Genomic DNA, 55,399 nt, shown 5'->3' on the forward strand with positions numbered 1-55,399 from the left:
AATCTATTTTATCTCCCCTCCCTCGCAATTTCTGGGTGGCCCGGTGGGGGGGGTTTATTGTTTTTCTATTAATCTCGACCCCGCCGAGTGGGTGGGCCCCCCGCGCCCGCCCCCCCACTTCCTGTTGCCGGACTCCAGCTTAGCAAGGGGGTGAATTATAGTCATGGGCCCCACCATCAAAGTCGTGCGATGCGCTGAGCCGGGCAGGCTGGTGTTTGAGGAGCAGCAGGCACCAGGCGCTCCGCCCGAAGGCTGGGCACTGATCAATGTCGCCTATGTCGGGATATGTGGAACCGACTACCACATCTTCGAGGGCAGGCATCCTTATCTCGCCTATCCGCGCGTCATGGGCCATGAGGTTTCGGGAACAATCGCGGCAATCAACGCGCCGGTGGACCTGTCGGTTGGAGAGCAAATCCTCGTCAACCCCTATTTTGCCTGCGGAAATTGTGCCGCCTGCCGCCAGGGAAAGCCGAACTGCTGCATGTCGATCGAGGTGCTTGGCGTGCACCGTGACGGTGCCATGAGCGAGCAGATTCTCGTGCCGGCGCAGAACTTGATACCAGCGGCCGGCCTGTCACCGGTGGAGGCTGCCACGGTCGAGTTTCTGGCCATCGGTGCTCACGCGGTCCGCAGATCCATGGCGGGGCCGGGCATTCGCGCCTTGGTTATCGGCGCCGGGCCGATCGGCCTCGGCACCGCGCTTTTTGCGCGCATAGCGCAACTCAACGTGACCGTCATGGACGTCGATGCCGAGCGGCTGGCCTTTGCCGCAAGGCAATTGGGCTTCCTGGTGATCGACGCGTCGAAGGGATCGATCGCCGAAACGATAGCGGAGCGAACTGCGGGAGCAGGTTTCGACGTCGTCTTCGACGCAACGGGAAACAGCCGTTCGATGCAGGCTGCCTTTGCCTATGTTGCCCATGGTGGCGTCATGGTGATGGTCAGCGTCGTGCCGGATGACATAACCTTCTCAGATCCAGAGTTCCACAAGCGGGAAATGATGCTGATCGGCAGTCGCAACGCGACGCGTAGCGATTTCCAGCACGTCACTGCCTCGATCCGCGCTGGAAAAATACCAATCGACCGACTCGTCACCCATCGCACCACCCTGCGCGACAGCCCACGCGATATTGCGATCTGGGCGCAGCAGAAGTCCGGTCTGATCAAGGCCGTTGTCGACGTGGCTGGATCTGGCTGACGTCGGCAAGCACATTCAAGATATGTGACCCGCAACCCTGATGCTGCATTAGGGGAGGGGGAGTTGCTCGGTGACGCCAGCCTAAGGGGCGCGCTTGACACGTTATTCGGAGTGGGTTTCCTCACTGGACGATTGTCCCTGCCGAACTGGCTTGGCGTTTCACTGATTGCAGCGGCCGCAGTTCTCGTCGCATACAAGGGTTGAAACCGTGAAGCGACGATTCTTCCGCACAAACGTGTTCCACGCCAAGTCCACCGGCTATTCGCACCGGTTGAGTATCCCAGTCGCTATTCTATATGATGCGTGATGTTTGATGCGCACCAAGCAGGGCAACGTGAGAACCACACTGGCGATCGATGACGATGTCCTGGTCGCGGCCAAGGCCATCGCCCGGCAGCAGGATCGCAGCCTCGGCGAGGTCATCACCGATCTCGCCCGGCGCTCGCTGCGCCGGCCTCAAGCCGGCGGCGAGTGCAACGGGATCCCTCTTCTGCCACCTCGGCCGGATGCATCTCCCGTCACGCTTAAAACGGTCAACGCCTTGCGAGACGAACTGCAGTGACATTCCTGCTCGACGTCAACGTGCTGGTCGCGTTGATCGATCCTGGCCACGTCGCCCATGACGACGCGCATGGCTGGTTCGAAGAGACCGGTAACGCCGCATGGGCTACGTGTCCCGTCACCGAAAACGGCGTCCTGCGCATCGTCGGCAACCAAAGATATCCCAATTCTCCCGGCTCACCGCTGTTGTTGCGCAAATCGTTACCAAGTTGCGGACCCTGCACGGGCACAGCTTCTGGCCCGACGATGTGAGCCTGGTTGGCTCCGGCGACATTGATGCAGCCAAAATCCTGACCTCGGCGCAGGTGACGGCTACGCACCTTCTCGCGCTCGCCAAGGCGCGCGGCGGCCAACTTGCCAGCTTTGACCGCAAGCTGTCAGCGGCGGCCGTGAAGGGCGGGAAGTCTGCACTGCATCTGATTCCAACAAGGTAGAGACTCTTCGGTGCGGTCTACCTTCGATCTTCTCGGGTTTCTTCGGCGAGAAAGTCGCGGAGGTCCAGAGGCAGCACGGAATCGAGAGCGTCAAAGACTTCTGCACGTCGAATAACATAGGCAGGTGGCCGAGCGAAGAGGTCAATTGCCATTCGCGAGCGGCCCGAGAATTTGGACTCCCTGGCGGCGTGCGGCAAGTGCGAGCTTCCGATCGAGGGTGGCCAGCGGCAACTCGGTTTCGATTGCCAGCGCCAGATAGGCGGCGTCATAGGCGCTGAGCCCGTGCGAAGCCGCTAATGTCAGCACTGCGCCGTCCGACCCGCCGCCGGCGTCCTCCAGCGGCAATCGGCGCAGCCGTGCCATGGTGGTGGCAGCTTCGCCCGCCGCGATGCGGCCACGCCGCTCGGCCATCAATACGACGTTACGCGCCTCGTGCCAGAACAGGGAAGGGACAGGCGCCGTTGCTCCCGGCAATCGTCGCATCAGGGCGGCCGCCGCCTCGCTGTCTTCATCAGGAAGAATCCAGGCAGCCGCCATGGAAAGGTCGACAACGAAAGGCATCAGACGATGATCGCCATCAAGCGCGACGCCCTTCATCGCGCCAGGCCCGAATTTCGTCCTGCGTCACGGGCTTGGCGCGGGCGCGGGCAGCGCTGATCTCTTCGATCACGGCTTCGACATCGTTGCGGCGTTGAATCCGCGACAGTTTAGCGATGGGATCATTGCCGCGCGAAATAATCACCTCCTCGCCGGCTTCTACCCTTGAAAGCAGTTCCGAGAGATGCGTTTTGGCCTCGCCAACTTTCACCGTGATGGTCATTTCCTGTCCTTGCGCGCGTCGGGTCAACGTGGTGAGCCGTGTTCATTGCCGAGCTGAGTGTGGATTGCTCGACAATCGCTCTTGCACGCGACGATAGGCGCAATCCTGACCCTTGGTCAAGGCTTGGTCAAGTCATTGCCGACCCCTCGCACGCCGCAAGGCGGGCCGTCTCTTGACAAGGTGAAATCGTTCTGGAGCAACGGCTTCTGATTATGCGCAGTGTCTGATTTTGCGGGCGGAAGCTTGCGCAACTTGTCGCGGTTAGCGCACTCCAGTGGATCGCGAGTGGCTATCTGACCATAGTTTGCGGGGCATTCTTCTTCGAGCGTTCGCGCTTGGACGCGCAGCGCCGATCTCTCGCCGTCTCTGTTGCCGTAGCACGACAACCTGATCACGCGGCTCTTCCCCAGGCCCGCGACCCATCTGGACAGTTCGGCCTTGCCCCAAATTGCCCTTTCAGCTGAAACGATTAGGGCGGAACGTTGCAAGCATGGGATGCGGATTGCCAGAGGCGATTTCTTTGGCAAGCAATTCGCCGACGATCAATCCAAGCGTGGCGCCGCTGTGGCTGAAGGCGACGTGAAGTCCGGCAACGGTCTCGACGGAGCCAAGCACTGGCTCGCCGTCGCCGGGGATGGGCTTCGGGCCAACTGCATAGGCAGCGAGTTGGAGCCGCGGATTGCCCTCGAGCACCGCACTAGCCTCCTCGAGCAGTCCTTTGACGGTCTTGTCGTGCACGGTGTAGGTTCCGTCAGAGTTGACCACGACTTCTTCCTCCGACCACGCCGAATCCAAAACAAGTGCGCCATCCGGCGTCGGGCGAACCGCCACGCGGGGCGTATTCAGCACGGCACGGAGCTCGGTCTTGATCGGCTTGGTCTTCAAGAGAAGTGAAATTGGCGTGGCGTCGGGGACACGAACTCCGATCTCTGCGAGCATGATAGGCGTCGCTGGCCCGACCGCAAGGACCACTGCATCCGCCTTTACCGGCACACCGTCGGCAGTGACGACGCCACGCGCGCGACCACCTGTGGCATCTATCCGGACGCGTCCAGCGTCCCGAACAAACTTGCCGCCACGAGAGCGGAACTCATTGAGCAGCAGACTGATCAAAGACGGCAGGTCAACCCATCCTTCGCCAGGATTGAAGATGGCGCCCTGGGGGGTAATTGCGCTCGCGTTGACGCCGGGCACCACTGCACCGACTTCGGCAGGGCCGAGCAGAAGCGCGTCATAACCAATATCCTGCTCCAACTGGCAGACGGACGCGATCTGGTTCGTCTCGTCATCCGCATCCCAGGTGAGGCCGCCGTCAAAGCGAAGCCACGATTCCGTTTCCGGCCTTGTGGCGGCCAGGGTCCGATAACGGTCGATGCCTGCAAGCCTCAAGCGGTGGTAGGCAGTGTCCGCACGTCGCGCTGAGTTCAGCCAGGAAAGTGAACGGCCGGATGCACCGTTGGCTGGCGCGCCGTCGTTGACAACCGTTACATCAAGGCCAAGACGAGCAAGGTGCAATGCGGAAGAGATGCCGAAGATGCCCGCGCCGATAACAACGACATGGCGCGGCTTTGGTGATGCAGTCATGGAGAAATCCTTCTTCGCAGCAGCCGGGCTGGGAGTTGTTGGATGGCTGCAGAGCGCGGCGGAACTAATAGTCGGTGAGCTTCTTCATGTAGCGCCGGCCCTCAAGCATTGGCCGGCCGCGCAGGGCGGCCAGCTCGTAGGCAAAACGCCAAAGCGTGTCGAAGAAGACCAAGGGCACGAGATAGGGTTTGATGTGTTCGGACATACCACTGAGGTCGAGTTCAGCTCCATCGAGCACCAGGACGTTTTCCCGGCTGCCGTACTTGAAAAGGAAGTCTCGGGCACGTTCGGGAAGGCTCCGCGTTTCGTCCAAACCCACTAAGACCACGAAGCAAGCGTCCCGGTCGACCACCTCAAATGGGCCGTGAAAGAACTCGTTGGCGTGTATGGCCTGCGAATCGTACCACTGCATCTCCATCAACACGCAGGTGGCGTACGAATAGGCCGCACCATAGCTGGCACCGCTGGCCAGTGTGTAGATCGCATTGCGCGGCGCGAAACGGGGGGCGAAGGCCTGAAACCGGTCGGCATAGGTCCGGTGCGCACGCTCGATCGCCGGCTGAAGATGGCTTAGGCTCGTCAGCAGATCGGCAGTTAGCCCGGCATCCTCCCGAGCATCGATCAGGCCGGCGAGCAACATATAGAGCACGCCGTAGTTGCTGCAGGCTGAATCGATTGCTTTGCCCGTCGTGTAGGAGGCCTGGTAGGCGACTGCGTGGTCGACCGCCAGCGCGAGGGGCGATATCTGGTCGAGCGTCATGCCGATTGTCGTTGCGCCTCGATCCTTTGCATGATTGGCCGCTCGCACAGTTTCGCGGGTGGTGCCGGTCTGCGAGCAAAGGACAACGAGCGCGTCAGGTCCCAACCGTCGCGGGTCTCGGCAGACGAACTCATCCGCGTTGTAGATGTCGCAGGCGAATGCGCCGCTGTGACGGTCGACGAAGTATTTGCCTGCCATCATGATCGAGAGCGAACCGCCGCACGCCACGAGGAATAGGTGCGAAAACTGCCTGCCCGCCGTAGCGGTCAGGGCGCGTTCCACGTCGGAGGGCAGGGCGGAAATCATGAGCTTCCTCGTCTCGTTGGCAGAGCTAGGGGCGGGCCCACAATTGACAGGTGGGCGGCCATTGTGCGAACGTTATCACATCCTTTAAACTGAAAGTCCTGCAATGGTCAAGATTGCCGCGATAGGCGATAACGTGGTCGATTGTTATCTTGCTCGCGACGAGATGTATCCTGGTGGAAATTGCCTCAATGTCTCGGTTTATGTCAGCCGCTTCGGCGGGCGATCGGCCTATGTCGGAACGATCGGCAAAGACCGGGCAGGGGACCTTATCTGCACTGCACTGGCGTCGGAGCGCGTGGACATCACCCGATTGCGGCGTCTCGAGGGAGCGACCGCTTACTGCCTCATAGGTCACCGCAACGCCGATCGGATTTTCCTGGACTTCGATCTCGGAGTTTCGGTGTTTACGCCGACGCAAGAAGATCTGGATTTTCTCTCGGGCTTTCAGGCCGTCCACATCGGCCAGTCCAGCGGTTTGGACCCGTGGGTTGCCGCTGTATCAAGTAAGTCACTGTTGTCTTATGATTTTTCCACGCGACGGGAACCGGGACATCGACGCGAGATTGGACCCTATTGCTATCTGGCTTGTGTCTCGGGTGACGGTCTCGACGACAAGGAATTGGCCGCAATCGCGGCCGAATTGCTTGCATGTGGTTCAAAGTGGGTTCTTGTGACTCGTGGTCGAGCCGGCGCGGTGCTTCACGGCGACACCGTCTCTTACCGAACCCCGGCGCGGTTGGTCAAACCCGTCGACACCCTGGGCGCGGGCGACACCTTCATCGCAAGAACGCTGTTCGGCCTGCTTAAGAAGGAGGCGCCTCAAGACATCCTCGGCCATGCCGCGGACGCGGCGGCTGCTACCTGCCGGTACTACGGGGCAATCGGCCATGCGACAGCAATCGACTTAGGAAAGATGACGCCGAAGATCCCCCACGCTTAACACTGGAAACCATCTAGCTGCGAAATTCTCCGAAACAATTGACGCGAGAAATGGACAATGCTAGAGAAAATGATAACGTTCTCACCTTCCTGGCCGAACGCCGTCCAAGAGCGTTTTGATAGATGAGACGTCGAGTGGGATCGCAAGGCCGAGTTCGGCCAATGGTAAGAGGAGAAGACATGCACACGAATTCGAGCAGGCGCCTACTTTTGAAATCCGGTCTGGCGCTGACGATCGCGCTGTTGACAGGACTTGGCACGTTGGCCTCGTCAACTCAAGCAAACGCGGCGGACAACCCTTATAACCTCATCGACCCGACGGTGATCAGCGTCGGAACCATGGGCGATGCGAAACCCTATGTCTTCACCGATGCCAACGGCAACTTCACCGGCTTCGACGCCGAACTCTTCCGTGATGTGGCGCGCCGGCTCGGGTTCAAGGAGGAGCAGGTCGTTTTCACCGGCCAGGAATTCTCGGCGCTGCTGCCCTCCGTTGCCAACGGCCGCTTCGATGTCGCTGTCGCCGCCATCGGCACAACGGCGCAGCGCAAGAAGACGGTGGATTTTGGCGACGGCTATCTCGCCGGCTACCTGTCGATCATTTCGGCGGATCCGGCACTGACGAGCAATGAGAGCACCGCCGGAAAGCGCATCGGCGTGATCCAGGGAACGCTGCAGGAAATCTATGCCGAGAAGAACCTCAAGGGCGACATTGTCAAATTTCCCGACAACAACACTGCGGTGGCGGCGCTGAATAACGGGACGATTGATGGCCATTTCACTGACTATGAGTCGGCCAAGCAGTATGTGGAGCGCTATAAGAACCTGAAGATAACAATGAACGTGCCGTCCTTCGACGCGCCGGCCGGGTTCGTGGTCAAGAAAGGCAACGATGCCTTCCGCGAGGCGCTCAACAAGGCGCTGCGCGAGGCCATGGACGATGGCACCTGGAAACGGCTGCATGAGAAGTGGTTCCCGGGCACTCCGATGCCGGATCAATATCTGCCCAAGAAGTAAATTCGCGCGTATTCATTTTCGTTTCCGGCCGGGCCCGTCAGCAACGGTGCCCGGCCGAGTTATAGATGGACTTGATATGAGCTGGTTCGATACCTTCGCCCGCAGCTTCCTTGATTTCCAGGCGATGGCAGAAGTTCTGCCAAACATGGTGATGGTCGGCCTCAAGAACACTTTGATCCTGGCCCTTGCCTCGACGTTTTTCGGGACGCTGATCGGTATCGTCCTCGCAGTCATGGGGATTTCAGAGAACCGGCCGCTGAAACTCCTTGCCCGAGTCTACACCGATATCTTCCGTGGGCTTCCTGCCATTGTCACAATCCTGATCATTGGCCAAGGCTTCGCGCGGTTGGGCCGAGATCTGTTTGGTCCATCGCCTTATCCGCTGGGCATTCTGGCGCTCAGCTTGATCGCCGGAGCCTACATCGGGGAGATTTTCCGCGCCGGCATTCAGAGCGTCGAGCGGGGTCAGATCGACGCCACGCGCACTCTCGGTATGACGTATGGCCAAGGCATGCGCCTGGTGGTGATCCCGCAAGGCATCCGTCGCGTCCTGCCTGCACTGGTCAACCAGTTCATCGGCAATGTCAAAGACTCCAGCCTGGTCTATTTCCTTGGTCTGCTCGCCTCCGAACGCGAACTGTTCCGCGTCGGCCAGGACCAGGCTGTGCTGACCGGCAACTTGTCGCCCCTATTGCTGGCCGGAGTGTTCTATCTCGTGATCACGGTGCCGCTGACCCATCTCGTCAACTACATCGACGCGCGCATGCGCGTCGGCAAACGAATAACCGCCGTGCAGAGTGGCCTCCAAGAGGTCGCCGAGCTTGCCGAAGCCGTCGTGCCGGGAGCAGCGACGTTGCCTGCAACAGCGCCCACACGCTTCAAGGGTGGCGGCATCGAGGTCAAAAATATCGACATGGCCTACGGCGCCGTCCAGGTGCTGCATGACGTCGGTCTGAAAGTGGAGCCCGGGACCGTCACCTGCCTCATCGGTCCGTCCGGATCGGGCAAGTCGACCTTGCTGCGCTGCCTCAACCGTCTCGTAGAATGCCGAGCCGGTGACATTCTGCTCGACGGCGAAAGCATCTACAAGCAGACCCCTGACCAACTCCGGCGGCGCGTGGGCATGGTTTTCCAGCAGTTCAATCTGTTCCCCGACCGTAGCGCGCTCGCAAACATCACCTTGGCGCTGCGCAAAGTTAAACGCATGTCGCGCGAGGAGGCTAATGACGCGGCCTTGGCGAGGCTAGATGAAGTCGGACTGCTGGAGCGCAAGGACCATCGGCCGGCCAATCTCTCGGGCGGGCAACAGCAGCGGGTGGCCATCGCGCGTGCGCTCGCCCTCGAACCCGAAATTATGCTGTTCGACGAAGTCACCAGCGCCCTCGATCCAGAATTGGTCAAAGGTGTCCTGAACTTGATGGCCGACCTCGGGCGGGGCGGGATGACGATGGTGGTCGTTACACACGAGATGAATTTCGCTCGCAAGGTCGCGAACCAGGTCGTGTTCATGGACGAGGGGCGGATCGTCGAGGCAGGCCGGCCAGAAGACCTATTCGACAATCCGCAGAGCCCGCGTCTTCGACGCTTTCTGTCGGAGGTGCTGTAATTCAAATGGTGTGCGCAGCGGCGGGTTCTGCGGTGTTCGGCCTTGCGGGGCGTGCCTAACTGCCGCTAGTTCGTCGCCACGACGTTGCATGGTCGGCGGGACTTGCTGGGTGACTCAAAGATCCAAAAACGCAACTATCATCGAAGTCGCTCGCCGGGCTGGAGTGAGCTCTGCCACGGCTGGGCGCGTGCTTGGTGACTACGGGTACAGCAGCCCTGAGGTCCAGGAGAAGGTGCGCGCCGCGGCATCTGCGCTGGGTTATCGGCCCAATCGCCTGGCCAAAGGCCTGATCACCGGTAAGACCCAGACTATCGGCGTTGTCGTAGGCGACATCGAAAGCCCATTCTATGCAAGCGTGCTGCGCGGAATAGGGGACGTCGCGCGCCGTGGCGGCTTCGGGGTTATCGTTACGAATAGTGACGAAAATGCCGAACTCGAGCGAGAGGCGGTGCAGCTGCTGTTGGAAAAGCAGGTCGATGGTTTAGTCGTCTCATCGACCTTCTTGGACAAGCCGGATCATCTTCGTGACGCAGTCGCGGCCGGCTGTCCCGTCGTGCAGTTCGACCGCATCGTGGCGGGCATGGAAACCGATTCGGTCGTGGTCGATAACGTTTCTGTAACGCGTAGCAGCATAGCGGCGATCATCGCCGCCGGACACAGCCGCATCGGAATATTGGCGGAACTCGGGCCGGACCAACGCGATGATGTTGGTTCCTTTGTGACAAACGCTGATCTCTCCAGCTCCGACGTTCGCTACCATCATCCAAGCTGGCAACGGTTGTTGGGTTATCTCGAAGCCCATCGCGCTGCGGGCATTTCGCCGGATCCACAGTTGATCCGCCGCGTGGCGGTCTATTCCAGCGAGGCAGCCCGAAAGGAGGCACTCGATCTGCTGACAATGCGCAATGCGCCGTCCGCCCTGTTTACCGCCGACGGTGTGATGTCGACAGGCGTTCTGGAGGCGACATCCGCACTGAAGCTTGCGATTCCGGGAGAGGTTTCGCTGCTTTGCTTCGACGATCTCGACTGGATGCAGTTCGTGGCCCAAGGTATCACAGCCATCGCGCAGCCGGCGCATCTGATCGGGGCGACGGCAGCCGAGCTTCTCTTGAAGAGGCTGGCTGGCGACACCGCACCGTTTGAACACCGTGTCCTCGCGGCTCGCCTGGTGAACCGTAATTCGATTGCGGTTCATCTCAACCGCAACGCCCCTGATCCGGCCGCGACGGTGTAGCTGGAGCCGAATTGCCGCGCCTCTTTGTGTCGAGGTCGATCCCATGCAGCGGCTGAATAATAGCTCAAGCGTATTGCTGGGTAGGACTTTTGTCGCTTGCGATGCCCAGCGTGAGCTGCGCCAGAAATCGGGCGAGCCCATCCGGGTTCCGAAACCTAATCACTTGCTGTCGCAGTAGTATGGCTTGGTCGTTGAACGCAAAGGCTGCCCGATTTCGTTCCGCGATGGGTACAATTATAGATCAAGCAAAATGTCGCCTTGTGGGCGGCTGCAGCACGCCAGGATGTAGCCTGCCGATTTGTCCTCCAACGTCAGTCCGCCTAGGTCATCCATGACGACTTCGCCAGACAGCTTGGCGATCCGGCACGTACCGCAAACTCCCTGCTGGCAAGCGGTTGGGACATAGACGCCACATTGGCGCGCCGCTTCCAGCAGGGTCTCTCCGGGCGCGCAGTGATATGCAAGGCCGGAGCGGGCGAAGCGGACCGAAGACGAAACCTTTGAATCCGATAGCGAACGCGAAATGTTGCCGCCCCCGAAGCTCTCCTCATGATACTGTGAAAGGGCGAGCCCGATTGCATCGAGGCAGCTGCGTGCAGCCTTCATGTAGGACTCCGGCCCACAGGCAAAAATCGTGCGGCTATGGAGATCGGGAACCAAGGTCAGGAGCATCTCACTGTTAATTCGCCCGGTTGGACCCGTCCAGGCCGGGTCTCCATGACTGCAAATGCAAGTCACATGAACATTGGGAAAGCGAGCGGCAAGTGCGTCCAGTTCGAGCCGAAAAATGATGTCGTCCGGCGTTCTCGCACTATGAATGAAGTGGATATCCTGGTTTGCTGCGCGGTCGGTAAATGCCCGCAGCATCGACATGACGGGAGTGATCCCGCTGCCACCTGAAAGGAAGAGGGACTTTGCATGCGGCAGATCGTCGAGATTGAACGAGCCGAGCGGCCCTTCGATCTCGATCCCATCGCCCGGCTTCAAATTGTCATGGAGCCAATTCGAAACGAGCCCGCCCGGCGTCCGTTTCACGGTGATCTGCAGGTCGAGCGGTCGCGTCGGCGGTGATGAAACAGAGTAGGAGCGTGTCACCGCGGCCCCCTCGATCCTCAGGTGCACCACAACATATTGGCCAGCGCTGAAGCAGAACATCCGATCTGAAGCGGGTGTGAGAACGAATGTTTTCACATCGTGCGTCTCGTCGATCACGCGTCGGCAGAGCACAAGCTGCGGCGTGGTCTGTGCCCACTCCCGGTGAAGCTTTGTTGGGGCGAAGCCGGAGGCTGCAAAGGCCGCGTAAGCATTCATCATTCAACTCGGGTTTGAAGTGGAGCCAAGATGCCACTTCAAACCCCGCTGAACAGCCGCGCAATCCTGCCGTTATGATCGGCAATTTCGATTACACTTCCAGGGACATTACAGCCACCTGGAGAGCTCGGATGCCCTTGCGAATAATGGGTTCGTGTTTGCGGCGCGCAAGGATCGCGGTGTGGACTGGCTGGTGCAGCGTCGGCGCTCCCTCGACGAGGAACGATGGGAGCTCGGCCGTGAACCGGCGCGCATCGTCGCTGCGCATGTAGCAGGTGCCGCCCGTTCGTCGCAGCATGATCTCCGCCAGAGTTTCCGATCCCGTCGAAAGCCGACAGATCGCAAGCTCGGCCAGCAGCTCTGCGTGCGTCTTTTCCAGCACCGCGGTGTAGCCTGGGCGAATGTAGGTTTCAGGGTCGACATCAGACAGCGTTCTGGCAGCCGTCGAAACCATCACATATTCCTCGACCATCAGATGCTCGTAGGCGATCTCAGGCAGGTAGCGAGGCGCATAAAGCACGGCAATATCGAGATTTCCCATGCTTAGGTCGCTGACCATCTGGTTCGAATAGTCCGACTCGACATGGATCGAGGATTTTGGAAGCGCCTGGCACAGTGTCTCGACCCATCCCGGCAGGACCGAACGGGTCATCCCCACCTGTGCGGCGATGCGCAACGTGCCCTCGAAACGGTTGAACGCTCGCACATCGTGTCGAGCTTGCGACCACGTCGACAGCAAGGATCTGGCATAGGCTTCGAACCGCCGCCCGGCGGCTGTCGGCTCAGCGCCGGCGCGCCCGCGCAGAAAGAGCTCGGACCCGATCGCGCTCTCCAGATTCTTGATGCGGGTGCTGATCGTCGACTGGGTCAACCCCAGCCGGTCGGCGGTACGATTGAAATTTCGCGACTCGATGATGTCGAGAAAGGTTTCGATGTGATCTAGCTGCACATGACCTCCGATCGAAAAAGTCGATCATATTGCGCAGGATCATAAGCTTGATCAAACAATACTCAAGGCGGAAGCTGCACGCGGTGAAATCGGCCGGCAGATCGTCCAGGCTGAAGCTACGGAGCTGAGCAACGTGTTCATAGTCGACTGCGATTGTCACAATTACTGGTCGAGCGCGACTGTATTGGAGCCTTACCTTTCCGGCCTATGGAAGGACATGTTCGTTGAAGGCGAGAAGACAGGTCCCGTTGGCGCCTTCCCGCATGGCCATCGTCCCTGGTTTCATCCGCAGGACTTCTCACGCAAGGACGTCCGTCCGAAAACAGAAGCCGACAACTATCTCATCATGAAGGAAAAACACCTCGACAAGTACAAGGTCGATGTGGCGATCCTGACCGGCGATGAGCCGATCGAGGCTTCCACCCTCGCCAATCCCTATTATGCCAGCGCCCTCGTCAGCGCCTACAATGACTATCAGATCGACCAATGGCTGCCGAAGGACGATCGCTTCATGGGCTCGATCATCGTCGCGCCACAGGATCCGAAGCTCGCGGCCGCCGAGATACGCCGTCTGGGCAATCACCCGCGCATGGTTCAGGTTCTCGCTTCGCAAGGCTCCGTCAAGCCCTATGGCGATCCGTTTTACCATCCAGTTTATGAGGCTTGCGCCGAGGTGGGGCTGCCCTTTGCCATTCATCTGGGCGGCCATGGTGGCGTGAATTCGACCGCGATTGCTCCGGCCCCGACGACATTCTTCTGGGAGACCCATGCCATCCTGCACATGTCGGCCATTTCGCATGTCGCAAGCATGATTGCGCATGGCGTCTTCGAAAAATGGCCGGACCTCTACTTCGTGGTCATCGAATGCGGCGTCGCCTGGGTGCCATCGGTATTGTGGCGCCTGGACGCCGACTACAAAGCCCTACGCAAAGAGACGCCATGGCTGAAAATGCTGCCGTCCGAATATTGCCGGCGAAATATCCGCTTTTCCACGCAGCCGCTGGAGCAGCCCGCAAATATTCAGCATCTCTGGTCCACTCTCGAGGCGATGGACGGCGAAAATACGCTGATGTTTGCCTCCGACTATCCGCATTGGGACTATGACGATGCCAACACGCTGCAAATCCCTCCTGCCTGGAAGAGCAAGATCATGGGGCTGAATGCGCTGGAGGTTTACAAGCGCATCCCGCGCGCGCAAGCGGCGAATGCTGCCTGAGGAAGCAGACGATGCCCGAGAAGACATACATCTGTAGAGTCGACGAGATCGAAACCGGATCTCCCTTCATCGCCAAGATCCGCAGCCTTTCGGTCGGCGTTTTTCGCATCGGAGATTCATTCCACGCGCTGCTGAATGTTTGTCCGCACCGCGGCGCTCCCCTTTGCGAGGGGCCGCAATGTGGAACAACTGCACCGGTCGAAGAGGCGCAGTTCATCTATCACCGCCAAAACGAGATCGTGCGCTGCGCCTGGCATGGCTGGGAATTTGACATCAAATCAGGCGCGGCCCTGGTCGATCCGTCCGTTCGTGCGCGCACATTTCCAGTAACGGTCGAGGCGGGCAGCATCTATGTGACGGCCTGATTGAGGTACGGATTCGAAGAGTAGCAGAAATGATGATCGCGGCTAACGGGCAGATTTCTTCACAGGGTGCGTGACGAACAAGAACGCGGAAAATCCGCAATGGGAGAGTCAAATGTCAGAATCTGGATACAAGCTTGCTATCGCTCAAAGCCTGATCGGTCGCGGCAAGATTTCCCGTCGCGATTTCATTAATCTTGGGCTGGCCGCTGGGCTGACGGTCACCGCTGCGGATAAGCTCTTCGTCAGCACGGCCCGCGCCGAACCGCTGCAGGGCGGCTTCGCCAAGCTCGGAATGGCACATGGCGCGACGACGGATTCGATCGATCCGGCCGGCTACCCGGACACCTTCACACAGACAGCGTTCTCGGGCTCGATGTCCAACAGCCTCACCGAGGTCGACGCCAAAGGCAACGTCCAACCGGACCTTGCCGAGAGCTTTGAATCGTCCGATGGCGCCAAAACCTGGGTCTTCAAGCTTCGCAAGGGCGCAACCTTCCACAACGGCAAGAATGTGACGGCGGACGATGTCGTGACTTCGCTTCGCTATCATATGGGCGACGAAACTAAGTCGGCGGCGAAGCCGCTGCTTGAGCCCGTCGCCAGCATTAAGGCGGATGGCCCCGAAACGGTTGTCTTCACGCTGAAAAGCGGCAACGCCGACTTCCCCTACATCATGAGTGACTACCATCTGGTCATCATGCCGGCCAAGGACGGCAAGGCGGATTGGGGATCAGGCGTTCGCACCGGTGCTTTCGTGCTTGAGAATTTCCAGCCCGGCGTTTCGGCCAAACTCAAGCGCAATCCGAACTACTTCAAGAACGGCAAACCCTATCTCGACGAGGTGGAGTTCATCGCCATCACCGATCTCGCCGCTCGCATGGCCGCGCTATCGACAGGGGAGGTGGACTATATCGGCCGCGCCGACCTCAAGACCCTCGGCATGTTGAAACGCAACCCCAAGGTGGAGATCGTCGAGGTCACCGGCTATGGCCATTATACCTTGCCCGTGAACGTCACGATGACGCCGTTCGATAATCCGGATGTCCGGATGGCCTTAAAGTGGGCGATCAACCGTCAGGAGATCGTCGATAAGATCTTTCTCGGTCACGCCACTGTGGCCAATGACAACCCGATCGCGCCGGCGATTAAATTCGCCACCAATCCGCAGCCGCAGCACAGTTTCGATCCGGAGAAAGCCAAGCATTATCTGAAAAAGGCTGGAATGGAGAAACTGAAGGTGGACCTCTCGGTCGCCGATGCCGCTTTTGCAGGCGCGGTGGACGCGGCTGCGCTGATCCGCGAGACGGCAGCCCAGTGCGGTATCGACGTAAACGTCGTGCGCGAGGCCGAGGACGCCTATTGGGACAATGTCTGGCTCAAGAAACCTTGGTGCGCTTCCTATTGGAGTGGTCGGGCCACGGCCGACTGGATGTTCACGCAAGCCTTCGCCGCCGATTCCAGCTGGAATGAGTCGTTCTGGAAAAATCCCCGCTTCAACGAGTTGCTTGTCCAGGCGCGCGCCGAGACGGATGAGGCCAAGCGGGCGGCAATGTATGCCGAGATGCAGCAACTGACGCATGATGATGGCGGCAGCATCGTGCTGGTCTTCAACAACTTCGTCAGCGCCAAATCCAATAAGCTCGCACATGGCGAAGTGGCGCCGAACTGGGAGAACGACGGACTGAAGATGGCCGAACGCTGGTGGATCGCCACTGCGTGAGAGAGCGGGCCGGACCCGCGATGGCTACTGGGCTTCGGCTTGCAGCCGCGTGCCCTGCCGGCAGGGCAGCGAGGGCAACGGGAAACGCGAGCAAATGAACCCGGTCGCAAGAACGGTTCTGCAGCGCCTTGGCCTCGGCCTGGTCACGCTGTTCATCGTCTCCATCATTATCTTCTCTGCGATTGCAATGCTGCCGGGCGACTTCGCCAAGGCGATGCTCGGACAATCCGCGACACCCGAAACGGTCGCCGCCTTCCAGCGAGAAATTGGCATCGACCGTCCGCCTGTCGAGCGTTATTTCGTCTGGGTCGGGCAGATGCTCCATGGAGATTTCGGCTCTTCGTTCGCAAGCCGCACCGGATATCGGCGCACCGTCGCCGAGATCATCGCGCCGCGCCTTTACAATACGATGTTCCTCGCATCGATGACCGCGCTGATCGCAGTTCCGCTCGCCCTGGGACTGGGCATCCTCGCTGCGCTCTACCGCAATGGCTGGTTCGACCGGCTGGTGAACGCAGTGACGCTGACAACCATTTCGTTCCCGGAATTCTTCGTCGCCTATATGCTTGCCTATCTGGTCATCTCGCGCGACACATTCATCGGCTCCGAGTTCGCACAATCCCTGCCGCACTGGCTTGCAGTGTCACTGAACTGGATACTTAACGCAGTTCCCAAGTTCCCGACATTGTCGAACGTAAACGACCAGACGCCGTTCTGGGATCAGGTCTGGAGAGTAGCCTTGCCGGCGACCACGCTTACGCTCGTCATCGTCGCACACATGATGCGCATGACACGAGCGGCGATCATCAACATGCTTGCAAGCCCCTATATCGACATGGCGCGTCTCAAAGGAGTCTCGCCGATGGCCATCGTACTCAGGCATGCCTTGCCCAACGCATGGGCTCCGATCGTCACGGTGGTGGCCTTCAATCTTGCTTATCTCGTGGTCGGGGTGGTCGTCGTCGAAGTGGTGTTCGTCTATCCCGGCATCGGTCAGCTGATGGTCGACGCGGTCAAATCAAGGGATGTTCCGGTTGTCCAGGCTTGCGCCTTGATTTTCGCGGCGACCTATATCCTCCTTAATCTGACCGCCGACATCATTTCCATCGCCACCAATCCCAGGCTCTTGCATCCACGATGACCAGCTACGAACCCATCGCGCAGGTTCACAGGCTGAGGCGCTCGCGCGCCACCCGGGCCAAAACGGCGCTGAAGAAGGCACCCTTCAGTGCCTGGTTCGGCATCCTCGTGATCATTGGCTATGTCGTCGTTGCGGTCTTCGCGCACTGGATCGCCCCATACGGCGAAACACAGGTCTTCAGCGAGGCCTTCGCACCGTGGAGCCAGCAGTTCAAACTGGGAACCGACCAGCTCGGCCGCGACATGCTCACACGCTTGATTTACGGTGCGCGCAACACCATCGGTATAGCCGTCGCGACTACATTGCTGTCCTTCGCAGTCGGCGTCTCGCTAGGCCTTCTTGCCGCGTTGTATAGAGGATGGCTCGACCAGATACTGTCGCGTGCGGTGGACGTCTTGATGTCGATCCCAAGCCTTATCTTCGCCCTGGTGCTGCTTTCGATCTTCGGCTCGTCGATCACAAGCCTGATAATCATCATTGCGCTGCTCGATTCTACCCGTGTCTTTCGGCTCGCACGCGCCGTCGGGCTTAACGTGGCGGTAATGGACTATGTCGAAGTGGCGCGATTGCGCGGCGAAGGCCCGAAATGGATCATCGCCAAGGAAATCCTTCCCAACGTGATGCCGCCGCTGGTCGCGGAGTTCGGCTTGCGATTTTGCTTCGTATTCCTCACGATCGCGGCACTGTCCTTCCTGGGGGTCGGTATTCAGCCACCGACCGCCGATTGGGGATCGATGGTGCGCGAGAATGCGACCCTGATCACCTACGGCGATGTCACGCCGCTGCTGCCGGCCGGCGCGATTGCCCTCCTCACGGTCTCTGTGAATTTCGTCGTGGACTGGTTCCTGCATGCAACGAGCGGGTTGCGGGATGAAAAATAGCGCTCCCGGATTGCGCGAAAAAGGCAAGGATCTGCTTCAGATCCGCAATCTGCATGTGGAGGGTTTCTCGGACGAGCGGTGGTATCCCATTGTCCGCGGGGTCGATCTGGCGCTGAAGCGGGGGGACGTTCTTGGCCTGATCGGCGAGTCAGGCGCCGGCAAATCCACCATTGGCCTCGCGGCGATGGGTTACGCCAAGCCGGGCTGCCGTATTACACAGGGCTCGATCCTGTTCGACGGGATCAATCTTCTGGCACTAAGCGAAACAGGGCGGCGTCGCCTCAGAGGCTCCCGTATCGCCTATGTCGCGCAAAGCGCGGCGGCCTCTTTCAATCCGGCCCACCGACTCCTCGATCAGACTGTCGAAACCGTGGTGGCGCATGGGATTGCCAGCCGAGAGAAAGCGAACCGGAGTGCGGTCGATCTTTATCGGCGTCTTCAGCTTCCAGATCCGGAGACCATTGGCTTTCGCTATCCTCACCAGGTTTCCGGCGGACAATTGCAACGGGCGATGACCGCGATGGCGATGGCTTGCCGTCCGGACCTCATCGTCTTCGACGAGCCAACGACGGCGCTCGATGTGACAACGCAGGTCGAAGTTCTCGCCTCCATTCGCAACATCGTGGAGGAGTTCAACACCGCTGCAATCTATGTGACGCATGATCTGGCGGTGGTGGCGCAAATGGCGGACCGCATCATGGTTTTGCGCCATGGACTAACCGTGGAGGAGGCAGAAACGCGCCAGATGCTCGCCTCGCCCACCCAGGAATATACCAAGACGCTCTGGGCCGTGCGCAAGCTCGCCAAGCCCGAAGTTCCGGCCGATGAATATTTGCTTACGATAGACAACGTCACCGCGGCCTACGGCCGGGCGGTTAAGGTGCTCCAGGATGTCTCGATCAAAGTTCCACGCGGAAGAACAGTGGCTGTGGTCGGCGAGTCCGGTTCCGGGAAATCGACGCTCGCTCGCGTCGTTACCGGCCTGCTGCCCCCGCTTTCGGGGTCGATTTCCTTTGCCGGCCCGGCCCTTTCCAAGACCGTGAAGTTGCGCCCAAAAGAGATCCTGCGACGCATACAGATGATTTATCAAATGCCCGACAACGCCCTAAATCCGCGCCAGACAGTCGAAGAAGTTATAGCTCGTCCGCTTGAATTCTACCTTGGCCTCAAGGGTGCACAACGGGATCGGCGGATCGGCGAACTCATGCACATGGTCGAGATGAGCGAAACTTACCTGGATCGTCTGCCGGCCGAACTGTCGGGAGGCCAGAAGCAGCGCGTTTGCATCGCCCGGGCGTTGGCCGCCGATCCGGAGCTGATAATCTGCGACGAAATCACGTCCGCGCTCGACCAGATTGTGCAAGAGGAAATCCTGAAGCTCTTGATCCGGCTTCAGCGCGAGCTCGGCATGACCTACATTTTCATCACCCATGACATTGCCACCGTGCGGGCGATCGCCGACGAAATTGTGGTCATGCACCAGGGTAAAGTCGTTGAGCAGGGATTAAAGAGCGAAATTCTCACGCCGCCGCATGCCCCCTATACCGAACGGCTTCTGTCCTCCGTGCCGGAAATGGATCCGGATTGGCTCACAAGGCTGCTCGCCAGCCGGACGATGTGATCGTCGGGCAGAGTGTTCTTCCATATCGCCACGGTTTACAGTCTCGCGGAAGGCGCTCGGCGAGACCGCGCTCGGTCGCAAACGGACAGCGCGCGTCGCCCCGTCCATACGAGGATAGGCGCCCTTTGCCGCCACTCGGTTTTCTGAGAGCATGATGGAGTACGCGCAATCCGGGAGCCGATACTCTATGCCAACAGAAATCGATGCTAGTGTAGCGCGCCGGTGGTTTGCCGAAGACCTGCGTGTCGCATCACCTGTCTTGCACAATCCTGCGGTCATCGAGGCCTTTGCAAGGGTTCCGCGCGAACACTACCTTGGCGACGGGCCATGGCGTATCCATTCGAGACTGCAAATCGGGGCGGTCCATACCAGCCCTTCAGCCGCACTTCATGAGATCTACCACGACGTTCTGGTCTTGCTTGACGAAAAACGCGGACTGAACAGCGGCTTGCCGTCGCTTTGGGCATTGGTTTTCGACCATCTGAACATCACTCCCGGCCAGACCGTCCTTCAGGTGGGCGCCGGTGTCGGCTATTTCACCGCCATCCTCGCTGAACTGACGGGTTCTGAAGGACGCGTGATTGCATATGAGATCGACGAACAACTAGCTCGTCGCGCGCAAGGCAATCTTGCTCAATATGCGCATGTCGAAGCGACGTGCGGTGATGCAACGCAGGCAATTGATCTGCCAGACCTCGATGTCGTGATCGCCTTTGCCGGAGTGACGCACGTGCCGGAACGGTGGCTTTCAAATTTGTCCGACGCTGGCCGGATGGCATTGCCGTTCACGGGTGAAGACCGACGAGGTTTCATGATGCTTCTGGAAAGGGCTGGCGATACGTTTCCCGTACGATCACTTGTGCCATGCGGATTTTACCCCTGCAGCGGAGCCAGGCGCACTGACGAAGAAAAGGCCTTGATGGTCGCCCTCAAGGCTGCGCGAGGCAAGGTCACCCGTCTCGCGCAATATCACCGAGGGCGACCGAAAAATGGCATCGAGAACGCTTGGTTGGTGACCGACACATACTGGATTTCGAAAGCCTAGAGATCAATGTCGATCTTGCGTGTCACCGTCGTAGCGTGCGGCACGGCTTTCCACGAGCGATCTATGCCGGCGGGAGCAGTCCGAAACATCATTATTGCGTCCGAAATTTCCCCGATCCGCGCGTGGGGATTGCAGCCGCGGTCCTGGCCGGCTGCAGCACAGCCTTCTTCTTATGCGAAGACGGACTGGAACTATACTGCGCAGCATGATCCGCCGTCGAGACGTCTCCGACCAGCGCCGCAAGGTCAGTCTCATCGAGCGTCTCGGTCTCGAGCAGCCTGCGTGCCGCCCTTTCCAGCACGTCGCGCCGCTCGGTGAGCAGGCTGACGGTTCGTTCGAACGCGGCCTCCACAATGTCGCGCACTTCCGCGTCGATGGCATCGGCGGCGGCTTCGCCGTAATCGTGCTCGCGCGGTCCGCCCGCGAGCGGGTTGGGGCTCAGGAAGGAGCGTGGGTCCTTTTCCAGCGCCACGTGCCCGAGTTTTGCCGACATGCCGTAACGCGTCACCATGGCGCGCGCTATGTCGGTTACCTTGGCGAGATCATCGGCGGCTCCGGTGGACAGATGGCCGAATACGATCCATTCGGCCGCCCTGCCGCCGAGCAGCACTGCCATTTTGTTGTCCAGCTCCTCGCGTGTCATCAGGAAGCGATCCTCGGTCGGACGCTGGATAGTGTAGCCGAGCGCGCCGACGCCGCGTGGTATGATCGACACCTTGTGCACCGGGTCGACGCCAGGCAGCGCCATGGCTACCAGCGCATGACCCATTTCATGGTAGGCGACGATCTCGCGCTCCTTCGGGTTCAGGAGCCGGTTGCGTTTCTCCAGTCCCGCGACGATGCGCTCCACCGCATTGTTGAAATCTCCCATCATTACCGCATCCGCCTTGCGGCGCGTGGCGAGCAACGTCGCCTCGTTCACGAGATTGGCCAGGTCAGCACCGGTGAAACCGGGCGTCAGCGCCGCCACTTTTTCCGCGTCGACATCCGTCGCCAGCTTGGCCTTGCTCATGTGAACCTGCAGGATCTTGATGCGACCCTGCTTGTCGGGCCGGTCGACCAATACCTGGCGGTCGAAACGGCCGGCGCGCAGAAGTGCCGGATCAAGGATCTCAGGACGGTTCGTCGCGGCCAGCAGCACGACGCCGATCTGTGGATCGAAACCGTCGAGTTCGACCAGAAGCTGGTTGAGCGTCTGCTCCTTTTCGTCGTGGCCGCCGACCATGGTCCCGCGGGCGCGGCCAAGAGCGTCGAGCTCGTCGATGAATATGATTGCGGGAGCCTTGGACCGCGCCTGCTCGAAAAGATCGCGCACGCGCGCGGCCCCGACCCCCACGAACATCTCGACGAACTCCGAACCGGAGATCGAGAAGAACGGGACCTTGGCTTCGCCGGCGACGGCCTTGGCGAGCAGAGTCTTGCCCGTGCCCGGCGGTCCGACCAGCAGCACGCCTTTGGGCATGCGGCCTCCGAGGCGGCCGTATTCGCCCGGGTTCTTGAGAAAATCCACAATCTCCTGCAGCTCGGCCTTGGCTTCATCGACCCCCGCCACATCGTCGAACGTCACGCCGGTATTGGCTTCGACATAGACCCTGGCCTTGCTCCTGCCAATTTGCATCAAACCTCCGACGCCGCCGTCCATGCGTCTTAGAAGCAGCATCCACAGGCCAAAGAAGACGAGCACCGGCACAACCCAGGAAAGCAGGTCGCTCAGGAAGGTGCTTTCGACCTGGCCGGTCACAGTGACACCGTGCTCCTGCAGGTCACGGGCGAGGTTCGGCTCGACGCGTGTGGTGATGAATAGCGGCCTGCCATCTTGCGGCTCCTTGAAGCGGCCCTGGATGAAGCGGTCCGAAACCTGCACCTCGGCGATTTTGCCGGCGTTCAGCAAGGTCTCGAACTGGCTGTATGGTATCTCGGCGACGTGCTGCGTCGTGGCATAGATATACTGGACGACCATCACGCCCACGAACGCCGCGACCCAGTACCAGATATTGAACCGCGTCTTTCTGTTGCTCATGTCCATGGCGGCCTCCACAGGGAACCGGATATAGGTCGCCAAGCCCGCGCGGCATCGGTGCAGGCCAGGTACGGCGCAAAAAAGTGGGAAGCCCAGACCAGCCGGCGACGATACTGGGTCTGCATTGTCCTTTCCTGCGCGGCATGCCCGGCATGCCGTTTTCCTCCGCCGGATAGACCCCCTTCAAAACGTCGTTGAAATCATGGCTGACGGCCGCATTGCACTCGCAGGCAAGCACCTGCGACACGGCGGCGGTCGCTGCTCTGCAGCAATGCCAACATCCAGACAACATCTGCGCCGGCATGCGGCCGCTTTTCCGCATCGCAAGGGTTCAACACTCAGGCGAGAGCCGGACCTATGGAACCCTACATGAATGGACGCGGAGAGAACGCGCCAGTCCTCGCCCGCCGGGGAGTTCCTCGCCGGCGGGCGGATGCCTCGGATACAGAGAGTGGCCGCGTTCAACTCAAAGTCGATCGACGGATGCTGTAAAACCGGTGATTTCACGACCGCGACCGGCGCCGGGAAGCTTCTCCAATTGATCCAATTGGCGCAACGCGTCCATGATGGCATCGAAGCTGACCGGTTCGGTTGCGCCCGGCGGCATGCGCAGCGCCGGCACCGATTCCACTGCACAGGCATCCGATGCCCATGACGAAAGGATTGCACGCTTCTCCTGGAAGTCCAGCGTCACGTCGGTCAGCACGTTCTCAGGTCGCTCGAAATGCCGTGCCGGATGGAGCAACCGGTCAAGAAAAACATCAGGGCCCTCGGGCCCGATTGGGGGAAAACTCGTCGAAATGGCTCCTTCCATCGATAGTCCTCCGCTTTGAATAGTCTCCTCTGTTGACGTCGTCTGTGGTGGCTGTCGCGATTTCCACCAGCTGAAAATTTTGGAGAGTTTCGACCAAATTTCAATGGCTCCGCAACGCCACATCCTCGCAGTTCCGCCCGCCATCAACATTTTTTCGAACCGGTGAAACAATCGGCGTGAATGTCAGTTCTTGCGCCTGGGACAAGTCGCGCGGCAGCGCCAGGGCGGTCGGGCGGGAGAACCAATCATTTCTTACATTTCCAGGAAGCGACTGTGCATTGGCTTGGTCGCAGGAATTTTGATGCTCTCGGCTGGCGGCTTTGCTCCGGTTTCAGCACAGGAAATCCTGAACGACTTCGGCGCAATCCTGCGTCAGAAGCTGCCGGCCGTGGTCGCGAGCCCGGGCAAGATTACCGGTTTCGCGCTCTATTATCGAGGCCGACCAGCAAATGGCCGCGAGAATGCCTGGCTGATGAGGGACACATGCTGGAACTCGAAAGCCTGGCGATCGATATCAATCTCGCGTGTCGCCGCCGTAGGGCGTGGCACGCATTGAAGGGCGTTCCACGAAGGAGCTATACCATTGTGCCAGTCGTGGCCTTCCCTGCAGGAAGTCGGGCAGTCCGCGGAATTCCAGCCAGCTTAGACAAGTGGCGAGCGCGATGTGGCCGACATGGAGCGGCGCGTCGAATTCGACCTCGCTTTCCACGAAGTCATAGGATTCGATAAGCTTCATCGTCATGCCTGCACCCAAGGCGGGATAACGCAGATGTTCAGGGCGGCGCTCGTTTTCCCACCGAATGGAAATGCCTGCGTCGCACATGCCGCCGGCAAGCGCCTGGAGGCGCAGGGCGGACCATTTGGCCCGCCCTGTTTCGGGGATGAGCCGACGACTGCTTTCGAGGTTGTCGAGATAGTCGCAGATTACGCCCGAATCGAAGATCGCATAGCCGTCGTCGACAACGAGAACGGGCACCTTGCCAAGCGGATTGATCGCAAACACATCATCGTTGCGATTGATGGGGCTCGTCTCCTGATGAATGACGCGCAGACGTCCGGCAAGGCCCGACTCGTGGGCAAAGACCAGAACCTTGCGCGCGTAGGGGGAGTGGGTCTGGTAGATGAGTTTCATGGACCCGTTCTGCGCTGGGTCTGGCGGGCATATCGAGCAGTCCGCGGCCCAGCCGCTCTTCCGTTCAATGATCCCGGGTCCGGTGCCATCGTCATGCGTCCTTCTCCAGTTCGGCCTCGGTCACGATGATCAGCACCCGGCTCGATTCGTCGAGCGCAAGCTCCTGCGACAGGCCGTAAGCCGCGACGGCGGTGGCGAGGCCGGCGAGGCCGGCGGCACCCGACGGGGTTGTGTCTGGACCGTTTGCCTCACGAAGCCGGCTCTTCGCGTCGGCAAGCGCCGCTTCGGACACGGTTATGACCCGAGCGTTGCCTTGGCGCAGTACGTCGAGCGCCGATGCTGCTGCTTCGCCACAGGCGAGCATGTCTGCCGACGTCTTGAGATCGCCGGATATCCGAACTGAGCGTGCTTGCGACAGCGCGGCCGCGACGCAGGCTGCGGCCTCTGGTTCTACCACGACGATCATGGCCGGAGGCATCAGCCAGTCCTTCAGCCCAGTCGTCAGGGCGGCGGCAAGTCCACCGACACCGGCCTGCACGAAAAGGTGGGTTGGCCTCAGATGGCCAATCTCGTCGACTTGGCGACGGATTTCCGCGGCAATCACGCCATAGCCAGCGACGACATCAGCGACCGCTGGATCATCCGGGTCGCTCGAGGTATCGGCCACCAAAATGCCTTCCCCGGCGCGGGCTGCCGCAGAGGCCCGATCGACGGCATCGTCATAGGTGCCGTCGACCCACACGATTTCGGCGCCTTGGGACTCGATACGCCGCACCCGGGCCGCAGGAACGCCCGTATGGAGGTATATCCTTGCCCTCCCGCCGGCAAACTTCGCCGCCGCGGCGACGGCAAGTCCGTGATTGCCGGCGCTGGCCGTGATTAGCGCCGGCAGCGGCGTCTGGGCCCGCTCTGGATCGAGCAGTTCATCGATATCCATCCCGGTAGCGCGAGCGAGAGCGCACAGACCGGCATAGGTGCCGCCGAGGGACTTGAAGCTGCCCAGGGCACGGTGGCCCTCGTTCTTGGCAAGCACCTGGGTCACATCCAGGCTCGCAGCCAGGTTTGGCAGGTCGAGCAGCGGTGTCGGTGCATAAAACGGCGACAGGCGCTGTAACAGCGCCGCAATGAGATCAGGGCCAAGGCCCGGCTGTGTGTCTGTGGTCATGAGGCGAAATTCTATTCCGGAAACGATGGCGCTTGGCGCCTATTATCGTTGCCCGCCTGCCTGATTTCGTCATAGATGCCTGTCCAAATGACGAAAACCGCCGCCCTCGATCGCTTCGACCATGTGCTGCTGTCGCTGGTTCAGCGCGACAACCAGATCCCGGCGCGGCGTCTCGCCGAGCAGGTCGGGCTTTCCCAGAGTGCGGTCCTGCGCCGCCTGCGCCGGCTGCGGAAGGATGGCGTGATCGCGGCGGATATTGCCGTCGTTCGTCCGGCGGCCATGGGCCTGCCGCTAACCATCCATGTGCTCGTTTCCCTGGAACGGGAGAGCGCTGTCGAGTTGGACGCCTTCATCGGCAAGCTCCGCGGGCGCTCGGAGGTTCGTCAGGCCTGGTATGTCACCGGTGAAGCCGATTTCGTGCTCCTCCTGCAATTTCCGGGGATGGAGGCGTACGATGTCTTCGCGCGGGAAGTCTTCCACGCCAATTCGAACGTGAGGGCGTTCCGCACCATCGTGACAATGCGGGAAGTGGTTGGCGCAGCGGATGCGCAGCCGCTACCCACTGCCTGAGTTGCGGCGTGCCCCCGGCAAGCTGACTGCCCTGCTTGACCCGGAATTCTAGTCAAGGGCGCGAACCCGATTGAAGTTCGATACACGCATCCCGTATCTACTCACCCGCCGCACCGAGCTAATCGCTGCCGCCAAGATGCTTCGCGAATGTCGCCCCTGGCGCAAATTACTTCCACTCGTGCCTAGAAGAATATCCATGTATGAAACGGGGGGTGCAGCTCGCTCCCGTATACTGATCGTCCAACGGCGGCATGAATTTCGGAAGGGATATGAGAGCCAACACTTCAGGATCTCCCGGTGATGAGGCGCACTCTACCCGCAGCAGAATCAAAGAGGTCGCGGCCGAGTTCTATGTCCTGCGCGGCCACGATGGTTTCAGCTTCGGCGATATAGCGACGGCAATCGGCACGACGCGCGCCAACATCCATCATCACTTCGGCAACAAGCGTCAGCTGATGGAGGAATTGATCGCGGACTTCGCCGCCAACGCCGAGGCCCGCATCAAGCGCTTCTGGACGACCCCCGATATCCGGTTCTTCGACCGTCTCGATATGCAGCTCGAGGATCTGCGCCGCTTCTACGAACGTTTCAACGCTGTGAAGGGAGCCCGCAATATGTGGAGCCCGCTTTCGCGCCTTCGCCACGACCTCCCGGTTCTCGGAGAACCAGCGGAACGTGCCCTGGAGCGCGTCAACCGGGTCTATGATCAGAGCCTGCGTCATGCGGTGGACCAGGCGGTGAAGGACGGAGAGCTTTCCTCCCACACACTCAGGAACGAACTCGTGCACATGCTGCGCATTACCCTTCTGTCCTGTCCACCGATGACGCAGGACACCGGAAGCTTCGACGAGGTCGCCAGGACCTTCGCAGCGCTCGCTGCGATCATCCGCGCCGCTTGGCAGGATGCGGGAAAGGGCTCGGATCGAGGCTAGACATCGGGTGGATCAAAGCGAAGGTGAGTTGACAGCCTTTGGCTTTCACATTACTTACTTGCAGGTAAGTCAGCCCATGATGGCGACGAGGCGCGTATTAGGGAGGATCACGTGCTGCGCGATGATGCATTCACCCGTTTCGAGGTCAGCCCCTTCACTGGTGCACTCGGTGCAGAAATTCGCGGGATCGATCTGGTGAGCGCGAGCGAGGATGCCTTCCAGGACGTTCGCCGCGCGCTCTACAAATATCATGCGCTCGCCGTGCGCGATCAGGAGCTTGACGCCGCTGGCGTCCACAAGGTCGCCCGCCGGTTCGGACCATTTAGCGGCAATCCGGTGCACACGCCGATCGACGGCTTTGACGATATCGTGCGCTTCGTGCGCGAGCCGGACGACACGGGCAAAGTGATCGGCGAGGACTGGCACATGGACCTCGCCTGGCTACCGAAGCCACCGGGCATTACGATTCTCTACGGTGAGGAGGTGCCGCCGGTTGGCGGCGACACCTGCTTCTCCAGCCTCGAGAAGGCATATGACTCGCTTTCGCCGCGGCTGGTCGAGATCCTGCAAGGCCTGACGGGCGTCCATAGCGGCCGCGGGGTCTTCGCCATCAACGCGGCCCACAGCCGGCTCGGCGTCAAGGCCGATGTCGAGGCGATCGAGAATGCCGTCGTCGAGCATCCTGTGATCTGTCGCCACCCCGAGACTGGCCGGCGCTATGTCTTCGTCAGCAGCGTGATGACCAATTTCAAGGGGATGACGGAGGAAGAAAGCAAGCCGATGATCGACTTCCTGATGGCGCGGGCTGTCCGGCCCGAGTTCAACTGCAGGCTGCGTTGGGAACCGAAGACGCTCGGTATGTGGAACAATCCCCATGTCCTGCACACCGCCATCAACGATTATCCCGGATATCGCCGGGTGATGTACAGAACAACGGTGGAGGGCACCGTTCCACTTGCCGCCAGGGACGGCTGACGCGCAACCGCTCAGGGAGGAGCAATGGCATTTGGTTCCGAGGCGTCCGTCGGCCATAGGGGGGAAGGGGCGGCGGAAGCGGCTGGCGAGACCAAGAGGCGGCGCTTCGCGTTTTCGCCTGCCTACCTCTATGCGACGCCCGTGCACCTCCTGGTGCTTGGGATCATCGTGCTCCCCGCGATCTTCGTCCTGTGGCTGAGTTTCGAAGCCTCGTCATTCGGCCAATCGGCAACCTTCGTTGGCTTCGATAACTATATCCGCGTCCTCACTGATCCCTATTTTTGGGGTTCGGTCTGGAACACGGTCCTTGTCGTCGCCGTGGCGGTTCATATCGAACTGCTGCTCGGCCTTGGCCTGGCCCTGCTTTTCGCCTCCGGGCTTCCCCTCCAGCGCGTCATGCTCGTCGTGGTGCTCGCTCCCTACGCCATCAGCGAGGTGACGGCGGTCGCAATGTGGCGCTTCCTGTTCGATCCAGACGTCGGCCCGATCACGCTGATGCTGCGATACACCGGTCTGCCGACGCTCGACTGGACGTTCATCCCTTCTCACGGCCTCATACTCGTCGGCCTGCTCACGATCTGGCTGCACCTGCCATTCACATTCATCATCCTCTATGCGGCACGGCTCGCGGTTCCGAAGGAGCTCTACGAGGCTGGGCGCACCGACGGAGCCAATGCGTTCCAGCTCTTCCGCAACATCACGCTGCCGCTTCTGGCGCCAGCGATGCTGATCGCGCTGCTCTTCCGCTACATCTTCGCCTTCCGTCTCTTTTCCGAGGTCTGGCTCCTGACCCAGGGCGGCCCGGCACGCACGACCGAGGTCGTTTCCGTTTATCTTTATCAGGAAGGCTTCCGCTACAACTCGTTCGGCACGGCGGCCGCGACGGCATGGATGATGGTCGTCATCTCGCTGCTGCTTGCGACTGGCTATGTCTGGCGGCTGCGCAAGGAATCCATGGCCAATGCGTTCTAGGCGTCTTGCCATCGGTGCCGGAAAGACGCTCGCCGTTGCGGCAATCGTCGTCTGGTCACTGTTTCCGATCGGCTTCATCGTGCTCTCGTCGTTTAAACCCGGTCGCGAGATTTTCGCGGTTCCACCGGAGCTCTTCTTCGAACTGACCTTCGAGCACTACGCCTCCCTGTGGCAGCGCTGGCCGGCCTTTTTCGACGGGCTCGTCAACAGCCTGGTCATCACCACCGGGGCGACGGCGCTTGCCGTCATGGCAAGTCTGCTCGCCGGTTTTGCCTACTCACGCTATCGAGGCGTCCGTTTCCTGGAGGGGTCGGTGATGTTTCTGATCGGATCGCGGCTGATTCCGCCGATCGTCGTGACGCTGCCACTGTTCCCGGTCGTCAATCGGCTCGGGCTCAACGACACCCATCTGGTGCTGATCCTGCTCTACGCGACTTTCTTCGTCTCGCTCGGCACGCTCCTGATGCGCACGTTCATTGACCAGGTACCGCGCGAACTCGACGAGGCGGCCGTCCTCGACGGCGCGCGGCCGCTGACGATCCTTGTGAAGATCATCTTGCCGCTCGTAGCGCCCGGCATGCTCGCCGTCGCCGTCTTCGTAGTCGTCTTCGCGTGGAATGAGTTTCTGTTCGCCTATATCTTCACCGCCAACCACGCCAAGACCGCGCCTCTGGTCCTTTCGGAGATGATCAGTTCGATCGATGGCGTCGACTGCGGCGTCCTCTTTGCTGCCTCTACCGTCCAATTGCTGCCGGTTCTCGTCTTCGTGGTCCTGATGAACCGGTTTCTCGTCGCCGGATTGACCGCCGGCGCGACCAAGGGGTGACGACGTCACCGAGAAAGGGAGGAAGACAATGCCTTTGCACATGACACGCAGAGCCCTGCTGACGACGGCGATGGCCGCCGGCGCGACGGGTGCCTTGGGTCGGTTGGCCCATGCTCAGGTAAAGACGCTGAATGTGCTTTGCCATCGCGTCCACCAAGCCAACCTGACGACCGGCGCCGCCGGCAATGTCATCAAGCCCTGGGAGGACAAGAACAATGCCCAGATATCCTGGACCACGCTCGACAGCAATCCGCTCCAGGACCGGCTATTCCGGGAGGCGAGCCTGAGCGAGACCGATTTCAACATCGGCTATGTCATCGACAACCGCATGACGTCGCAGATCGCCTCGCTATTCGAGCCGCTAGACGATCTCCGGGAAGCCGAGCCGATCGAGGATTTCGACGATGTCGCCGAGGGCCTGCGCCAGTCGATGACCGTCGGCGGCAAGCTCGTCGGCGTTCCGGTGCGCCATGCCACGCAGGGGCTTTTCTACAACGAGGAGCTGCTTCAGGAGGCCGGCATTTCGGCGGCGCCGGATACGCTGGAGGAGCTGGTCGAGCAGGCGAAGAAGCTGACCTTCACCTCCAGGTCCGGCACGCCCGTCGTCGGCATGATCCTTGCGAGTGACCTCGCCGTCTTCCCGGTCATGTTCGCCCGCGCCTTCGGCGGCGATTTCATCGACAAGCAGTTCAAGGTGGTCCCCGATCCGGAGGCGATGGAAAAAGGCCTGTCCGTGCTTGCCGACCTCTTCAAGGCCGGCGCGCTGCCCCGCAGCTATGCCACAACGCGCAACGACGACGTGGTGACGTGGATGCAGCAGGGGCGCGCTGCCTTCGCGGTGCTGCCCTTCGCCCGCTACGCGCAGCTCAACAACAAGGAACAGTCGACCGCACCGGGAAAGATCAAGGCGATCGAGTTCCCCGGCTCCAAAACCCTCGGCAGCGGTCACGAAATGCATCCGGTCGTTGAATCCTGGGCGATGGCCATTCCCGCTAATTCGACGGACAAGAAGCTCTCCTGGAGCTACATCCGCTTCGTAGCGAGCAAGGCCGCCACACTCGACATGGCGCGCAACGGCAATGGCCCCGTCCGCACCTCGACCTATGCCGAGCCGTCGTTCGCCGGGTCGCTGCCGCAGGCGAAGGTCGAGGCTGCCGCGCTCGCCAAAGCGCGACCGGCATTTCCGGCTTTTCCCGAAGCCGCTCGCGCTCAGTCGACGTTTCTCGAGGAGGTTCAACTCGCTGTCCTCGGTCGCAAGAGCCCGAAGGAAGCGGTCGCCGCCATTATCGACCGCGTCAAACCGCTGATGCCAGCGTAATCATATGAACCGACGTTCATATCGCCTCGCACATACCGAATGGGAACGCCGGCCGAAATCGCTGCGGCGGTGGCGTTCCTCGTGAGTGATGAAGCTTCGTTCGTCACAGGCCAAACCCTGATCGCCGACGGAGGGCTCTCGATACTGGACTTCACTTCGCTTTCTCTTCTCGACCAGCGCGGTTCGGTGCTGTTCTCAGGCATGGTCGGCGACACTCCGTAGGCAGGTCTGAACCAGGCCGAAGCCGACCGATCTTTCCGATCGAATATCCGATGATCTGGTAGCAGGAGCGCGCTGCCGCCTGTGCCATACTCACCGGAGTACCAGTTTCGGGTTTCGCTGCTGCGGCTGAACGAACGGAGCCTACCCCGGACCTTCGCGCGCCGATTTTCTACTAGCTTCCCGCGAGCGACAACCCACTGGCGCGCTCGCATAACAGGGCAAGCAATTCGCTGCGCCGCGCTTCTGGCGTGTCGACGGGCAACACGAAACAAAGCGTCTTGTTGATGGCTCCGTTGCCGTCGCGGATGGGCGCGGCCATGCACCAAGTGAAGCGGTCGGCCAGAGCGGCGGTCTCGCTGAAACCTTGCTGGCGCGCCAGAGCGACATCGCCGAAGAACTCGGCTGGCGCAATGACACGGCCGTCTGGAAGCGTGTAGTCGCCAGGCGGAATGAAGTCGCATATTTCCTGCTCGCTCATATGGCCGAGCAGCAGCCTACCGGACGCCGTCCACGGTATCGGCACCTCGACGCCGACATCGCTTGAAATCCGGAACGGGCCAGGCGAGTCCCGGCAATCAAGGACGACATATTTGGTCCCGCGCAGGCCGCACAGTTGGACGGTCTCGCCCGTCTCCGCGCCTAGTCTGTCCAGGGTTTCGATGATGCGCCGGTAATGGGCATTATGATGTGAGTAGGCCCAGCCGAACAGATGCATCGCCTTTCCGAAATAGACATAGCCTTCCGTCCCGACATTTTCGAGCATTTCGGCTTCCAGCAGGCTGTTGACGATTTCATAAGTGGTTGAACGCGGCGCGCCGATCATCTTGGCGATGTCGCCGACGCGCATCGGCGCGCGGTGCCGCAGAAGGGCCTCCAGTAGCATGATGACGCGGTCGATCCCGCGACGCCGTTCGCCATTGCGCGGCTCGGCGCCGGCTTCCGTTTCAATTAGACCAGTGACGCCATCGCTCATGTAGGCCGCACCCGCGCAAAATCATTCGGCCCTCGTCTCAAGACGCTTGAAAGATGTCAAGGCTCAGTCTAGCATCCCGTTTGTCCGATATACAGGCCTATTGTCTGAAATATCGGACAATAACGAGCCAGGCGCAGAAAGTCCTGACGAGAAAAACGGGCGGTTTCCGATACGGCAACCGGCGGGTTCTCTCGTCCCGATCCCGCACGTCCAGGCATAACTTCAGAAGGGAACAATCATGACGAAATCATCGTTTTTCGCGTCCGCCAGTGCCCTTTGCCTCGGCCTCCTCCTCAGCCTCGGCGCCGGTTCGCAGGCCAACGCCGCCGCTAAATGCATCAAGGGCGATCGCAAAGCGCCATATACGATCGGCTGGGCCAATATCTATTCAGTGCCGACCTGGATGAAGCAGACACAGGGCACGATCGAAGCCGAAGTCGAGACTTTGAAGAAGCAAGGCTTGGTCGACAAACTCGTCGTGACCGATGCCCAGGGCGACGCCAACGTCCAGATTCAGCAGATCCAGTCGATGATCGATTCCGATGTCGATGCCATCATCTTGATCGCTGGTTCGTCGACCGCGCCGGCGCGCGTGCTGGCGGACGCCTGCGCCAAAGGCATCGCCATCATCAACTTCGACAGCCTCGTCGATACCGACCAGGTGACCGCCAAGGTCAACACCGATTCCTCACAGTGGGGCGATCAGGCGGCCAAGTTCCTGATCGACGCCATCGGCGGCAAGGGCAAGATCCTCATCCTCAATGGCCCAGCCGGCGTTTCGGTCAGCGACGACCGGCGCAAAGGCGCCGATGCCGAGCTTAAGGCCCATCCCGATGTGAAGGTGCTTGCCGAGACGAACACGCCCTACAATGTCGCGCCCGCCCAGGAGGCCGTCACCAGCCTGCTTTTCGCCAACCCCGAAATCGACGGCATCCTGTCGCTGGGCGGCGCGTTGTCGGCGGGCGCCGTGCTCGCGCTCGACAAGCAGGGCCGCGACCAGGTGCCGATCACCGGCGAGAATGCGCGCCAGTTTCTCGAACTGTGGAAGGAAAAGGGCCTGAAGAGCTGGGCGACGATGCAGCCGAACTGGCTCGGCGCCTTCGCCACCTACACCGCCGTCCAGGCACTGGAGGGCGAGGATGTGCCGGCTTTCGTCAAGATCCCGTTGCCGGTGATCGACAATTCCAACATCGACGAATACCTCGCCCGGGCGAAGGATTTCCCGGCTGACGGTTACATCTATTCGCCGTACGATGAGGATCTATTCAAGAAGCTGCTGGCCCAAAAATAAGCCTGAAGGGTTGTAGCATTGACAACCACGGCTCCGCTTCTCGCCGCGCAGGGGGTGTCGAAGTCCTTTTTCGGCAACCCCGTTCTGCGCAACGTTTCAATCGCTCTCCAGCCCGGCCGCGTGCATGCACTGCTGGGCGAGAACGGCGCAGGTAAGTCGACACTGATCAACCTTTTGTCCGGCGCCTTGCGCCCGGACGGCGGGGCGATCGAGGTCGATGGGCGCCCGGTCTCGCGCATGACCCCCGCTAATGCGCGACAGGCCGGGATCGCCGTTGTCCAGCAGGAACTCAGCCTGACGACCAGCTTGTCCATTGCCGAAAACATCGGGCTCGGTGCCTATCCCAAGCGGTTCGGCTTGATCGACTACAACGAGCTTGCCGTCCGGGCCAGGGCCGCATGCGATCTTGTCGGGCTTTACGAACCGCTGTCTGCGCCGGTGGGGCACCTGTCCCTCGGCCGCCGGCAGATGGTGGAGATCGCCAAGGCGCTTTACCGCCGGCCGCGCGTGCTCATTCTCGACGAACCCACCTCATCGCTATCGGCAACTGAGACAAAAATCCTCACCGACCTGCTGAGGAGGCTTCGGGGCGAGGGCATCGCTATTCTCTACATCTCACACCGACTGAACGAGGTGATGGCGCTGTGCGAGCATGTCACCGTGCTCAAGGACGGGACCTGCACGGCGGACTGCTCGCTGGAAGGAACCGATGCCGCCGGGCTGGTACGGCTGATGGTCGGCCGCGACCCCGGCGATCTCTTTCCACGATGGCGGCCTTCGCCATCGCCGGCCGACGCCATCTCGGTTCGTAAATTTTCCGCCGGCCTGATGCGCGACGTCGATCTCGACATCAGGACGGGCGAGGTGCTTGGCATTGGCGGCCTGGTCGGGCAGGGGCAGGAAGATCTGCTGCTTGGCCTCTACGGCGCGATCCCGGCCAGGACGGTATCCGCGACCGTAAACGGTGTTTCGGGTTTGCCCGGCGGCGTGCCGAACGCCAATGCGCTCGGCCTCGCTTATGTCCCGGCTGACCGCAAGCGCGAAGGCCTGCACCTGATCCATCCCATCATCACCAATATGATGCTGCCCGCCTTCGCAAGGCTGCCGGCGCTGAAGCTGCGCAGTCGGCGTGCCGAGCGCGATATGGCAAGGGGTCTCGCCGCCCAGCTTGCCATCAAGGGCGACCTCGACCGCCCGGCACAGGCACTCTCAGGTGGCAACCAGCAGAAGGTCGCGCTGGCGAAATGGATGCCACACGAGCCGCTTGTGCTTCTCCTCAACGACCCGACGCGCGGCGTCGATGTCGAGACCAAGCGTGAGATCTACATGATGCTTCGCAAACTCGCCGCCGCCGGCAAGGCGATCGTGCTGCTCAGTTCCGACACACCCGAACTGGTGCACCTTTGCGACCGTGTCGGCGTGGTCCGCGAAGGCCGCATCGTGGCCATGCTCGAGCGCGAGGCACTGAGCGAGGAAGCCATCGTTTCCGCCGCAATGGGCGCCGAACAGCAGAAAGTTGCGGCATGAGCGCGGTCGCATCCTCAAGCCAAGCCGGCGCGCTCTACTGGCCGGTTCAGCTGCGCCGCAATGTCGGCGTGCGCAGCCTGTTCGCTGTGGTCCTGGCGTTCGTCATTGCTTACGGTTTCCTGTTTCCCGGCCTCTTGACAGCGTCCGGTTTCGCCAAATTCACCCAGAGCTGGTTTCCGCTGGCGCTGGTCGCCATGGCCCAGGCGATCCTCATGCTCACCGGCGGCATAAGCCTGGCCATCGGCGCCATGGTCAGCCTGGGCGCAGTGATCGCTGCGACGACGATGACTGGACCGCTGGGCGTAGCCGGCGGTGCCGCTGCGGTGGCGCTGACCGGTCTCGGCATCGGTGCCGCGATCGGGTTCATCGTCGTGAAACTTCGGTTGCCGGCGATCGTGGTGACGCTGGCTGGCTCCTTCATTATCGGCGGCGCTGCCCTGCTCATCCTGCCGAGGCCGGGGGGCGCCATACCCGAGTGGCTGTCGGACCTGCTTGCCGGCAACACGCCGGCGGCATTCGTGCTGCTGGTACTCATCGTGGTTTTGTGGAAACTCTATCTCGCCACGCCGCTTGGTTTGAGCATCTATGCTGCAGGCGAAAATCCCGTCGGCGCCTACCGCTCCAGCGTGCCGGTCGACGGTGCCCGGATCGCCGCCTACGCGATTAGCGGCCTGCTTTGCACAGGCGCCGGCCTGTTCATCGCCGCGCAAACGGGTTCGGGCGATCCAGTCATCGGCACGGCGTTCACGCTGAATTCCATAGCCGCCGCAGTGCTCGGCGGCATCGGTTTCCTTGGCGGCCAAGGTACCATGCGCGGCGCTCTTGCGGGCAGCCTGCTGCTCAGCCTGATGATCAGTGTCATGTTCTTCCTCGGCTTCACGCCGGTCGCCCAATATGTCGCCCAGGGCCTCATCATCATCGGGGCGGTCGCCATCCCGCAATTCCGCAAGGTGCAGCAATGACAGCACGGAAAGTCAGTGTGAGCGGCAGGCGCGCCGTGACGATTTTGCGCAGCCGGCCCTTCCTTACGATCGCTATAGTTGCGGCGGTATGGATCGCGGCGAGCTTCGCTTCACCTGGCTTCGGCGCTTATGGGCATTTGCGCTATTTGGTTGAATTGGGCGCGGTGGTCGGCCTGGTCGCGGCGGGCCAAACTTTCGTGGTGATTGCCGGCGGAATCGACCTTTCCGTCGCGGCGATCGTCACGGTTAGCGCTGTCAGCCTGCCGCTGCTTTCATGGCAGGCGGATCCGACAGGGCTCACCGCCGTTCTTGCAGTTCTCACGTTGACGAGCGCAATCGGTCTGGTGAACGGGCTGGGCGTGGCGCTGTTGCGCGTTCATCCAATGATCATGACGCTGGCGATGGCGACATTCCTGCAAGGTCTGCTGATCATCATCGCCGGCGGCAGTGCCGTGACCGCCGAGAACCCGCTGGTCCGCTGGCTCGGCAATGCGCGGCCGGTCGGTATTCCGGCAGGCGTGCTTTTGTGGGTGGTCATTTCAGTGATCGTTCTGACCACGATGCATGCGACATCCCTTGGCGCCCGGATATTCGCGATGGGCGCCAATCCGCTCGCCGCGGCGCTGTCCGGGGTTCCCGTCGCCTCGACCACGCTGGCGGTCTACGGCATCAGCGGCTTCTGTGCGGGACTTGCCGGTGTGTTGGTCCTCGGCATGAACGGACAAGGCTATGTCGGTATCGGCGATCCTTATCTGCTCGCCTCGATTGCCGCCGTGGTGCTTGGCGGCACCTCGATCCTCGGCGGGCTCGGCACCTATGCCGGCACCATCCCCGGCGCCATCCTGCTGGTTACGATCACGGCGCTGATCACCGTGGTCAACGCATCGCCTGGCTGGCGCAGTATCCTGTTCGGGTCGCTGATCCTGGGGCTGCTGCTTCTCTCAGGCAGAGAGCAGGCCCGCCGATGACATATCGTCCAGCCGATAAATGCGCCGTGCATTGCCGTAGAACAGTGCCGTCTGCTCGTCCGCGGAAAGCTCTCCTGCAATGGCCTTGAAGCTGTCATACACCGCATCGAACGATGCATGCAGGCCGGCGACCGGAAAGTCGCTGCCGAACATCGCGCGCCGCGTACCGAAACAGTCGATGCAATGCATGACAACCGACCTTAGGCTGTCGAGCGTCCAATCATGATCGTAGGCGACCAGATCCGATATCTTGATGGCGACGTTCTCGCGCTCCGACAAAAGCCGCAGCCCCTCGCGCCACACCCGCATTCCGTCCGCATCGCGATCGATCGGGCTGCCGCAATGGTTGAGAACAAAGAGCTGGTCTGGAAAGGCCGCTGCGAGGCGCGCCGCGCCGGTGAGCTGGCGCGGAAACACCATCAGGTCGAAAACCAGCCGGCGGCGCCCAAGCAGGGACAGGCCGGCACGCCAGGCCGGATCGTCCATGATGCCGTCGCGGGCGGCAAAACGACGGGCGGGATCAGGATCCCAGCTCAGTATGTCGCGTACGCCGACGACACGGTCGAATGCCGCCTGCGCCTGGACCAGCGCCGGCGCTTGGCGGTTCGCCAGAGGTACGTGAACGACGTAACGGGCGGCCACGCCGCGCGACTTGTCGAGGGTTTCAAGCCACCGCGTTTCACCCACGCAGTCATCCCCGGCCCAACCGGCTTCAATATGGACGGTGGCGACGACACTGTGCTGGCCGGCGTCGCGCAAATAATCTTCAGGAAGGTAGTTTCGCCGCAAGGGGCCAAGCTCGCCCAGACCGCCGCGTTCGCCAGCCGTGGGCGCGAGCCAGGGATGGCGGCCGAGGCCGAGATCCCACAGGTGATGGTGGGCATCGATGATCGGTCCGCAGTAACGCTTTGGCACGCATCTCTCTCATGGTGTGGCCGGCATCGGAAATCGATCCGGACTTCATCCTGCGAAAGCGAAAGGACTAGCATCGGATGACCGAAAACTCACCCGTACTGTCGCTCGCGACCCGTGAAAATTTCCTGCTCGACGATCGTATCCGCGGCGTTCCGCCTGGCACCCTCGGCCTGGACAGCAGCTTTGTCGCATCTGAGCGCTGGCATCCAGCGCATGGACGTATGTCGTTGCCGGTGTTGACCCTCGACGAGGAGGCCTTCATCGCCAATCGTGACCTGTTCTTGGGGTATGCGCGAGAACAGGGCGCCGTGATCGCCCCGCATGCCAAGACCCCGATGGCGCCGGACCTTGCCCGGTCCCTGGTCGAGGCCGGAGCATGGGGCACGACCGTCGCCGACATAAGGCAGGCCACAGTGATGCTCAGATCCGGGCTCTCTCGGCTGATCATCGCCAACGAGGTCGGCGGACCAGGTGGTGCGAACCGACTTGCTGTCCTTGTCGGCGCCTGGCCAAGCGCCGAGTTCTACGTTTTTGCCGACTCTTTCGACGCCGTGAATGCGCTTGCTGAAGCTTGGCGCGCCAATGCGACGCTGCCGCCATTGCGCGTGCTCGTGGAACTTGGTGCGGGGAGGGCAGGCGCCCGGACCACCGGCGAAGCCGAGGCGATCGCCGACGCGGTTGTAGCTGCCGGAGGGCGGCTGCTGATCGCCGGCGTCGCAGCCTACGAAGGTGCCGCGGCGCAAGCCGATCCTGGCCGTACCGATGAGGCGATATCCGCGCTGTTGGCAATGACAGCCGATATGTTCCTGCGGCTCCGCGCCCGCGTCGGCGGCGACACCCCGCTGATCGCCACCGCCGGCGGCTCGGTGTACTTCGACAAGGTGGTCGCAGCGCTTTCGCCCCTCGTCTCCAGGGACGGCAATGCCACGTTGGTGCTGCGCAGCGGCGCCATCTTCTTTCACGACCATGGCGTCTACGACAGGTCGCTCGGCGCACTCGATGCCCGCGACGGTTTTGCGATCGGCGGCGTCGGTGCTTCCGCACGAAATTCCTTCCATCCGGCTTTACGTCTTTGGGCCGAGGTACTGTCGCGGCCGGAGCCCGGCCTTGCTATCTGCGGTATGGGCATGCGCGACGTGTCGTTCGACCAGGGCTTTCCGAAGGTCGTGACCATCTTTCGTGCCGGCAAGCAGCTGCCGAAAGCGCGTGCCGAGGTCTTCAAGCTCAACGACCAGCACGCCTTCCTGACAATTGCGTCGGGCGACAATATTGCCGTTGGTGACGTCGTTGAATTCGGCATCTCGCACCCCTGCACCTGCCTCGATCGCTATCGCGTGATCTTCGGCGCCGACGCGGCCGGGTATGTCCGCCACGCCTTTCCTACCTATTTCGGCTGAGCAGATATCGCGGCCACTTCCAAAAAAGAGAACCTCGAAAGGATCTGATATGATCAAGTACTTCCAGTCCGGCTCCCGCATGTCTCAGGCGGTCGTCTATGGCGGCCTCGTGCACATCGCAGGCCAGGTGGCAGACGACCGCAAGGCCGGCATCGAGGGTCAGACGAGCGACGTGCTCTCCAAGGTCGAGGCGCTCCTTGTTGAGGCCGGCAGCAGCAAGTCGAGGCTAGTGGCGATCAACATCTTCCTGCCGCAGATCGCCGACTTCGATGCCATGAACAGCATCTACGATGCCTGGGTGGATCCTGCGCGCCTGCCGGCGCGCGCCTGTGTCGAGGCGCGTCTCGCCGATCCCGATCTCCGCATAGAGGTCACTGCGATCGCAGCTATCTGAGCCGCCGCCATGCACACCGGCCTCAGCCATACGCTCGACTTCGACCGGGACGGCAAGACACTCGGCCATCTCAGCATTCCGTTTTCGATCGACCGTTCGCCCTATTTCCAGGTCAAGGTCCCGATCTGCCTTGTCCGCAACGGCGAAGGCCCGTCGGTGCTTCTGATGGCCGGCAATCACGGCGACGAATATGAAGGCGAGCTGTCGTTGGCAAAGCTGGTGCGCCGGCTCGATCCCAAGCAGATCAAGGGTCGCGTCACCATCCTGCCGATGGCGAACGTGCCGGCGGTGATCGCCGCAAAGCGCTGCTCGCCACTCGACGGCGGCAATCTCAACCGCGCCTTTCCGGGCGACCCGTCAGGCACGCCAACAAGCCGGCTTGCCAATTTCCTGGAGATGGAACTGTTTCCCCGCCACGACGTCATCTTCGACATTCATTCTGGCGGCACCTCGATGGAGCATCTGCCGACCGCGCTTGTCGAGCACAATACCGATCCCGACCGGCACCGGCGCGGTGTGGAGCTAATGCGGACGCTCAGCATGCCCTATGGGTTCGTGGCCGATAACGGCCAGGCCTCACCGACCTCCATGGGTGCGGCGCGCCGGGCCGGCGCCATCGGCGTCAGCGGAGAGTTCGGCGGCGGTGGCACTGTCACGGTCGATACGATGGAGATTACCGCCCGCGCACTCGACGCCCTGATGGCCGCCTTGGGAGTGGTTGAGGCGCCGGTTCTTGCACCGGCAACCGGACCTTCGGCGCCGACGCGGCTTCTTTCGTTGTCTCGGCACAGTCAGGGCCTTTATGCCACAAGCCGTGGTTGGTTCGAGCCGGCAGTCAGGCTGGGCGACAGCGTGACTTCAGGCCAACTGGCGGGCTGGTACCACGACCTCGAACGACTCGACCTCGCCGAGCAAGCCCTGCACTTCCTCGAAAGCGGCATTGTGCTTTCGCGCCGGCTGCACACGATGTGCGAGGCGGGAGACTGCCTCATGCAGGTCGCCGAGCCGGTCGACTGATAAGAAGCCCTCCCGACCATACGCCCATATCAGGATCAAGACTGAGGATAACCGGATGCAACTGTCGATGTGGACCTATCCTTGGGATGTCCAGGATCTGGGCTTGGAGATGGTCGAGCGCGATCTTGTCGAGCGTGCCGGGCTCAACATGATCAGTCTGGCGACTTCGTATCACGCTGGCCGGTTTCTGCAGCCGCGCAGCCCGCGCCGGAAAGCCTATTTTCCGGAAGACGGAACCATCTATTTCAAGCCAGATGCGGCACACTGGGCCGACCTAGCCATCCAGCCCAAGGTGGCGAAGGTGATCATGGAAGGCGGCGATGTGCTTGGCGACCTTGTCCGCCGGCGCGAGGTGGGCGGGCTGGGCGTTTCGTGTTGGACGGTCTGCTTGCACAACACCCGGCTCGGCATGCTTCATCCGCAGGCCGTAACCCGCAACGCCTTCGGCGATGCCAACTACTACAATCTCTGCCCATCACATCCGGAAGCGCGCGCTTATGTCCGCGCGCTGATCGCCGATATCTCGCACAGCTACAGGCCGGACCGGATCGAGCTTGAAAGCCCGTCATTCATGGGCTTCGCCCACGAATACCATCATGAGAAAGACGGTGTCGGGCTGATGCCGGAAGACGATTTTCTGTTGTCGATATGTTTCTGCCCGTCCTGCCTTGCGCGCGCGGCCGAGGCCGGCGTCGACGGCGAAGTAGCGCGCAAGCTCGTCGGGCAATGGATCGTCGAGACCTGCGAGCGCGCCGTGCCCGAACGGCGCTTTCCAGACTTTCCGGGGAGCGGCCTCGACACTTTTTTGCCATGGCCGGAACTCCATGGCTACCTGCTGTGGCGGTTCGAACCGGTGACCAGCCTGGTCGCCGAACTGCGCGAGGTGGCCAATCCGGCGACCCGCGTTGTCATCATCGATTTGAAAGACGGTTGGCTTGGCGGCTGCGATCTCGCGGCGCTCGGCAAGGTCTGTGACGGGGCAATCCTGTGTGCCTACGACATGCAGCCCGGCGATGTCGCCAGCCTGATGGCGGCCGGACGCGCAGCCCTTGGCGTGAAAAAGTTCCTCGGCGCCGGCTACCGGCTGTTCTATCCGGAAATGGCCGGCCCCGACATCCTCACCGCCAAGGTCAAAGCTGCGATGGCGCCGGATGTCGACGGCATCAATTTTTACAATTATGGCCTTGTCCCTGCCGCACGCCTCGATTGGGTGAGTGCCGCAAGATCCGTTTGAAAAACCGATCCGTTGCCGCAGTCTGCTAGGACTGACCTCACTTTGCCTTGGAGCTTTATGAGCATGCCGGCTATTCGCTTCGGTCACATTGGCCGGCGGCGGCCGGACAAGCTGAAAGCATGGCGGTGACGGTCCATGCGGATCGAAGATCATACGCCGACCATATTGCTGCTTATACGCTTCAAAGTATACAAAATTCGATACGGAAAAGCGTATATTGAAATTTATCTGCGCGAGCGTATAATACCATGGCTAGAGAGGTATGCTGTGGACCAAATCGCCCGAACACCCAAGCAAATTGGAGATGCCGTCCGCCGGCAGCGTCGCAAGCTCCGCCTCAACCAGACCAATGTCGGGGACCAAACGATGCTGCGTCAGGCGACCATCTCGGCCGTCGAGAGTGGCGCGCCTGGGACCCAGCTCGGAACGCTTTGCGATATTCTCGCAGCGCTCGACCTCGAATTCGTCGTCCGCCCTCGTACCAAGGCAAAGCCGGCTGAGATCGAGGACATCTTCTGATGGCTCGTCCGCGGCAGCACATCCCGCTAAATGTCTTCTTGAACAGCCGTCTCGTCGGGCGGCTGAATAGACAATCCAGCGGCGCGATCGATTTTCAGTACGATCCGTCCTGGCTTGCTTGGGAGCACGCGCTGCCCGTCTCGCTATCACTGCCTCTGCGTGAAGATCGTTATATCGGTGCGCCCGTCATCGCCGTCTTCGACAATCTCCTGCCCGACAACGTCCCCATTCGCCGCCGTATGGCGGAGCGTGTTCATGCTCAAGGAATAGACGCTTACGACCTGCTTGCCGCTGTCGGGCGCGATTGTGTCGGCGCATTGCAATTCCTGCCGGATGGTGTCGAGCCAGGCCCCGCCGGTATTGTCAACGGCAAACCCGTTGACGATACCGAGATTGCTCGTCTTCTCCTCGATCTGGCATCGGCTCCCCTTGGGCTTGGCGAGGACGAGGACTTCCGGATCTCGATCGCTGGCGCTCAGGAAAAGACTGCGCTCTTGTTCTGGAAAGGACGTTGGTACAAGCCGCTGGCGACGACTGCCACGACGCACATCCTCAAACCACAGATTGGACGGTTGCCAAATGGCATCGATCTTTCCTTCAGCGTCGAGAACGAATTTTTCTGCCTCAAGCTGACAACCGCCCTAGGGCTCCCGAGCGCCGTCGTCGCAATCGAGGAGTTCGAAGGCAATCGCGTGCTCGCGGTCGAGCGGTTCGATCGCCGATGGACCAGTGACAATCGTCTCCTGCGTTTGCCCCAGGAAGACTGCTGCCAGGCCCTTTCTGTGCCGCCGTCACTGAAATACGAATCCGACGGCGGGCCTGGCGTTCCGGCTATCCTCAATTTGATGAAGGGAAGCGACCAACCGGAGGTAGACCAGGCTGCGGTTTTAAAGGCCGTGGTTGCCTTTTGGCTTCTCGGCGCCACAGATGGGCACGCCAAGAATTTTAGCGTCTTTCTTTCCCCCGGCGGCCGGTTCCGCATAACGCCGCTCTATGATGTGATTTCAGCGCAGCCCAGCCTTGATGCGGGACAGATCAAGCGCAACAAAATGAAACTGGCGATGGCTATTGGTGACACACGCCACTACCTCGTCGACAGCGTCATGCCACGCCATTTTATCCAGACCGCCGCCAAAGCAGGGATCGGTCCGAAACCCGTCAAGGCGATCTTTGATGAGCTGCGCCAACAGGCGCTAGCGGCGGTCGAACTGGTTTCTGCATCGCTCCCAAAGGATTTTCCTGCGGAAGTCGCTGATGCCATCGGCAATGGGGTCAGGGCTCGTGTACGCAGACTGGAAGAGGCGTGATGCTGAAAGTAGAGACGCAACGAGACTGATGTCGCCATTGCGACAACGCTCAAATGGTCTTCTTCAGCAGCAGCAGCATCCAGGCGGCCACGGCCGCCGCTGCGTCGTCCAGATGATGCCGAACCCACCCCTTACCTTCTCATGCGCGATAGGATGGGCCAAGGTTTGACCACGTCAAAAAACCGGAAAGCAAGGAACCTGCCGACCACCAGAGCAGCTCGAGCGGCAGCATGGAAAGTGTGACGCGGCGCTACCCGATCCTAGCCAGTGCCTTTCCGGGATAGGATCAACTCACGGATTTGCCAGCCTGTAACTTTCTTACGAGGCCGATCAACTGATCCAGATCAGCGCGTGGAAGCGCAAGTATCTCGGGCGGGGGTTTGTGATATTCCTTCATCAATTCCTTGATGGTTGCGGCACCTTTGGGTGTGAGCTTGACAAGCTTCACACGGCGATCGCCTGGCGACGGAATCCGTTCGGCGAGCCCCGCCTGCTCAAGCCGGTCGACCAGCCAGGTCGCCGTCGATGGATCGCACTGCCATTGAGCAGCCAATGCGCCGATCGGCTTGCCCGCATCTTTGTCGAGCGTGAAGAGGGCGCGGGAGTCGTTGGGCGTCAGGCCCAATTTCTGCTGGATCGCCAACCGGTCCGGCGCGGACCGCATCAGGAAATCAAACATCAGGCGCCATGCCTCGGTGGCGTGCTGCAAGCGATCTTGGCTCGGTCTCATTCCACGCTCCTTCGTGTCTTGACACATACTTGGACCAATCATATGATTTGATCAATCAAAATGTTTTTGTGGTCAAAGCAATGAGAGGAGATCCGAGATGACCAATACCACGGTTCTCGTCGTCGGAGGCGGCCTGAACGGTCTGACGGCGGCCGCCCTTTTGGCTCACAACGACATTGCGTGTGTCCTCGTCGAGCGTCATCCCGACACGTCAATCCAGTACAAGTTTGCCGGCATCTCCCCGCGCAGCATGGAGATATTCCGAAGCCTCGGCCTCGAGGAGGAGATTCGTACAAATCGGACGGGGGACCAGCAGGCAGGCGCTATTGCGCGCGCCAGGAATCTCGCCGATCCGCAGATTCAATGGGGCGGACCGGCGTGGCCGGATGCAAGTGCCCTCAGCCCCACGCAACCAGCGACGTGTGATCAGCACGTCCTGGAACCGATTCTGCGCCGCTACGCCGAGCGGAACGGTGCAGACGTGCGTTTCAGCACGGAGCTGGTGACTTTCGATCAGGACGAGACCGTCGTCCGCGCGGAAATTCGCGATATCGCGACCTGCGCAAAGGAGGTCATCTCGGCCGACTATCTGATCGTCGCGGACGGTGCGAACGGTTCCCTGCGAGAGAGGCTGGAGATCAGCCGCAGCGGGGCAGGCGGCCTTCAGCACTGGATGAATGTCGTCTTTGACACGGACATGCCTCCGACGATAGGCGGCAAGCGCTTCACGTCGTGCTTCGTGACGGACCTCAACGGGACCTTCACGCCCAGACAGGGTGGACGATGGCTTCTGGCGCTCCAGTACTTTCCCGAAAAGGGCGAGAAACCACAGGATTTTGATGAAGCCAAGTGCAGGGAACTGATCATACGAGGTGCGGGCCGGCCGGACATCACGACGAGGCTTGTCGATGCGCGCTCCTGGGAAGTGGCCGCCCTCACAGCGCGCCAATTCCGCCGAGGCCGCGCGTTTCTTGTGGGGGATGCCGCACATGTGATGCCCCCAATAGGCGCTTTCGGTGGCAATTCAGGTATCCACGACGCCCATAACCTTGCCTGGAAGCTTGCGATGGTAGCACGCGGGCATGCCGATCCCTCGTTGCTGGATAGCTATGACATGGAGCGCCGGCCGGTCATCGAGGCTACGTTGGCGCAAGCGCTCGCCCGCCTACTGAAATGGTTCGACGATCCGTCGAAGCGGTTGCCTCCTCCTGTTGCGATCGTCGAGGATTACGACGTGGTATTTGGCCAACGCTACGCTGCAGGCATCGTGGCTCTGGCATCCACACCGGACGATCACCCATTCCAAAAATCCACGGAGCTGTCGGGCCGCCCCGGCACGCGTTTGCCGCATTTCGCGGTCGGACGTGCCGGCCAGCGGATTTCGAGTCTCGATTTGTGCGACCGCGATCTTCTTCTCCTCTGCGCGGACGAAGCATGGTGTCAGGCCGCTGACTCCGTAAGCCAGCGCCTCGGGATGCCGCTGACGTGCCACTCGTTGGGTGCGAATGGGGATCTGCTTGACTTGGACCATCGGTGGCCTTCCGTGCTCGGGGTTAAAAGCGGCGGTTCCGCCTTGGTCAGACCGGACGGATTTGTCGCGTGGCGGTCAACGCACGGTGTGCCTGATCCTGTACAGGTGCTGATCGAAACACTTGATGGGCTCGGTTTCCGCACGGAGGCGCACGAACATCATCGGTGAGCGGCGGCGAGTGCGGATGCGCCTCCCGCCTTCGGGCATGACTTCCTTGCCGATGCCATCACTGGGAATGACAACGATGCCAGGCGCTTGCTCCTTTCCTACTCGTTGTCGCCGAGTAGGGCCGCGCACACCGCTTCGGTGACCTTATCGGTGGTGGCACTTCCGCCGAGATCGGGCGTGTGCAGTGAGGCGTCCGCCGTCACGCGCTCGATGGCGCGCATCAGGCGCGCCGCGGCAGCCGGCTCGCCAAGATGCTCCAGCATCATCACCGCCGACCAGAACGTGCCGACCGGATTGGCGATGCCCTTGCCGGTGATGTCGAAGGCCGAGCCGTGGATCGGCTCGAACATCGACGGAAACCGCCGCGCGGGGTTGAGGTTCGCAGTCGGCGCAATGCCGATCGATCCGGCAAGTGCGGCCGCAAGATCCGACAGGATATCGGCGTGAAGATTGGTCGCGACGATTGTGTCGAGCGAGCGCGGATTGAGCGTCATGCGCACTGTCATCGCGTCGACCAGCATTTTGTCCCATGCGACATCAGGAAAATCGGCCGCGACCTCACGGGCGATGTCGTCCCAGAGCACCATGCCGTGACGCTGGGCGTTCGACTTGGTGACCACGGTCAACAGCTTTCGCGGCCGCGACCGCGCCATCTCGAAGGCGAAGCGCATGATGCGCGTCACGCCGGCGCGGGTGAAGATCGAGACCTCGGTCGCGATTTCCTCAGGCAGGCCGAGATGCGAGCGCCCGCCCTGGCCGGCGTATTCGCCTTCCGAATTCTCCCGAACGATGACCCAGTCGAGATCCCCTGCCGTGACGCCGCGAAGCGGGCTCTCGATACCGGGCAGGATGCGGGTCGGGCGGACATTGGCGTACTGGTCGAAGGGCTGGCAGATCGCGAGCCGCAACCCCCAAAGCGTCAGATGGTCGGGCACGTCTGGCGCGCCGACAGCGCCGAAATAGATCGCATCGAAGGCCTTCAGCCGCTCGGTGCCGTCCTTGGGCATCATCACGCCGTTGAACTTGTAGTAGTCCGAGCCCCAGTCGAAATGCTGCACCTCGAGACTGAAACCGCCGTCGCGCGTGGCGCAGGCGGCCAGCGCACGAAGGCCGGCCGCTACGACTTCCTTGCCGATCCCATCGCCTGGAATGGCCGCGATCCTATAGCTTCGCATTAGTCCAGTCCTCCCCTTGTGGCGCTAAACTAGCACGGACCATCGTGCTGGCCTTTGGCCGTGAGGCCGAATGCCGCCATTACGGCAAATGGTCAATCAATCCGTTCAGCAGGAGCAGCAGCACCCCGGCGGCCACAGCCGCAGCCGCATCGTCCAGCATGATACCGGCCCCACCCCTTACCTTGTCATGTGCGATACGGATGGGCCAAGGCTTGACGACGTCGAAAAACCGGAAAGCAAGGAAGCCTGCTGCCCACCAGAGCGGATCGAGGGGCAGCATGGAAAGGGTTAGCGCCGCGCCGAAGGTCTCATCAATGACGACGATCTGCGGATCCTCCGTCCCGGTACGGGAGATAACATACGATGACGCCCATACGCCGACGGCGAACAGGGCCACGTAGGCAAGCACCGTCAGCCAAGGTGATGCGGGTATCAGAGCCGCGGCAACAGCCACTCCAACCATTGCGCCGGCCGTGCCCGGCCATATTGGAGATAATCCCGCGCCGACAGAGGTCGCGAGCAGGTAGGCGAACTTGGGTGGAAACTTATGCATCGATTTTCGGCCGGCTTCCCACGGATCGCAAGCGATCATAGTCACATCGTTCGGGTGCTGCCGCCAGACTGCTGTTCGATTTGCACCACCTCACAAGGGCATCGCCCAAACCGTGAAAATGCTGTCGGGCAGCTGTCGCAGCGACTGGAAGTTCTGTTTCGCCGCCAGCTCGGCGAGTACCTTAATCCGCCGGCCCCATTCGCCAAACGAGATCATTTTTGCGGCAAGTTGAGAACGTTGCTGAGCCCGGTCTCGGCCCGCATTGGCCAACCGAAACGGTGGCGACGGTGGAACAAACCCGCAAATTGCTGGTAAAGCTCCGTCAACCGACATCATCAGAGGAGCCGCCATGATCGCCGGTCTCATGAAAAGTCGCATCGACCCGCTATGGGAGCAGGCCGCCTCTCCGCTGATCGGGATCGGCATGACGCCGAACCAGGTTACGGCCAGCGGGCTGGTGCTCGTGGCTTTGTCTTCGGCCGCCTACGCGTTTCATCATTCAAGTCTTGCCTTTGGCCTTTGCCTGGCGTTTGCCTTCAGCTTCGATGCGCTGGACGGTGCGGTCGCCCGCCGGACAAATATGAGCACCAAGGCCGGTGGCTATTTCGACGCCGTCGTCGACCGCTATCAGGAATTGGCCGTCTTTGCGGCTATCGGCTGGGTTGCCGATCTGTGGGCGATCGCAATGTTCGCATTCGCGGGCGGGATCCTCACCAGTTACGCCAAGGCGCGGACGGCGCTGGAAATCCCTGTGAAAAACCACGGTTGGCCGGATTTCTTCGAGCGGATGGAACGTCTGGTGTTCATTTGCGTGCTGCTCGCCGCCGACGGAGTCGCGACCGCGATGGGCGCGGCTTCGCCCTGGATTCTGGCGGGTGGGTTCGCGCTGTACGCAGTGCTGGCCAACGCCACAGCCCTGCAACGGATCAGTCGCGCATTTGCGATGCTGAAACGAGCCGACGGGAAGCAGCCGTGAGACTACGGGGATGCTTGCACTTGGCCTCACCTGAGGCTAATGGCATTTGGAAATATAGCCGATGTGCTGGGGCTGCCGCCCAAGGAGACGGCTGCACGGTCGCCATTCGGGCTGATGGCTCGAATCGAAGACGGATTGCCGTTGGGTGCGCTTGAACGCGTCTCACAATTGCTGGCACCGGCCGATACGCAATTCAAATATCGCCTCGTCCCAAAGGCAACTTATGAGCGCCGCAAGAGAGGTGCTCTCCGACTCTCTTCGGAAGAGGGCATGCGGGTGGCGCGGGTGGCGCGCCTATGGAACCTGGCCCTCGACGTTTGGCAGATCGAAGGTGAGGCTCGTGACTTTCTGTTTCGGTCTCATCCCATGCTGGAAGACCGACGCCCGATCGACGTGGTCATTCAAAGCGAGATCGGCGCCGAACTGGTGCTCGATATCCTTGCAGGCCTGAAGTACGGCACCGCTGCTTGACGGCACAGATACTCGATCGCATGCTGCAGTGCTTCAGGATCGGCGATCCAGCCGGCACATATCCGATCTTCGACGCGACGGGCTCGACGATAGCGCCTGGCCGCTGGAACACGCCCGGCAGCCCGTTGATCTACACCAGCGAGCATTATTCAACGGCCTTGCTGGAAAAGCTGGTGCACGGCAGCGGCAGACTGCCGCCCAACCAGCCTTACGTCCAGATCATGCTTCCGCGCGGGCTGAGCTACGAACTCTTTTCTCAGCCGTCGTTGCCCGGATGGGATATGATGCCGGCAACGGTGAGCAAGGAATTCGGTGAGACATGGTGTGTCGAGCGCCGCAGCGCGATCCTGATCGTGCCAAGCGTCGTGGCTCGCCCCGACAACAACGTGTTGATCAATCCGGCACATCCGGAGTTTTCCCTGATCACGGCCAGCCTGCATCAACCCGTATACTGGGATAGCCGCCTGTTTGGCTCCTGAGCCGGGCAGAGAGGCAGGTTCCTACTTAACACAACCCGTCAGCGCCAACTCAAGCCTGGAGCGACATGGGTCAGGATCGCCTCGATGGCATGGACATTGTACTCGACGCCGAGCTGGTTGGGGACGGTAAGCAGCAGCGTATCGGCCTCGGCGATGGCTTCGTCGCCCTTTAGCTGCTCGATCAGGACGTCCGGTTCGGCGGCATAGGAGCGGCCGAACACCGCGCGTCTGTCTGCCTCGATGTAACCGAAATGATCTCCGCTCTGGTTGCCGCCGAAATAGGCTCGGTCGCGATCGTCGACCAGCGCAAAAATGCTCCGGCTCACCGACACCCGCGGCTCGCGCGTGTGTCCGGCCGCCTTCCAGGCCTCACGAAAAGCCCGGATCTGTTCGGCCTGCTGGACGTGAAACGGCTTTCCGCCTTCATCGAATTTGAGCGTGGAGCTCTGCAGGTTCATCCCCAGTTTCGCCGCCCATTCGGCGGTGGCGTTTGTGGCGGCGCCCCACCAGATGCGCTCGCGCAGGCCCTCCGAGTGCGGCTCGACGCGAAGCAGGCCAGGCGGGTTGGGAAACATCGGCCGCGGGTTGGGCTGCGCAAAGCCTTTGCCCAGCAACACTTCGAGCAGCACTCCGGTGTGTCTACGGGCCATGTCGGCATCGCTCTCGCCCTCTTGCGGGGCGTAGCCGAAGTAGCGCCATCCCTCGATCACCTGCTCCGGCGAGCCTCGGCTGATGCCCAGCTGCAGACGCCCTCCGGCGATTAGGTCGGCGGCGCCGGCGTCCTCGGCCATGTAGAGCGGGTTCTCATAGCGCATGTCGATCACCGCCGTGCCGATCTCGATTCGGCTGGTCTTTGCGCCGACCGCCGCCAGCAGCGGGAAGGGCGAGGCGAGCTGGCGGGCGAAGTGATGCACGCGGAAATACGCGCCGTCCGCACCCAGCTCCTCGGCCGCGACCGCCAACTCGACGGACTGCAAAAGCGCGTCGGATGCCGTCCGCGTCTGCGATTGCGGCGAGGGCGTCCAGTGCCCGAACGAGAGGAAACCAATCTTCTTCATGAGAACCAGCCTAAAGGGGAGCCAGGTGCAGACTATGCTGCGGCGCGCAGCAAAGCATCGCAAAATCGGTGCCGATGACCGCCTGCCTTGACGCGCAAAGCTTGAATCGGCGGTTGTTGATCAACGATGGCCGACCGTGCCGAGCTGCCGTCGGACGCCAGCCTAGGAAGGTGCCGCGAATGCGAGCGCTATCGCGATGAGGATCAACAGCGGTCCCATCCATTTGAAGCGAGTCCCAAAGTTGGTCCACCATGCTTGCTGCTGGCCGGGGCGAGCTTGGAACGGGTCCGCGAGAAATCCGAAGCCGATGCCAGCCATCCACAACCCGGCGCAGAACATGATGAACTCGTCGATGTATTCCGCGACCATGCTTCGAAGCTTTCGAATTTATGCCGCCGCTACATGCGCCGAATTCGAGCTGATATAGTTTCGGATCGTTTCGATGATCCGGTCCTGGTCAGCCTCGCTCAGATAGGGATGCATTGGCAGGCACAGGATGCGCTTCGGCAGCTCTTCCGAAACGGCAAGGCCGGTCGGCGTGCGCGGATAATCGCGATAGGCAATCTGGCTGTGCAGCGGTTTCACATAGTAGATGACCGACGGAATGCCCTTTTCACCGAGATGTGCCTTGAGCCCGTCCCGTTTCGGCGTTTCGATGGCGTATTGCGCCCAGGCCGAGCGGCCGCCGCCCAGATTGCGCGCCGCCTTGACGATATCGCCGAGACCTTCGGCATAGCGATTGGCGACCGCTTGCCGCGCCACCATCTCGTCCTCGAGGATGGCCAGCTTCTCTATCAGGATCGCCGCCTGAAGCGTGTCGAGCCGTGAATTGATGCCGACGCGGACATTGTCATATTGCGTTTCGCCCTTTCCGTGAAAGGCGAACGAGCGCAGCTGTTCGGCCAGCGCATCGTCATTGGTGAACATCGCACCGCCGTCGCCATAGCAGCCGAGCGGCTTTGCCGGATAGAAGCTGGTCGAGCCGACGGTGCCGAACGAGCCGCACATCTTGCCGTCAGCCGAGCCGCCGGTCGCCTGCGCCGCATCCTCGATGACCATCAGGCCTTCGCGATCGGCGATGGCCATGATCGCCTCGTAATCGGCGGCGAGGCCGAACAGGTCGACGGGAATGATTGCCTTCGGCCTCAGCCGGCCCTCCGCCTTGATCATGGCAATTGCCGCCTCGAGGCTGGCGATGTCGATATTGTAGCTGTCGGCATCGACATCGACGAACACCGGTTCGGCCTTGGTCAGCGCCACCACTTCGGCCGTGGCGGCGAAGGTGAAGCTCGGCACGAACACCGCGTCGCCCGGGCCGATGCCGGCGGCAAACAGTGGCAGCAGCAGCGCATCGGTGCCGTTGGCGCAAGCGACCACGTGCTTGATGCCGATATAGGCGGCGAGCTTGTTTTCGAATTCGGTGACCTGCGGTCCGAGAATATAGCGGCCTTCGTCGACAACCCGGTCTATTGCCGCTTTCAGCCTGTCGCGGATGCGTTCGCGCTGCGCGCCAAGATCGATGAACTGCATGTCGGCCTCAAACGGTTTTAGTCAGATAACCGGCCGCTGGTAGCAGACTTGGTACGGCCGAGAAAGCCGCAGGGCAAAAACCCTGAATTGCTCAAGTGTCGCAGCCTGTTACCTCTGATTTCCGATCTGGCCTCTTAAAGGCGTGGAAATCCGGGCTTCGGCCGGCCTGTTACAGGCTTCGCACCCCGCCCGCCAGGCTGGACGAAACATAAAGTGATCGCCGGTGAGCAGTCCATGGGCTGCGCACCAGCCGGTCAGGCGATTTCATGCCGCCATGGCGGGTTGGCGCCGGCCCGCGATACCGTCACCGCCGCGGCCTTGGCGCCAAGCGTCAGCGCCTTGTGGATGGCGTCTTCCGGCAAACTGGCGATTGCCGTCTTCGACAGCAGACCCTGTTCATGCAAGGAGGCAAGAATGCCGGCATTGAATGTGTCGCCGGCTCCGACCGTATCGACCACCTCGACCTTGTCCGGCACGACGGTGACCCGGTGCTGGCTGCTGTAACCGACCGCGCCTTCGCTGCCGTGGGTGACCACGATCAGCTTTGGGCCGCGATCCAGCCAGTTACGGACGACGTCTTCATGCGAGCCGGCTTCGCCGAACCAGTTCAAATCCTCGTCCGACAGTTTCACGATGTCGGCCATCGCCATCATGCCGCGGATGCGCCTGAGGTGCTTGGCCTTGTCGGGAATGAAGTTTGGCCGGATGTTGGGGTCGAGCATCATCACGCGGCGCTCATGTTCGCGCCGCATGAACTCCTCATAGGCCGATCCGGCCGGCTCCGAGATCAGGCTGATGGCGCCGAACAGCATGGCCTCGATCTCGCTGCCGAGTTCCGGCAGGTCCTCGATGGTCAGCATGCGCCCGGCGGTGTTCTCGTCATAGAAGGTGTAGGTCGCTTGGCCGTTGGTGAGCCGCACGAAGGCGAGCGTGGTCGGCCGCGGCGAAGTGTGCGCATAGGTCGAGCTGACCTTGCTGTTCCCCAGCGCCTCCCTGAACTGCCCGCCGAACAGATCCGACGACAGGCCGGAGAAAAAGGCAGCGGGCGCGCCGAGCCGGCCTAGCGCAATGGCCGAGTTGAAGACGGCACCGCCGACATAGGGGGCAAAGGCCGGCTCGCCCTCCGTCGTGGTCCGCGGCAGCATGTCGATCAGGGCTTCGCCGCAGCAGAGGATCATGAAGTCTTGCTTTCCGGCGGATAGATCACGCCCTTGCGAATGATGATGTTGGCATAAAGCCGCGGCTCGCTAGTCGCGACGATCGCGTGCGCGGCCTTGACCCGTGCATAGAAGTCGGCACCGGCAAGCGCAACCACCTTGCGGCCCGGCGCACGCCTGGCGCAGATCGCTTCCATCTCATAGTGAACCGGATCGGCGAGCAGGGGATCGCCTTTGGCCGAGGCGCGAAACAGCGCCTGCGGCACGGCGTCGTCGACCGGCAATACGCTCAATACCGCATCGAGCACGGGGACGAGATGATGACCGTCGGCGCGGACCAGCCGCTGTGCCTGCTGCTCGGCCGGGTAGTTGCCGTCGACCAAGGCGATCTCGTCGCCATGGCCCATGGCGCGCAATATCGCCAGAAGCTCGGGGCCGAGCAGCGCCGGGATGCCGATCAGCATGCTCAGAAGCTCCTGGAAATCGTGGTCGAGCCGATGAGGAAGCGCTCCGACAGCGGCAGGCTGGCGCCACCCAGCGCCCGCGCATGGATGCCGACGGTTCCCTCGCGAACGGCCGGCAGCCTCAGGCCTTCGCCGTCGATCCGGCCGATGGCCTGGATAACGGCATCGACAAGCCGCCTGCGCACGGCAAGCGGCATCCATCCGTCGATCACCGCGGCATCGAAGTCAATGACGGAGGAGGCCGAAACGATGGCATAGGCAAGCGCCTGCGAGGCGCTGGCGATCCAGTCGTCAAGCTCGGCGCCGATCTCGCCCCAGTCCCCCGGTGATGTCCACAGATGCGAGGCCTCGATGCCGCGCGCGTTGAGCGCCTTTTCCAGCATGGCGATCGACGCCACGTCGATCAACTGCGTCGGCTTGCCGTCCGGCCCTGGCACCGGCATCGAGCCCAGCGCGCCGGCATTGCCGGTTGGGCCACCAAACAACCGGCCGTTCAGCACGATGCCGCCGCCGGCAAAGGCACCGATATAGAAATAGACGAAATCGCGTGCCGCACCCGCCGCGTGGCCGAACACGAGTTCGGCGCCGCAGGCCGAGGTGGCGTCGTTCTGCAGATAGACTGGAAATTCGCATTGCGCCTGGATATCGGCGCGGATGTCGCGATGGCGCCATTCGTCCATGATTTCACGCGGCGCGCCGGCGGTGTCGGCCCAGTTCCACAATTCGAACGGCATGGCGATGCCAAGCCCGGCAATGCGTTTATCCTGCGCCGGGGTGAGTTCGCCGCGCATCTTCTTCATGCCGCTTGTGACGAATTCCACCGTTTCGCGCGGCGCCGGATAGCGGTAGGAATGCTGCAGCATCGAGCGCACACTGCCGAGGAAATCGATCAGCACCAATTCGGCGCTGCGGCGGCCGATCTTCAGGCCGATGAAATAGGCGCCGT

56 protein-coding genes and 2 pseudogenes (1 of these 58 cut by a window edge) are annotated in these 55,399 nt (G+C 61.4%); 36 read left to right on the plus strand and 22 right to left on the minus strand.

Annotation, left to right across the window (positions count from 1 at the left end; all coding sequences use genetic code 11):
• Positions 1-175 precede the first annotated feature (175 nt).
• The 4 genes and pseudogenes from NKI41_RS15105 (at position 176) to NKI41_RS15120 (ending at position 2,196) form a co-directional block, all read left to right on the plus strand.
• Entirely contained in the window at positions 176-1,201 is a 1,026-nt protein-coding gene (locus NKI41_RS15105; RefSeq protein WP_352683849.1) for a zinc-binding alcohol dehydrogenase family protein, read from the plus strand.
• A gap of 66 nt (positions 1,202-1,267) precedes the next feature.
• Positions 1,268-1,405, plus strand: a pseudogene (locus NKI41_RS15110) (EamA family transporter); the annotation flags it as partial.
• A gap of 130 nt (positions 1,406-1,535) precedes the next feature.
• Positions 1,536-1,763, plus strand: coding sequence for a CopG family transcriptional regulator (locus tag NKI41_RS15115; protein WP_352503709.1), 228 nt, complete (start codon positions 1,536-1,538; stop codon positions 1,761-1,763).
• A pseudogene (locus NKI41_RS15120) lies at positions 1,760-2,196 on the plus strand (TA system VapC family ribonuclease toxin). Before NKI41_RS15115 ends, NKI41_RS15120 begins: the two are co-directional and overlap by 4 nt.
• Before the next feature lie 141 nt (positions 2,197-2,337).
• On the opposite strand, the gene NKI41_RS15125 reads toward NKI41_RS15120, so the two are convergent.
• The 4 genes from NKI41_RS15125 to NKI41_RS15140 all read right to left on the minus strand — a co-directional run bounded on the left by NKI41_RS15125 (position 2,338) and on the right by NKI41_RS15140 (position 5,666).
• The gene (locus NKI41_RS15125) at positions 2,338-2,793 is read right to left on the minus strand and encodes a type II toxin-antitoxin system VapC family toxin (protein ID WP_352683772.1); all 456 of its coding nucleotides are present in this window, start codon (positions 2,791-2,793) and stop codon (positions 2,338-2,340) included.
• Positions 2,774-3,016, minus strand: coding sequence for a type II toxin-antitoxin system Phd/YefM family antitoxin (locus tag NKI41_RS15130; protein WP_352467423.1), 243 nt, complete (start codon positions 3,014-3,016; stop codon positions 2,774-2,776). The genes NKI41_RS15125 and NKI41_RS15130 overlap by 20 nt, the downstream gene beginning before the upstream one ends.
• 456 nt (positions 3,017-3,472) lie before the next feature.
• Positions 3,473-4,600 (minus strand): NAD(P)/FAD-dependent oxidoreductase, encoded by a 1,128-nt coding sequence (locus NKI41_RS15135; RefSeq protein WP_352683775.1) that lies wholly within the window; start codon positions 4,598-4,600, stop codon positions 3,473-3,475.
• A gap of 64 nt (positions 4,601-4,664) precedes the next feature.
• Complete coding sequence (locus tag NKI41_RS15140) at positions 4,665-5,666, minus strand: SIS domain-containing protein (protein WP_352683777.1); 1,002 nt, start codon at positions 5,664-5,666, stop codon at positions 4,665-4,667.
• A 103-nt stretch (positions 5,667-5,769) separates the two neighbouring features.
• Here NKI41_RS15140 and NKI41_RS15145 point away from each other — a divergent pair, with 103 nt between their 5' ends.
• From NKI41_RS15145 to NKI41_RS15160, 4 genes are all read left to right on the plus strand, one after another.
• The gene (locus NKI41_RS15145) at positions 5,770-6,606 is read left to right on the plus strand and encodes a PfkB family carbohydrate kinase (RefSeq protein WP_352683779.1); all 837 of its coding nucleotides are present in this window, start codon (positions 5,770-5,772) and stop codon (positions 6,604-6,606) included.
• Positions 6,607-6,785: 179 nt separating this feature from the next.
• Positions 6,786-7,622, plus strand: coding sequence for an ABC transporter substrate-binding protein (locus NKI41_RS15150; RefSeq protein ID WP_352449157.1), 837 nt, complete (start codon positions 6,786-6,788; stop codon positions 7,620-7,622).
• A gap of 76 nt (positions 7,623-7,698) precedes the next feature.
• Complete coding sequence (locus NKI41_RS15155; protein ID WP_352683781.1) at positions 7,699-9,228, plus strand: amino acid ABC transporter permease/ATP-binding protein; 1,530 nt, start codon at positions 7,699-7,701, stop codon at positions 9,226-9,228.
• Between the two features lie 88 nt (positions 9,229-9,316).
• Complete coding sequence (locus tag NKI41_RS15160; RefSeq protein ID WP_352614842.1) at positions 9,317-10,462, plus strand: LacI family DNA-binding transcriptional regulator; 1,146 nt, start codon at positions 9,317-9,319, stop codon at positions 10,460-10,462.
• 234 nt (positions 10,463-10,696) lie between these two features.
• On the opposite strand, the gene NKI41_RS15165 is transcribed toward NKI41_RS15160, so the two are convergent.
• Together NKI41_RS15165 and NKI41_RS15170 are read right to left on the minus strand one after the other, a co-directional pair.
• Positions 10,697-11,773 (minus strand): FAD-binding oxidoreductase, encoded by a 1,077-nt coding sequence (locus tag NKI41_RS15165; RefSeq protein WP_352683783.1) that lies wholly within the window; start codon positions 11,771-11,773, stop codon positions 10,697-10,699.
• A gap of 91 nt (positions 11,774-11,864) precedes the next feature.
• Positions 11,865-12,722 carry a LysR family transcriptional regulator gene (locus NKI41_RS15170; RefSeq protein WP_352503720.1) on the minus strand — a complete coding sequence of 286 codons (858 nt, stop codon included), beginning with the start codon at positions 12,720-12,722 and terminating at the stop codon, positions 11,865-11,867.
• A 133-nt stretch (positions 12,723-12,855) separates the two neighbouring features.
• Here NKI41_RS15170 and NKI41_RS15175 point away from each other — a divergent pair, with 133 nt between their 5' ends.
• From NKI41_RS15175 to NKI41_RS15205, 7 genes are all read left to right on the plus strand, one after another.
• Positions 12,856-13,938, plus strand: coding sequence for an amidohydrolase family protein (locus tag NKI41_RS15175; RefSeq protein ID WP_352614846.1), 1,083 nt, complete (start codon positions 12,856-12,858; stop codon positions 13,936-13,938).
• A gap of 11 nt (positions 13,939-13,949) precedes the next feature.
• Positions 13,950-14,303, plus strand: coding sequence for a Rieske (2Fe-2S) protein (locus tag NKI41_RS15180; protein ID WP_352503722.1), 354 nt, complete (start codon positions 13,950-13,952; stop codon positions 14,301-14,303).
• A gap of 112 nt (positions 14,304-14,415) precedes the next feature.
• Entirely contained in the window at positions 14,416-16,023 is a 1,608-nt protein-coding gene (locus NKI41_RS15185; protein WP_352614848.1) for an ABC transporter substrate-binding protein, read from the plus strand.
• A 94-nt stretch (positions 16,024-16,117) separates the two neighbouring features.
• The gene (locus NKI41_RS15190; RefSeq protein WP_352614850.1) at positions 16,118-17,164 is read left to right on the plus strand and encodes an ABC transporter permease; all 1,047 of its coding nucleotides are present in this window, start codon (positions 16,118-16,120) and stop codon (positions 17,162-17,164) included.
• Positions 17,161-18,045, plus strand: coding sequence for an ABC transporter permease (locus tag NKI41_RS15195; protein WP_352614852.1), 885 nt, complete (start codon positions 17,161-17,163; stop codon positions 18,043-18,045). Before NKI41_RS15190 ends, NKI41_RS15195 begins: the two co-directional genes overlap by 4 nt.
• Positions 18,035-19,666, plus strand: a complete 1,632-nt coding sequence (locus tag NKI41_RS15200; RefSeq protein WP_352614854.1) for an ABC transporter ATP-binding protein — start codon at positions 18,035-18,037, stop codon at positions 19,664-19,666. The genes NKI41_RS15195 and NKI41_RS15200 overlap by 11 nt, the downstream gene beginning before the upstream one ends.
• A 187-nt stretch (positions 19,667-19,853) precedes the next feature.
• On the plus strand, positions 19,854-20,711 hold the full coding sequence (locus tag NKI41_RS15205; RefSeq protein WP_352614856.1) for a protein-L-isoaspartate O-methyltransferase family protein: 858 nt from the start codon (positions 19,854-19,856) through the stop codon (positions 20,709-20,711).
• Positions 20,712-20,802: 91 nt separating this feature from the next.
• On the opposite strand, the gene ftsH is transcribed toward NKI41_RS15205, so the two are convergent.
• From ftsH to NKI41_RS15225, 4 genes are all read right to left on the minus strand, one after another.
• A complete protein-coding gene (ftsH, locus tag NKI41_RS15210) occupies positions 20,803-22,737 on the minus strand; it encodes an ATP-dependent zinc metalloprotease FtsH (RefSeq protein ID WP_352614858.1) in 1,935 nt (644 codons plus the stop codon).
• A 460-nt stretch (positions 22,738-23,197) separates the two neighbouring features.
• Positions 23,198-23,545 carry a hypothetical protein gene (locus tag NKI41_RS15215; protein ID WP_352614860.1) on the minus strand — a complete coding sequence of 116 codons (348 nt, stop codon included), beginning with the start codon at positions 23,543-23,545 and terminating at the stop codon, positions 23,198-23,200.
• Positions 23,546-24,059: 514 nt separating this feature from the next.
• Entirely contained in the window at positions 24,060-24,677 is a 618-nt protein-coding gene (locus tag NKI41_RS15220; RefSeq protein ID WP_352683785.1) for a glutathione S-transferase family protein, read from the minus strand.
• A 91-nt stretch (positions 24,678-24,768) separates the two neighbouring features.
• Positions 24,769-25,842, minus strand: a complete 1,074-nt coding sequence (locus NKI41_RS15225; RefSeq protein WP_352683787.1) for a pyridoxal-phosphate dependent enzyme — start codon at positions 25,840-25,842, stop codon at positions 24,769-24,771.
• An 87-nt stretch (positions 25,843-25,929) separates the two neighbouring features.
• Here NKI41_RS15225 and NKI41_RS15230 point away from each other — a divergent pair, with 87 nt between their 5' ends.
• From NKI41_RS15230 to NKI41_RS15260, 7 genes are all read left to right on the plus strand, one after another.
• On the plus strand, positions 25,930-26,412 hold the full coding sequence (locus NKI41_RS15230; protein WP_352683790.1) for an Lrp/AsnC family transcriptional regulator: 483 nt from the start codon (positions 25,930-25,932) through the stop codon (positions 26,410-26,412).
• Positions 26,413-26,681: 269 nt separating this feature from the next.
• Positions 26,682-27,344, plus strand: coding sequence for a TetR/AcrR family transcriptional regulator (locus tag NKI41_RS15235; RefSeq protein WP_352683792.1), 663 nt, complete (start codon positions 26,682-26,684; stop codon positions 27,342-27,344).
• A 111-nt stretch (positions 27,345-27,455) separates the two neighbouring features.
• A complete protein-coding gene (locus NKI41_RS15240; RefSeq protein ID WP_352683794.1) occupies positions 27,456-28,319 on the plus strand; it encodes a TauD/TfdA dioxygenase family protein in 864 nt (287 codons plus the stop codon).
• A 24-nt stretch (positions 28,320-28,343) separates the two neighbouring features.
• Entirely contained in the window at positions 28,344-29,291 is a 948-nt protein-coding gene (locus NKI41_RS15245; protein WP_084641568.1) for a carbohydrate ABC transporter permease, read from the plus strand.
• On the plus strand, positions 29,281-30,117 hold the full coding sequence (locus NKI41_RS15250; RefSeq protein WP_352683796.1) for a carbohydrate ABC transporter permease: 837 nt from the start codon (positions 29,281-29,283) through the stop codon (positions 30,115-30,117). Before NKI41_RS15245 ends, NKI41_RS15250 begins: the two co-directional genes overlap by 11 nt.
• Positions 30,118-30,145: 28 nt before the next feature.
• The gene (locus NKI41_RS15255; RefSeq protein ID WP_352683798.1) at positions 30,146-31,435 is read left to right on the plus strand and encodes an ABC transporter substrate-binding protein; all 1,290 of its coding nucleotides are present in this window, start codon (positions 30,146-30,148) and stop codon (positions 31,433-31,435) included.
• A gap of 39 nt (positions 31,436-31,474) precedes the next feature.
• A complete protein-coding gene (locus NKI41_RS15260; RefSeq protein WP_352683800.1) occupies positions 31,475-31,657 on the plus strand; it encodes an SDR family oxidoreductase in 183 nt (60 codons plus the stop codon).
• A 172-nt stretch (positions 31,658-31,829) separates the two neighbouring features.
• Here the strand turns inward: NKI41_RS15260 and NKI41_RS15265 are convergent, their stop codons facing one another.
• Positions 31,830-32,630 (minus strand): IclR family transcriptional regulator, encoded by an 801-nt coding sequence (locus NKI41_RS15265; RefSeq protein ID WP_352683802.1) that lies wholly within the window; start codon positions 32,628-32,630, stop codon positions 31,830-31,832.
• 238 nt (positions 32,631-32,868) lie between these two features.
• Here NKI41_RS15265 and NKI41_RS15270 point away from each other — a divergent pair, with 238 nt between their 5' ends.
• From NKI41_RS15270 to NKI41_RS15285, 4 genes are read left to right on the plus strand one after another with little or no spacing between them, the layout of a single operon-like run.
• Positions 32,869-33,921 carry an ABC transporter substrate-binding protein gene (locus tag NKI41_RS15270; protein ID WP_352470927.1) on the plus strand — a complete coding sequence of 351 codons (1,053 nt, stop codon included), beginning with the start codon at positions 32,869-32,871 and terminating at the stop codon, positions 33,919-33,921.
• 18 nt (positions 33,922-33,939) lie between these two features.
• Positions 33,940-35,448 (plus strand): sugar ABC transporter ATP-binding protein, encoded by a 1,509-nt coding sequence (locus NKI41_RS15275; RefSeq protein WP_352683804.1) that lies wholly within the window; start codon positions 33,940-33,942, stop codon positions 35,446-35,448.
• Entirely contained in the window at positions 35,445-36,410 is a 966-nt protein-coding gene (locus NKI41_RS15280; protein WP_352503472.1) for an ABC transporter permease, read from the plus strand. The genes NKI41_RS15275 and NKI41_RS15280 overlap by 4 nt, the downstream gene beginning before the upstream one ends.
• Positions 36,407-37,378 (plus strand): ABC transporter permease, encoded by a 972-nt coding sequence (locus NKI41_RS15285; RefSeq protein ID WP_352470930.1) that lies wholly within the window; start codon positions 36,407-36,409, stop codon positions 37,376-37,378. The genes NKI41_RS15280 and NKI41_RS15285 overlap by 4 nt, the downstream gene beginning before the upstream one ends.
• Here the strand turns inward: NKI41_RS15285 and NKI41_RS15290 are convergent.
• The gene (locus NKI41_RS15290) at positions 37,352-38,293 is read right to left on the minus strand and encodes an amidohydrolase family protein (protein ID WP_352503470.1); all 942 of its coding nucleotides are present in this window, start codon (positions 38,291-38,293) and stop codon (positions 37,352-37,354) included. The genes NKI41_RS15285 and NKI41_RS15290 overlap by 27 nt on opposite strands.
• Positions 38,294-38,370: 77 nt before the next feature.
• Here NKI41_RS15290 and NKI41_RS15295 point away from each other — a divergent pair, with 77 nt between their 5' ends.
• The 6 genes from NKI41_RS15295 to NKI41_RS15320 all read left to right on the plus strand — a co-directional run bounded on the left by NKI41_RS15295 (position 38,371) and on the right by NKI41_RS15320 (position 44,161).
• A complete protein-coding gene (locus NKI41_RS15295) occupies positions 38,371-39,690 on the plus strand; it encodes a type III PLP-dependent enzyme domain-containing protein (protein WP_352683806.1) in 1,320 nt (439 codons plus the stop codon).
• Positions 39,691-39,739: 49 nt separating this feature from the next.
• The gene (locus NKI41_RS15300) at positions 39,740-40,084 is read left to right on the plus strand and encodes a RidA family protein (protein WP_352470933.1); all 345 of its coding nucleotides are present in this window, start codon (positions 39,740-39,742) and stop codon (positions 40,082-40,084) included.
• Between the two features lie 9 nt (positions 40,085-40,093).
• Positions 40,094-41,101 carry a succinylglutamate desuccinylase/aspartoacylase family protein gene (locus NKI41_RS15305; RefSeq protein ID WP_352470934.1) on the plus strand — a complete coding sequence of 336 codons (1,008 nt, stop codon included), beginning with the start codon at positions 40,094-40,096 and terminating at the stop codon, positions 41,099-41,101.
• 55 nt (positions 41,102-41,156) lie between these two features.
• Positions 41,157-42,335 carry a hypothetical protein gene (locus tag NKI41_RS15310; RefSeq protein WP_352470935.1) on the plus strand — a complete coding sequence of 393 codons (1,179 nt, stop codon included), beginning with the start codon at positions 41,157-41,159 and terminating at the stop codon, positions 42,333-42,335.
• Positions 42,336-42,470: 135 nt separating this feature from the next.
• On the plus strand, positions 42,471-42,854 hold the full coding sequence (locus NKI41_RS15315; RefSeq protein ID WP_502899609.1) for a helix-turn-helix domain-containing protein: 384 nt from the start codon (positions 42,471-42,473) through the stop codon (positions 42,852-42,854).
• Complete coding sequence (locus NKI41_RS15320; protein WP_352470936.1) at positions 42,854-44,161, plus strand: type II toxin-antitoxin system HipA family toxin; 1,308 nt, start codon at positions 42,854-42,856, stop codon at positions 44,159-44,161. The genes NKI41_RS15315 and NKI41_RS15320 overlap by 1 nt, the downstream gene beginning before the upstream one ends.
• 286 nt (positions 44,162-44,447) lie before the next feature.
• On the opposite strand, the gene NKI41_RS15325 is transcribed toward NKI41_RS15320, so the two are convergent.
• Positions 44,448-44,891: a MarR family winged helix-turn-helix transcriptional regulator gene (locus tag NKI41_RS15325; protein WP_352470937.1), complete on the minus strand. Its 444-nt coding sequence runs from the start codon at positions 44,889-44,891 to the stop codon at positions 44,448-44,450.
• A gap of 97 nt (positions 44,892-44,988) precedes the next feature.
• Here NKI41_RS15325 and NKI41_RS15330 point away from each other — a divergent pair, with 97 nt between their 5' ends.
• Positions 44,989-46,590 (plus strand): FAD-dependent monooxygenase, encoded by a 1,602-nt coding sequence (locus NKI41_RS15330; RefSeq protein WP_352683808.1) that lies wholly within the window; start codon positions 44,989-44,991, stop codon positions 46,588-46,590.
• 98 nt (positions 46,591-46,688) lie between these two features.
• On the opposite strand, the gene NKI41_RS15335 is transcribed toward NKI41_RS15330, so the two are convergent.
• The 3 genes from NKI41_RS15335 to NKI41_RS15345 form a co-directional block, all read right to left on the minus strand.
• On the minus strand, positions 46,689-47,765 hold the full coding sequence (locus tag NKI41_RS15335) for a tartrate dehydrogenase (protein WP_352470939.1): 1,077 nt from the start codon (positions 47,763-47,765) through the stop codon (positions 46,689-46,691).
• A 79-nt stretch (positions 47,766-47,844) separates the two neighbouring features.
• A complete protein-coding gene (locus NKI41_RS15340) occupies positions 47,845-48,357 on the minus strand; it encodes a phosphatidylglycerophosphatase A family protein (protein ID WP_352614882.1) in 513 nt (170 codons plus the stop codon).
• Between the two features lie 51 nt (positions 48,358-48,408).
• On the minus strand, positions 48,409-48,669 hold the full coding sequence (locus tag NKI41_RS15345) for a hypothetical protein (RefSeq protein WP_352614884.1): 261 nt from the start codon (positions 48,667-48,669) through the stop codon (positions 48,409-48,411).
• Here NKI41_RS15345 and NKI41_RS15350 point away from each other — a divergent pair.
• From NKI41_RS15350 to NKI41_RS15360, 3 genes are read left to right on the plus strand one after another with little or no spacing between them, the layout of a single operon-like run.
• On the plus strand, positions 48,668-49,294 hold the full coding sequence (locus NKI41_RS15350; RefSeq protein ID WP_352470942.1) for a CDP-alcohol phosphatidyltransferase family protein: 627 nt from the start codon (positions 48,668-48,670) through the stop codon (positions 49,292-49,294). The genes NKI41_RS15345 and NKI41_RS15350 overlap by 2 nt on opposite strands.
• A gap of 39 nt (positions 49,295-49,333) precedes the next feature.
• Positions 49,334-49,765, plus strand: coding sequence for an antitoxin Xre-like helix-turn-helix domain-containing protein (locus tag NKI41_RS15355; RefSeq protein ID WP_352614887.1), 432 nt, complete (start codon positions 49,334-49,336; stop codon positions 49,763-49,765).
• Positions 49,762-50,244, plus strand: a complete 483-nt coding sequence (locus tag NKI41_RS15360) for an RES family NAD+ phosphorylase (RefSeq protein WP_352470944.1) — start codon at positions 49,762-49,764, stop codon at positions 50,242-50,244. Before NKI41_RS15355 ends, NKI41_RS15360 begins: the two co-directional genes overlap by 4 nt.
• 38 nt (positions 50,245-50,282) lie before the next feature.
• Here NKI41_RS15360 and NKI41_RS15365 read toward each other — a convergent pair whose 3' ends face one another.
• From NKI41_RS15365 to NKI41_RS15390, 6 genes are all read right to left on the minus strand, one after another.
• Positions 50,283-51,302, minus strand: coding sequence for an LLM class flavin-dependent oxidoreductase (locus NKI41_RS15365; protein WP_352470945.1), 1,020 nt, complete (start codon positions 51,300-51,302; stop codon positions 50,283-50,285).
• Between the two features lie 162 nt (positions 51,303-51,464).
• On the minus strand, positions 51,465-51,671 hold the full coding sequence (locus tag NKI41_RS15370; RefSeq protein WP_352470946.1) for a hypothetical protein: 207 nt from the start codon (positions 51,669-51,671) through the stop codon (positions 51,465-51,467).
• Positions 51,672-51,689: 18 nt separating this feature from the next.
• Complete coding sequence (locus NKI41_RS15375) at positions 51,690-52,832, minus strand: DegT/DnrJ/EryC1/StrS family aminotransferase (RefSeq protein WP_352683810.1); 1,143 nt, start codon at positions 52,830-52,832, stop codon at positions 51,690-51,692.
• 254 nt (positions 52,833-53,086) lie between these two features.
• A complete protein-coding gene (locus NKI41_RS15380; RefSeq protein ID WP_352470948.1) occupies positions 53,087-54,010 on the minus strand; it encodes a carbohydrate kinase family protein in 924 nt (307 codons plus the stop codon).
• The gene (locus tag NKI41_RS15385) at positions 54,007-54,453 is read right to left on the minus strand and encodes an RbsD/FucU family protein (protein ID WP_352470949.1); all 447 of its coding nucleotides are present in this window, start codon (positions 54,451-54,453) and stop codon (positions 54,007-54,009) included. Before NKI41_RS15385 ends, NKI41_RS15380 begins: the two co-directional genes overlap by 4 nt.
• Positions 54,454-54,455: 2 nt before the next feature.
• On the minus strand, positions 54,456-55,399 hold the 3' portion of the coding sequence (locus NKI41_RS15390; RefSeq protein ID WP_352470950.1) for an ROK family transcriptional regulator. 286 nt of this gene lie beyond the right edge of the window; 944 of the gene's 1,230 nt are visible here — the last part of the coding sequence; its start codon lies off the right edge, out of view; the stop codon is at positions 54,456-54,458.

The sequence above is a fragment of the Mesorhizobium sp. M0601 genome (assembly GCF_040320845.1).
Classification (GTDB): domain Bacteria; phylum Pseudomonadota; class Alphaproteobacteria; order Rhizobiales; family Rhizobiaceae; genus Mesorhizobium.

Bases quoted from the DNA above. Each gene is read 5' to 3' on its own strand.
- NKI41_RS15270 (WP_352470927.1), top strand. From the start codon at position 32,869: ATGACGAAATCATCGTTTTTCGCGTCCGCCAGTGCCCTTTGCCTCGGC.
- NKI41_RS15180 (WP_352503722.1), top strand. From the start codon at position 13,950: ATGCCCGAGAAGACATACATCTGTAGAGTCGACGAGATCGAAACCGGA.
- NKI41_RS15235 (WP_352683792.1), top strand. From the start codon at position 26,682: ATGAGAGCCAACACTTCAGGATCTCCCGGTGATGAGGCGCACTCTACC.
- NKI41_RS15145 (WP_352683779.1), top strand. From the start codon at position 5,770: ATGGTCAAGATTGCCGCGATAGGCGATAACGTGGTCGATTGTTATCTT.
- NKI41_RS15320 (WP_352470936.1), top strand. From the start codon at position 42,854: ATGGCTCGTCCGCGGCAGCACATCCCGCTAAATGTCTTCTTGAACAGC.
- NKI41_RS15125 (WP_352683772.1), bottom strand. From the start codon at position 2,793: ATGAAGGGCGTCGCGCTTGATGGCGATCATCGTCTGATGCCTTTCGTT.
- NKI41_RS15355 (WP_352614887.1), top strand. From the start codon at position 49,334: ATGGCATTTGGAAATATAGCCGATGTGCTGGGGCTGCCGCCCAAGGAG.
- NKI41_RS15340 (WP_352614882.1), bottom strand. From the start codon at position 48,357: ATGATCGCTTGCGATCCGTGGGAAGCCGGCCGAAAATCGATGCATAAG.
- NKI41_RS15155 (WP_352683781.1), top strand. From the start codon at position 7,699: ATGAGCTGGTTCGATACCTTCGCCCGCAGCTTCCTTGATTTCCAGGCG.
- NKI41_RS15380 (WP_352470948.1), bottom strand. From the start codon at position 54,010: ATGATCCTCTGCTGCGGCGAAGCCCTGATCGACATGCTGCCGCGGACC.
- NKI41_RS15195 (WP_352614852.1), top strand. From the start codon at position 17,161: ATGACCAGCTACGAACCCATCGCGCAGGTTCACAGGCTGAGGCGCTCG.
- NKI41_RS15205 (WP_352614856.1), top strand. From the start codon at position 19,854: ATGCCAACAGAAATCGATGCTAGTGTAGCGCGCCGGTGGTTTGCCGAA.
- NKI41_RS15200 (WP_352614854.1), top strand. From the start codon at position 18,035: ATGAAAAATAGCGCTCCCGGATTGCGCGAAAAAGGCAAGGATCTGCTT.
- NKI41_RS15285 (WP_352470930.1), top strand. From the start codon at position 36,407: ATGACAGCACGGAAAGTCAGTGTGAGCGGCAGGCGCGCCGTGACGATT.
- NKI41_RS15315 (WP_502899609.1), top strand. From the start codon at position 42,471: ATGCGGATCGAAGATCATACGCCGACCATATTGCTGCTTATACGCTTC.
- NKI41_RS15330 (WP_352683808.1), top strand. From the start codon at position 44,989: ATGACCAATACCACGGTTCTCGTCGTCGGAGGCGGCCTGAACGGTCTG.
- NKI41_RS15375 (WP_352683810.1), bottom strand. From the start codon at position 52,832: ATGCAGTTCATCGATCTTGGCGCGCAGCGCGAACGCATCCGCGACAGG.
- NKI41_RS15385 (WP_352470949.1), bottom strand. From the start codon at position 54,453: ATGCTGATCGGCATCCCGGCGCTGCTCGGCCCCGAGCTTCTGGCGATA.
- NKI41_RS15335 (WP_352470939.1), bottom strand. From the start codon at position 47,765: ATGCGAAGCTATAGGATCGCGGCCATTCCAGGCGATGGGATCGGCAAG.
- NKI41_RS15250 (WP_352683796.1), top strand. From the start codon at position 29,281: ATGCGTTCTAGGCGTCTTGCCATCGGTGCCGGAAAGACGCTCGCCGTT.
- NKI41_RS15130 (WP_352467423.1), bottom strand. From the start codon at position 3,016: ATGACCATCACGGTGAAAGTTGGCGAGGCCAAAACGCATCTCTCGGAA.
- ftsH (WP_352614858.1), bottom strand. From the start codon at position 22,737: ATGGACATGAGCAACAGAAAGACGCGGTTCAATATCTGGTACTGGGTC.
- NKI41_RS15255 (WP_352683798.1), top strand. From the start codon at position 30,146: ATGCCTTTGCACATGACACGCAGAGCCCTGCTGACGACGGCGATGGCC.
- NKI41_RS15300 (WP_352470933.1), top strand. From the start codon at position 39,740: ATGATCAAGTACTTCCAGTCCGGCTCCCGCATGTCTCAGGCGGTCGTC.
- NKI41_RS15190 (WP_352614850.1), top strand. From the start codon at position 16,118: ATGAACCCGGTCGCAAGAACGGTTCTGCAGCGCCTTGGCCTCGGCCTG.
- NKI41_RS15135 (WP_352683775.1), bottom strand. From the start codon at position 4,600: ATGACTGCATCACCAAAGCCGCGCCATGTCGTTGTTATCGGCGCGGGC.
- NKI41_RS15305 (WP_352470934.1), top strand. From the start codon at position 40,094: ATGCACACCGGCCTCAGCCATACGCTCGACTTCGACCGGGACGGCAAG.
- NKI41_RS15140 (WP_352683777.1), bottom strand. From the start codon at position 5,666: ATGATTTCCGCCCTGCCCTCCGACGTGGAACGCGCCCTGACCGCTACG.
- NKI41_RS15260 (WP_352683800.1), top strand. From the start codon at position 31,475: ATGGGAACGCCGGCCGAAATCGCTGCGGCGGTGGCGTTCCTCGTGAGT.
- NKI41_RS15365 (WP_352470945.1), bottom strand. From the start codon at position 51,302: ATGAAGAAGATTGGTTTCCTCTCGTTCGGGCACTGGACGCCCTCGCCG.
- NKI41_RS15295 (WP_352683806.1), top strand. From the start codon at position 38,371: ATGACCGAAAACTCACCCGTACTGTCGCTCGCGACCCGTGAAAATTTC.
- NKI41_RS15265 (WP_352683802.1), bottom strand. From the start codon at position 32,630: ATGAGCGATGGCGTCACTGGTCTAATTGAAACGGAAGCCGGCGCCGAG.
- NKI41_RS15280 (WP_352503472.1), top strand. From the start codon at position 35,445: ATGAGCGCGGTCGCATCCTCAAGCCAAGCCGGCGCGCTCTACTGGCCG.
- NKI41_RS15150 (WP_352449157.1), top strand. From the start codon at position 6,786: ATGCACACGAATTCGAGCAGGCGCCTACTTTTGAAATCCGGTCTGGCG.
- NKI41_RS15160 (WP_352614842.1), top strand. From the start codon at position 9,317: ATGGTCGGCGGGACTTGCTGGGTGACTCAAAGATCCAAAAACGCAACT.
- NKI41_RS15225 (WP_352683787.1), bottom strand. From the start codon at position 25,842: ATGACCACAGACACACAGCCGGGCCTTGGCCCTGATCTCATTGCGGCG.
- NKI41_RS15245 (WP_084641568.1), top strand. From the start codon at position 28,344: ATGGCATTTGGTTCCGAGGCGTCCGTCGGCCATAGGGGGGAAGGGGCG.
- NKI41_RS15345 (WP_352614884.1), bottom strand. From the start codon at position 48,669: ATGGCGGCTCCTCTGATGATGTCGGTTGACGGAGCTTTACCAGCAATT.
- NKI41_RS15215 (WP_352614860.1), bottom strand. From the start codon at position 23,545: ATGGAAGGAGCCATTTCGACGAGTTTTCCCCCAATCGGGCCCGAGGGC.
- NKI41_RS15230 (WP_352683790.1), top strand. From the start codon at position 25,930: ATGACGAAAACCGCCGCCCTCGATCGCTTCGACCATGTGCTGCTGTCG.
- NKI41_RS15350 (WP_352470942.1), top strand. From the start codon at position 48,668: ATGATCGCCGGTCTCATGAAAAGTCGCATCGACCCGCTATGGGAGCAG.
- NKI41_RS15165 (WP_352683783.1), bottom strand. From the start codon at position 11,773: ATGAATGCTTACGCGGCCTTTGCAGCCTCCGGCTTCGCCCCAACAAAG.
- NKI41_RS15185 (WP_352614848.1), top strand. From the start codon at position 14,416: ATGTCAGAATCTGGATACAAGCTTGCTATCGCTCAAAGCCTGATCGGT.
- NKI41_RS15370 (WP_352470946.1), bottom strand. From the start codon at position 51,671: ATGGTCGCGGAATACATCGACGAGTTCATCATGTTCTGCGCCGGGTTG.
- NKI41_RS15325 (WP_352470937.1), bottom strand. From the start codon at position 44,891: ATGAGACCGAGCCAAGATCGCTTGCAGCACGCCACCGAGGCATGGCGC.
- NKI41_RS15310 (WP_352470935.1), top strand. From the start codon at position 41,157: ATGCAACTGTCGATGTGGACCTATCCTTGGGATGTCCAGGATCTGGGC.
- NKI41_RS15220 (WP_352683785.1), bottom strand. From the start codon at position 24,677: ATGAAACTCATCTACCAGACCCACTCCCCCTACGCGCGCAAGGTTCTG.